General features: G+C 55.1%; 43 protein-coding genes and 2 pseudogenes. 31 read left to right on the top strand and 14 right to left on the bottom strand.

The features are described from left to right. Window positions 1-198: 198 nt before the first annotated feature. The 3 genes and pseudogenes from KG088_RS18015 to KG088_RS18005 all read right to left on the bottom strand — a co-directional run. Window positions 199-494, bottom strand: a pseudogene (locus KG088_RS18015) (transposase); the annotation flags it as partial. A gap of 843 nt (window positions 495-1,337) precedes the next feature. Further along, window positions 1,338-2,420, bottom strand: coding sequence for a tyrosine-type recombinase/integrase (locus KG088_RS18010; protein WP_213827803.1), 1,083 nt, complete (start codon window positions 2,418-2,420; stop codon window positions 1,338-1,340). 335 nt (window positions 2,421-2,755) lie between these two features. Further along, window positions 2,756-2,941 (bottom strand): hypothetical protein, encoded by a 186-nt coding sequence (locus KG088_RS18005; protein WP_213827801.1) that lies wholly within the window; start codon window positions 2,939-2,941, stop codon window positions 2,756-2,758. 318 nt (window positions 2,942-3,259) lie between these two features. Here KG088_RS18005 and KG088_RS18000 point away from each other — a divergent pair, with 318 nt between their 5' ends. From KG088_RS18000 to KG088_RS17945, 12 genes are all read left to right on the top strand, one after another. Further along, window positions 3,260-3,487 (top strand): hypothetical protein, encoded by a 228-nt coding sequence (locus KG088_RS18000; protein WP_213827799.1) that lies wholly within the window; start codon window positions 3,260-3,262, stop codon window positions 3,485-3,487. 33 nt (window positions 3,488-3,520) lie between these two features. Further along, on the top strand, window positions 3,521-3,766 hold the full coding sequence (locus KG088_RS17995) for a hypothetical protein (protein ID WP_213827797.1): 246 nt from the start codon (window positions 3,521-3,523) through the stop codon (window positions 3,764-3,766). A 33-nt stretch (window positions 3,767-3,799) separates the two neighbouring features. Further along, window positions 3,800-5,005, top strand: a complete 1,206-nt coding sequence (locus tag KG088_RS17990; RefSeq protein ID WP_213827795.1) for a tyrosine-type recombinase/integrase — start codon at window positions 3,800-3,802, stop codon at window positions 5,003-5,005. Window positions 5,006-5,389: 384 nt separating this feature from the next. Further along, entirely contained in the window at window positions 5,390-8,146 is a 2,757-nt protein-coding gene (locus tag KG088_RS17985) for a class I SAM-dependent DNA methyltransferase (RefSeq protein WP_213827793.1), read from the top strand. Further along, complete coding sequence (locus KG088_RS17980) at window positions 8,143-9,009, top strand: hypothetical protein (RefSeq protein ID WP_213827792.1); 867 nt, start codon at window positions 8,143-8,145, stop codon at window positions 9,007-9,009. The genes KG088_RS17985 and KG088_RS17980 overlap by 4 nt, the downstream gene beginning before the upstream one ends. A gap of 1 nt (window position 9,010) precedes the next feature. Continuing rightward, window positions 9,011-11,056 (top strand): pseudomurein-binding repeat-containing protein, encoded by a 2,046-nt coding sequence (locus KG088_RS19975; protein ID WP_213827790.1) that lies wholly within the window; start codon window positions 9,011-9,013, stop codon window positions 11,054-11,056. Then, window positions 11,049-12,239, top strand: a complete 1,191-nt coding sequence (locus KG088_RS17970; RefSeq protein ID WP_213827788.1) for a GIY-YIG nuclease family protein — start codon at window positions 11,049-11,051, stop codon at window positions 12,237-12,239. Before KG088_RS19975 ends, KG088_RS17970 begins: the two co-directional genes overlap by 8 nt. Window positions 12,240-12,357: 118 nt before the next feature. Beyond that, entirely contained in the window at window positions 12,358-13,356 is a 999-nt protein-coding gene (locus KG088_RS19885) for an AAA family ATPase (RefSeq protein ID WP_213827786.1), read from the top strand. A gap of 9 nt (window positions 13,357-13,365) precedes the next feature. Then, a complete protein-coding gene (locus tag KG088_RS17960) occupies window positions 13,366-15,867 on the top strand; it encodes a S8 family peptidase (RefSeq protein WP_213827785.1) in 2,502 nt (833 codons plus the stop codon). 376 nt (window positions 15,868-16,243) lie between these two features. Further along, the gene (locus tag KG088_RS17955; protein ID WP_213827784.1) at window positions 16,244-17,044 is read left to right on the top strand and encodes a type IV toxin-antitoxin system AbiEi family antitoxin domain-containing protein; all 801 of its coding nucleotides are present in this window, start codon (window positions 16,244-16,246) and stop codon (window positions 17,042-17,044) included. Then, entirely contained in the window at window positions 17,034-17,954 is a 921-nt protein-coding gene (locus tag KG088_RS17950; protein WP_213827783.1) for a nucleotidyl transferase AbiEii/AbiGii toxin family protein, read from the top strand. Before KG088_RS17955 ends, KG088_RS17950 begins: the two co-directional genes overlap by 11 nt. Before the next feature lie 117 nt (window positions 17,955-18,071). Continuing rightward, window positions 18,072-18,842 (top strand): DUF7662 domain-containing protein, encoded by a 771-nt coding sequence (locus tag KG088_RS17945; protein WP_213827782.1) that lies wholly within the window; start codon window positions 18,072-18,074, stop codon window positions 18,840-18,842. A gap of 342 nt (window positions 18,843-19,184) precedes the next feature. Here the strand turns inward: KG088_RS17945 and KG088_RS17940 are convergent, their stop codons facing one another. The 5 genes from KG088_RS17940 to KG088_RS17920 all read right to left on the bottom strand — a co-directional run bounded on the left by KG088_RS17940 (window position 19,185) and on the right by KG088_RS17920 (window position 23,181). Further along, a complete protein-coding gene (locus tag KG088_RS17940) occupies window positions 19,185-19,898 on the bottom strand; it encodes a tRNA-dependent cyclodipeptide synthase (RefSeq protein ID WP_250148359.1) in 714 nt (237 codons plus the stop codon). Window positions 19,899-19,977: 79 nt separating this feature from the next. Further along, window positions 19,978-21,501 carry an aldehyde dehydrogenase family protein gene (locus KG088_RS17935; RefSeq protein ID WP_213827778.1) on the bottom strand — a complete coding sequence of 508 codons (1,524 nt, stop codon included), beginning with the start codon at window positions 21,499-21,501 and terminating at the stop codon, window positions 19,978-19,980. A 36-nt stretch (window positions 21,502-21,537) separates the two neighbouring features. Continuing rightward, window positions 21,538-22,167 (bottom strand): hypothetical protein, encoded by a 630-nt coding sequence (locus KG088_RS17930; protein ID WP_213827776.1) that lies wholly within the window; start codon window positions 22,165-22,167, stop codon window positions 21,538-21,540. Between the two features lie 119 nt (window positions 22,168-22,286). Further along, a complete protein-coding gene (locus tag KG088_RS17925; RefSeq protein ID WP_250148358.1) occupies window positions 22,287-22,733 on the bottom strand; it encodes an integrase core domain-containing protein in 447 nt (148 codons plus the stop codon). Beyond that, window positions 22,690-23,181 carry an endonuclease gene (locus KG088_RS17920; RefSeq protein WP_319941472.1) on the bottom strand — a complete coding sequence of 164 codons (492 nt, stop codon included), beginning with the start codon at window positions 23,179-23,181 and terminating at the stop codon, window positions 22,690-22,692. Before KG088_RS17920 ends, KG088_RS17925 begins: the two co-directional genes overlap by 44 nt. 974 nt (window positions 23,182-24,155) lie before the next feature. On the opposite strand from KG088_RS17920, the gene KG088_RS17915 reads away from it, so the two are divergent. The 7 genes and pseudogenes from KG088_RS17915 (at window position 24,156) to KG088_RS17885 (ending at window position 28,126) form a co-directional block, all read left to right on the top strand. Further along, the gene (locus tag KG088_RS17915) at window positions 24,156-25,070 is read left to right on the top strand and encodes an ArdC family protein (protein ID WP_213827771.1); all 915 of its coding nucleotides are present in this window, start codon (window positions 24,156-24,158) and stop codon (window positions 25,068-25,070) included. Window positions 25,071-25,338: 268 nt separating this feature from the next. Beyond that, window positions 25,339-25,770: pseudogene (locus KG088_RS17910) on the top strand (transposase); the annotation flags it as partial. Between the two features lie 110 nt (window positions 25,771-25,880). Then, entirely contained in the window at window positions 25,881-26,549 is a 669-nt protein-coding gene (locus KG088_RS17905; protein WP_213827769.1) for a hypothetical protein, read from the top strand. A gap of 8 nt (window positions 26,550-26,557) precedes the next feature. After that, complete coding sequence (locus KG088_RS17900) at window positions 26,558-26,869, top strand: hypothetical protein (protein WP_213827767.1); 312 nt, start codon at window positions 26,558-26,560, stop codon at window positions 26,867-26,869. 437 nt (window positions 26,870-27,306) lie between these two features. Further along, window positions 27,307-27,501 (top strand): hypothetical protein, encoded by a 195-nt coding sequence (locus tag KG088_RS17895; RefSeq protein WP_213827765.1) that lies wholly within the window; start codon window positions 27,307-27,309, stop codon window positions 27,499-27,501. 114 nt (window positions 27,502-27,615) lie between these two features. Next, window positions 27,616-27,876, top strand: coding sequence for a DUF3892 domain-containing protein (locus KG088_RS17890; RefSeq protein WP_213827763.1), 261 nt, complete (start codon window positions 27,616-27,618; stop codon window positions 27,874-27,876). 37 nt (window positions 27,877-27,913) lie between these two features. Then, complete coding sequence (locus KG088_RS17885; protein WP_213827761.1) at window positions 27,914-28,126, top strand: hypothetical protein; 213 nt, start codon at window positions 27,914-27,916, stop codon at window positions 28,124-28,126. A gap of 161 nt (window positions 28,127-28,287) precedes the next feature. Here KG088_RS17885 and KG088_RS17880 read toward each other — a convergent pair whose 3' ends face one another. After that, complete coding sequence (locus tag KG088_RS17880) at window positions 28,288-28,578, bottom strand: hypothetical protein (RefSeq protein WP_213827759.1); 291 nt, start codon at window positions 28,576-28,578, stop codon at window positions 28,288-28,290. 1,066 nt (window positions 28,579-29,644) lie between these two features. On the opposite strand from KG088_RS17880, the gene KG088_RS17875 reads away from it, so the two are divergent. The 3 genes from KG088_RS17875 (at window position 29,645) to KG088_RS17865 (ending at window position 31,350) form a co-directional block, all read left to right on the top strand. Next, complete coding sequence (locus KG088_RS17875; RefSeq protein ID WP_213827757.1) at window positions 29,645-30,382, top strand: hypothetical protein; 738 nt, start codon at window positions 29,645-29,647, stop codon at window positions 30,380-30,382. Continuing rightward, window positions 30,373-30,762 (top strand): hypothetical protein, encoded by a 390-nt coding sequence (locus tag KG088_RS17870; protein WP_213827755.1) that lies wholly within the window; start codon window positions 30,373-30,375, stop codon window positions 30,760-30,762. Before KG088_RS17875 ends, KG088_RS17870 begins: the two co-directional genes overlap by 10 nt. 384 nt (window positions 30,763-31,146) lie before the next feature. Beyond that, window positions 31,147-31,350, top strand: a complete 204-nt coding sequence (locus KG088_RS17865) for a hypothetical protein (protein ID WP_213827753.1) — start codon at window positions 31,147-31,149, stop codon at window positions 31,348-31,350. A 42-nt stretch (window positions 31,351-31,392) separates the two neighbouring features. On the opposite strand, the gene KG088_RS17860 is transcribed toward KG088_RS17865, so the two are convergent. Next, entirely contained in the window at window positions 31,393-31,914 is a 522-nt protein-coding gene (locus KG088_RS17860) for a hypothetical protein (RefSeq protein WP_213827751.1), read from the bottom strand. 17 nt (window positions 31,915-31,931) lie between these two features. Next, complete coding sequence (locus KG088_RS17855) at window positions 31,932-32,627, bottom strand: hypothetical protein (protein ID WP_213827749.1); 696 nt, start codon at window positions 32,625-32,627, stop codon at window positions 31,932-31,934. Between the two features lie 131 nt (window positions 32,628-32,758). On the opposite strand from KG088_RS17855, the gene KG088_RS17850 reads away from it, so the two are divergent. The 3 genes from KG088_RS17850 to KG088_RS17840 all read left to right on the top strand — a co-directional run bounded on the left by KG088_RS17850 (window position 32,759) and on the right by KG088_RS17840 (window position 34,692). Beyond that, on the top strand, window positions 32,759-33,643 hold the full coding sequence (locus KG088_RS17850) for a hypothetical protein (RefSeq protein WP_213827747.1): 885 nt from the start codon (window positions 32,759-32,761) through the stop codon (window positions 33,641-33,643). Between the two features lie 14 nt (window positions 33,644-33,657). Further along, complete coding sequence (locus KG088_RS17845; RefSeq protein ID WP_213827745.1) at window positions 33,658-34,179, top strand: hypothetical protein; 522 nt, start codon at window positions 33,658-33,660, stop codon at window positions 34,177-34,179. A 120-nt stretch (window positions 34,180-34,299) separates the two neighbouring features. After that, window positions 34,300-34,692, top strand: coding sequence for an ankyrin repeat domain-containing protein (locus tag KG088_RS17840; RefSeq protein WP_213827744.1), 393 nt, complete (start codon window positions 34,300-34,302; stop codon window positions 34,690-34,692). Here the strand turns inward: KG088_RS17840 and KG088_RS17835 are convergent. Beyond that, entirely contained in the window at window positions 34,685-36,208 is a 1,524-nt protein-coding gene (locus KG088_RS17835; protein WP_213827742.1) for a type IV secretory system conjugative DNA transfer family protein, read from the bottom strand. The genes KG088_RS17840 and KG088_RS17835 overlap by 8 nt on opposite strands. An 18-nt stretch (window positions 36,209-36,226) precedes the next feature. Beyond that, entirely contained in the window at window positions 36,227-36,451 is a 225-nt protein-coding gene (locus tag KG088_RS17830; protein WP_213827740.1) for a hypothetical protein, read from the bottom strand. 702 nt (window positions 36,452-37,153) lie between these two features. Between KG088_RS17830 and KG088_RS17825 the strand changes: the two genes are divergently transcribed. From KG088_RS17825 to KG088_RS17805, 5 genes are all read left to right on the top strand, one after another. Next, window positions 37,154-37,501: a hypothetical protein gene (locus tag KG088_RS17825; RefSeq protein ID WP_213827738.1), complete on the top strand. Its 348-nt coding sequence runs from the start codon at window positions 37,154-37,156 to the stop codon at window positions 37,499-37,501. Beyond that, on the top strand, window positions 37,498-39,081 hold the full coding sequence (locus KG088_RS17820) for a relaxase/mobilization nuclease domain-containing protein (RefSeq protein WP_213827736.1): 1,584 nt from the start codon (window positions 37,498-37,500) through the stop codon (window positions 39,079-39,081). Before KG088_RS17825 ends, KG088_RS17820 begins: the two co-directional genes overlap by 4 nt. A gap of 84 nt (window positions 39,082-39,165) precedes the next feature. After that, window positions 39,166-39,729, top strand: a complete 564-nt coding sequence (locus tag KG088_RS17815; RefSeq protein WP_213827734.1) for a hypothetical protein — start codon at window positions 39,166-39,168, stop codon at window positions 39,727-39,729. A gap of 219 nt (window positions 39,730-39,948) precedes the next feature. After that, window positions 39,949-40,539 (top strand): hypothetical protein, encoded by a 591-nt coding sequence (locus KG088_RS17810; RefSeq protein WP_213827732.1) that lies wholly within the window; start codon window positions 39,949-39,951, stop codon window positions 40,537-40,539. A gap of 5 nt (window positions 40,540-40,544) precedes the next feature. Next, the gene (locus KG088_RS17805; RefSeq protein WP_213827730.1) at window positions 40,545-41,180 is read left to right on the top strand and encodes a hypothetical protein; all 636 of its coding nucleotides are present in this window, start codon (window positions 40,545-40,547) and stop codon (window positions 41,178-41,180) included. A gap of 387 nt (window positions 41,181-41,567) precedes the next feature. Here KG088_RS17805 and KG088_RS17800 read toward each other — a convergent pair whose 3' ends face one another. Then, on the bottom strand, window positions 41,568-42,299 hold the full coding sequence (locus KG088_RS17800) for a tyrosine-type recombinase/integrase (RefSeq protein WP_213827728.1): 732 nt from the start codon (window positions 42,297-42,299) through the stop codon (window positions 41,568-41,570). A 688-nt stretch (window positions 42,300-42,987) separates the two neighbouring features. Between KG088_RS17800 and ltrA the strand changes: the two genes are divergently transcribed. Then, window positions 42,988-44,259, top strand: a complete 1,272-nt coding sequence (gene ltrA / locus KG088_RS17795; RefSeq protein ID WP_213827726.1) for a group II intron reverse transcriptase/maturase — start codon at window positions 42,988-42,990, stop codon at window positions 44,257-44,259. Window positions 44,260-44,481: the final 222 nt, after the last annotated feature.

Genomic DNA, 44,481 nt, shown 5'->3' with positions numbered 1-44,481 from the left:
CAACAAGGAAAGGTCATGCGGGTCGGGGGGACAATCTGTTGTGATGATTTACGGACTTATAGCGCCGGCGTCGACACTCCCGCTCCCCCAGGGCCAAAAGGACATTGCCGAGGCTGTTTTGCAAAGTGGAACGAGTGGCTACTGGGCATCCAGAACAGCTGCGCTGGGCATGTGAGTACGCCCCTCACGCTCCCGCTATTGCGCACGTAATCGGTCGTGCATCTGCTCGAACTTGCCCTGTTGACTCCATCGGCGAAACGTCCGGCACACGTTTTGCCAGGGGAAGTCCTTGGGCAGCATTCGCCACGAGCACCCACTGCGGACCACGTAGCAGCATGCATCAACCAACAGACGCCGAGAATAGCGAGGCGAGGTGCCTCGATCGCCATCACGCTCAAAGAGGTCGCCCGCGAGGCGCCACTCCTCCTCGGTGAGCGAACTGGGTAGCGCTGTTCGGGCTGGTGACGACGGTGGGCCGACTGGTAGCCATAACGCTGTTCCGTCTTGCCTTGAGGGGGTGGCAACGGCGCCTGCTCACGTCGAATGCCCATCTCGTCCAGGCGTCTGCGTACCGTCATGTGGTTGTACGGACAGGCCCGTACGCCTGCAAAAGGTCTCGATGATCTCGTCCAGCGTGGCAAGTGGCGTCTCCTCAACCAACTGGCGTAGTAGGCGCGTCTCGTCGCCACCGATCTTCCTTGGTCGACCGCCTTTCGACATGGATCCCTCCCCTGAAGGTAAGGCCCCATCGTCTTAACCGCCTATTGTTTTTGTAAACACCCTCTTATGGTGAGCGGCTTGTGCTACTCGATGGTTTTTTATATTACTTAACGTTCCATTAATATCGAAAATCAGAATCTTCTTGATAATTCGCAATGTTCGATATGATGGGTGTGTTTTGTCTTCCGCAGGGATGGCGCAGGGTATCCGCATTGCAAAAGCAGTGGCTTCTCAGGTGTTTACGCAGAAACGCAGAACCCGCAGGGTGTTGGGATCGTGGCGAGCGTCGTACCCAACCTTGCACGTATATCAAAATGGGGGCTTGCCAAGCTTCTTGTCAGTACGCAAAACGAAGAATACCTAGGATGATAGAGGCTCGTACCCCTCCCTTGCTTCCCTGCATAGGTCGCCAGACAATTCGTGCTCTTACCCTTTCCTGAGGCTAGTGTTTTCCAGTGGGGGCATATAAGGGGGCATATTGCATAAGTACTCAAGAGAAAACATAACTACAACAGTAGCTTGAAATAGCTTTTTGGGTGAAGCTGGGCCCACCAATATCAGTTGCTTGCAAAGCTTTCCTGCTTTTCCGGATTTCCTTGCGTGAATTTTGCGGGAGGCTAGGACACGCTCAGCCTGCGCAAAACCACCAGTTCCGGTCTCCTGCTTCCTCGTTCGCATACGCTGTCTGCCGCCTCGATCAGGCGGGACAGTTCCGCCGCCGAATAATGCGTCGTGATACGCCCCGCGCGGTGTCCAAGCAAATCCTGACGATCCTCGAAGCTCACGCCGGCCGCCCTGAGACGGCGACCGAAAGTATGCTTGAGATCATGCACACGCACTTGCGGCAGGCCCGCATTGCATCGGGCTCGCTTCCAGCCACTGTTGAGCATCCGTGCCACCGGTTTGCCGCGATACGCAAAGACATGCGTCTCATGCTTGCCCCGCTGTCGTTCGATAACGGACAGCGCGATGCGGTTGAGCACGATCAGACGGTCGTCCGCGTTCTTGACCTGCTGGCCGGGGACGATGAAGACAGACGTGCCAAGAGCAGGAACCGCTACTTCCCAGTCCCAGCGCAGTCCGCAGATCTCGCTATCCCGGCAGCCGGTATTGACCGCAAACAGGCTCATCTCGGCCAGATGCGCCGGCAATCCTGCGAACAAACGTGCCTGCTCATCCCAGGTGAGGGGATAAGGCTGGCGCTTGTTCGTGTCCGGTAGCAGCTTGATTTTCGGGGGAGCGTGAAGCCAGGTCAGCCCGTACTCATCTATCCACTCCGATGCCGCGAGATTCACGATACGCCTCACCACCTTCAAGCCGTGATTGATCGTGCCGGTTGATACACCTTCCTGACGCCGGTGTTCGATCCAGGGCTCCAGCGCGCCGCGGTGCAGTCTATGAAGAGGCAGGTCACCGATCCATGGCATGAGCTGCTTAAGCCGCCCGATGTCGCTATCCAGGCTCCGCTTATGCTGGTTTCCCAGCACAAATTTCGCTGCGGCCTGCTCGAACGTCCGTGTCGGCCTCACACCATAGATTTCTGCCTGTCGGATTTCCTCGCTCAGCCGGGCGAGGTATCGCTCGGCTTCCGCGAGCTCAGCACTCCCAGTGCTTTGGCAAATGCGCCGTCCGCGGATGCGCTTGTCGATGTGCCAGATCCCGCCACGCTTGACGAGCCCCGGCGATTGTTTGCGTCCCATGTCGTATCTCCTCTTGATCGACCGGGACGCCCGTTGCACTGGATATAGTCATCCACCCAGGCGTCCAGTTCAAGCCGGTCGAACGCAATGGCCTGCTTGCCGAGAGGCACCTCCGTTAGATAGGGCCGAACGTCCGCGTTGAACCTGTTACGGTCCATTCCGAGATAGGCTGGCGCGTCACGCAGCCGTATCAGTCGCGGCAAAATGGCAAAGAGTTTGGTCATGCTCACACGATGACATGGCCCGATCTGAGGTCTCCTTGCGCCAACCTCGTCACTACAGGACAGAAAAACAGCCGGCCCCCGGAGGAGGCCGGCTGACTCTAAAGAGGACACTCAGAAGCTGGGTGGCTTGTGAGCGGCGAGGGCGCGGCAGATGTTGTCAAGACTGACAATGGCATTGCGACGCTCTCGCGTGCCCGGTGCATGCTGGGCGGCGTCCTGCGCAACCCGGCAAAACAGAGCGGCGAGCTCACCGGTGCTACGGCGTTCCAGCTCGGATGTTGTAATGATTTTGTCCATCACTGTTCTCCTGTTTATGTTCAGGAGACCCTGACCATCAGGGCCTTTCCGGCCCTGCACCCGATTCATACTCAGTAAGGAAAGCGTCCTGATGGGCTGGCGTGGGAACACAGATCAGGGAGGATAGGTGACAAAGTCAGCACATCATCACGGATGAAGGCGTGGCAGGCAGTGCCCTTGTGGGTAGTGCTCATGATTTGCGGGAGGTAAATTTGGTCTCGGAAAGTGGCGTCACATAAGGGATCAGGAATATAAGTTAAGATGACGTTAATAATTTAGGGGTTATTATAAAAATATAAATTCAACCATAGATTGGTTATGGATATGCAAATTAAAATAAAAGGCGAGATGACAATCGCGGAGATAAGGCAGGCGTTATTCGAAAAGCTGTGTGAGATAGAAACGGATCATGCTGTGCGTTACTCCATGGGCGCGACGCTGTATATCAACCCGACGAATGGGTTCGGGGATAATGTGTATCCGGATGTCTCAAAGGTTTACAGCACGGGGCCATATCGCTCGGCTGCTGATGATTATAAATTGTAAATACAAGTTAACACATATAGGAGGTCTAAGAGCATGAAGAGGACTTGTTATATTGGCTTAAAAGAGGCGCGTAAGGTATTAGCCGATATGGGAGTTTCATTGAGCGATCGGCAGATGAAGCGTGCGGCTGATAAAGATGCAGCTGGGCAGCGGAAGTTGCCCTTTTTTATCGACCCGATTGAAGGCCGGCTGAAAATCGAGAAGGGGACGCTGGTGCGTATATACCAACAGTGTCAGATAGATGCAGAAAACAGTTATTATAATAGAGATAAGCCTTGATTTTCCAGAGTCTTTGCGGAATTATCCTGTTTAATGTCTGATATACGGAAGAGGGTAGGCAGGAAAGGCACGACATACCAAGTACGCTACCCGAGTAAAGCAGCGAAGTCAGGTTATGCCTATGCCTCATTCGATACACGGAAGGAGGCACTTGCTTTCGTAGAAAGTGGAAAGACGAAGCAGGATAAACGCTCTTTTCACAGCGAAATCAAAACTGTCAGGCAAGCCACGGAAAAGTGGCTACGTGTCTGTGAAAAAGAAGGGCTTAATGGCAGAGAGCCTGTGACAGCTTATACTCTAAAAAACTACGAGTATCGTGCCAAGTTTATAACAGAGTACCCTTGGGACAAAGAAATTCAGAACCTGACGGCGCCAGACATTGTAGCGTTCCGCTCATGGCTTTTGCAAAGCGATATAAGCCGTGATCTTGCCGGAAAAGTGCTTTCTTCTTTCCAGTCAGTGATGAAGGAAATGATGATCAGGGGTGTGTTACCACATAATGTCGCCCCTGGAATCTGCATTAGAACGGATGCGCGCTACAAAGACCCTGTGGTCGTGCCGACCAAACAGGACGTCCTGGCCTTGCTGGGTGCGGCCGACAGACTCGCCAACGCCAAGAACCAGACTATAGCAAATGCCTGGGAGCGGTATCGACCAATGCTCTATCTTGCCGCGGACTCAGGCATGAGACCTCAAGAGTATCTGGCGATATCAAAGAATTGCTTAGCAGGTCATGGCGTTCAGGTGGAGCGGGCCATTGAGGGCGGGGGTAAGAAAATCTCAGTCACGAAGACACCGGCCGCGCGTCGATTTATCGAGTTGAGCCCCGAGGTTATCGACATGGTTCAGCATTATGCCGATAACCACGCACCGATAAGCACCCATAACCTCGTTTTTCCGGCGTCTAACGGTGGCTTGCAGTCACGCCGCAACTGGCAGCGCCGAGGGTTTAACGTCGCTTGCGAAGAGGCTGGGTTGATCGAGACAGTAGAAGTTGATGGCAAGCCCGTTGAGCAGCCGAAATACCGACCATATGATCTGCGGCATTTCTTTGCATCGATGTTGATTGATCAAAAGACGAACTTGAAGAAAATCCAGACCTTGATGGGGCACACAAATATCGAAACTACATTAAATGTCTACGGACATTTGTTCCCGGACGATGATAGTGGTAAAAATGAAGATAGGGGAATGATTAATGGCATGCTTAGAAATTCTTGTGGCAATTCTGTGGCGTAAGATCTCTAAAAGGCGCAGAAATCAGCCATTTTTCTTGAATGGGGTGCAAGGGGTCGGAGGTTCGAATCCTCTCGCCCCGACCATAATAAAATCAGTCACTTAGTCGATTTTTTGCCGATAATAATGGCTCCATCAACTTTTTTTGCCACAAAACAACCTCCTTTGAAGCCCGCAGGAATCCTCGACTGCCTTTCTCTGTCTGGTGCGGCTTGTGGCAAGTTTGTGGCAAGAAGCTATGCCGCCGCTCATGTCGCCAACACGCAGTCAAAAAGACGGTCGGCACAACGAGCCCATGTGTATATCTCAATATTTTGCGCTTCGGGGTGATGCAGACCACTACCAGTGTTGCTAGTGTGTGGTCTTCAAAAAGGGAGGCGCAGAGCCGTGAACGCTGTCGAGATCGAAGAAGCTATTTCCGCCTTGGCTGATCAGCCGTTCGAAGCCGAAGAATTCCCGTTCGCGTTCCTGGAAGCGTTTGGCAACAAGGCAACCACAATCAAGCGATTGCGCAGCGGCGCATCGAACAAGTCCGACATCGGCGGCGTCCTTCAGACCAACAACATACACATAAAGGTCTGCGCCGAAGGGCAGGTCTCAGACACGATCCGCGAGCTACAGGAGAGCCCGGCAACGAAGAACGCCCGCAATCGCGTCAAATTCCTCCTGGCGACGGATGGCGTCACCCTGGAAGCCGAAGACCTTGTGTCAGATATCGCGCCGATCGTCTGCCCATTCGAAGACTTCCCCGAGCATTTCGGCTTCTTCCTACCGCTTGCAGGCATCAGCACCGTTAAGCAAATTCGCGAGAGCGCCTTCGATATCAAGGCGACTGGTCGCCTGAACAGGCTTTATGTCGAGCTTTTAAAAGACAATCCGGACTGGGCGACCGCCGAGCGGCGCCATGACATGAATCATTTCATGTCGCGGCTGATCTTCAGCTTCTTTGCCGAAGATACTGATATCTTTGACGGTTCAGGACTTTTCACCACAACGATTGAGCAGATGAGTGCGCGGGACTCATCCAACACCCATGAAGTCATCGGTGAGTTGTTCCGCGTCATGAACACGACGCTCGAAGAAAGGAAAATGGCAAACCTGCCACGTTGGGCGGATGCCTTTCCGTACGTCAATGGGGGGTTGTTTTCCGGCGACACGGACGTGCCGCGCTTCTCCAAGATCGCGCGATCCTACCTTCTGCACATCGGCAATCTCGACTGGAAGAAGATCAACCCCGACATTTTCGGCTCGATGATCCAGGCCGTCGCCGACGATGAGGAACGCGGCGCTCTGGGGATGCACTACACATCCGTTCCGAACATCCTTAAGGTGCTGAACCCGCTCTTCCTCGATGATCTGCGCGAGAAGCTGGAGGAAACCGGGGACAACGCGCGCAAGCTGCTGAACCTGCGCAACCGGATGGCAAGAATCAGGGTCTTCGACCCTGCCTGCGGCTCCGGCAACTTCCTTGTCATCGCCTACAAGGAAATGCGGGCGATCGAGGCCGAGATCAACAAGCGGCGCGGGGAGCCCGACCGTCGAACCGACATCCCGCTGACCAACTTCAGAGGGATTGAGCTGCGGGATTTCTCCGCCGAAGTGGCGCGGCTGGCACTGATCATTGCCGAGTATCAGTGTGATGTGCTCTATCGCGGCCAGCGGGAGGCGTTGCGGGATTTCCTGCCGCTCGACGCAATGAACTGGATCACCTGCGGTAACGCTCTGCGGATCGACTGGCTCAGCATCTGCCCGCCGACGGGGACCGGCGTGAAGATGCATGGCGATGACCTGTTCAGCACGCCGCTCGATCAGGCCGAGATCGACTTCGAGAATGAAGGCGGGGAGACCTATATTTGCGGGAATCCGCCTTATCTAGGTTCGACCTGGCAATCAGCGGAACAGAAGGATGACCTCAAACGCATCTTTGAGGGCCGCGTCAAAAGCTGGAAGTCTCTCGACTATGTAGCTGCTTGGTTCATGAAGGCGGCGGATTTTGCTCTGCACACGCCGACCGTCAGCGCGTTCGTGACGACCAAATCGATCTGTCAGGGAAGGCAGGTGCCCAGTCTATGGACTGCTATCTTCGCTAAAAGGCATGAGATCACATTTGCGCATACGTCTTTCAAATGGGCCAACCTCGCCAGTCATAATGCAGGCGTAACCGTAGCAATCGTCGCGATCACGAACGTTGTAGGGCGAAAGAAACGGCTATTTTCAATAGATGAGAATGGCGAGACCGTTTCGCGTCAGGTTGAACACATAAACGCTTATCTAGTTGACGCTCCGAACGTGATCGTTAGCGGCTTATCGAAGCCGTTTGATGGTCGGCCAGAATTCATTTCGGGTAATGTCGCAGATGATGATGGTGCGCTTCTTGCGTCAATGAAAGAAGAATTTGGCGAGATACCCGAAAATGCCAATCACATGGTACGTTCCTTTCTAGGCTCTAGTGAGCTTATCAATGGCAAGCAAAGGTATTGTCTTTGGGTGGAAGATAGTGATCTACCCGCGGCTTTAGGAATCTCCAACTTTGCCGAGCGTTTCGAGCGCGTCAGAAAGAAGCGAAGCGGCCCGAAGGCTGGACCAAGGGCGAAGGCTTCAATGGATACCCCCCACAAGTTTGCTTTTCGATCCAACCGAGATGACGCTGCCCTCGTAATCCCTAGAGTGTCATCTGAGAACCGTCCGTTCCTTCCGGTTGCGTTGGCCGATCCGACAGTCATCTTGGGCGATAGAAATTTTGCCCTCTACGACGCTCCACTCTGGAACATGGCGCTGATCGCATCGCGCCTACATTGGGTCTGGATAGGCACCGTCTGCGTGCGCATGAGGACCGACTTCTCCTATTCTAATACTATTGGCTGGAATACCTTTCCCGTTCCCAAACTGACAGAGAAGAACAAGGAAGATCTGACGCACTGCGCGGAAGATATCCTTCTCGCGCGCGAGGTCCATTTCCCCGCGACCATCGCCGATCTCTACGATCCCGAGAAAATGCCGGAAAACCTGCGTGTAGCGCATGAGAGCAACGACGAGGTTCTGGAGCGCATCTACATCGGACGCCGTTTCCGCAACGATACAGAGCGCTTGGAAAAGCTCTTTGAGCTCTACACGAAGATGACCAAAACGAAGGGGGCGGCATGAGTAAGTTCAACCGTTTGACCATCGTTGCGGCAGCCGAGGCCATTGCTGCTTTCAACTCGCATGATGATATGAACGTCCTCGAAATTCAGTGGGATATCAACCAGCACGGCATAGAGACATCGAGCAAAGCTGCACGGGTTCGTAGCTGGGCGAAGATTGCTACCGAGCTTGACCCTGAAGTCCTGACGGAGGCCGGCAAAGTCAGCTTGAGCCGTGCCTTTTTAGAAATGGCAATCCAAGGCCCGCCTTATGTGCAGGAAAATTCTACATGGAGGAAGCTCTTAGCGGGCCTTCGTTTTGACGGGTTTGAGATCGTAGAGGAAGAGATAGAGGAACCGAGCGGGCGCCAATCGATTTTCGGTGGTCCCGCGAAGATAAAGGTCAACAGTCTTCGGCGCATGCTGCCTAGCGAGGTACCAAGTCTAGACTTCAGAGAGGCCGAGACGGAATTGGCAGTATTGCTGGAACGAAATAACTTCACAGTGGCTCATGGGCATCTGAAACAAGCAATTTCAGCATTCCAGCGGGGAGAGTGGTCATCCGCCAATGGCGAGCTTCGAAATTTCTTTGAGAGTTACCTCAATGAAATCGCTACCTTTCTTGGTTATGCTGGGAGTGGCGATAGCAAGGCAAAGCGCGACTTCCTTGGCGAGCTTGCTTCGCCGTTCCTGCTCGCTGACTACAACGAGTGGCATGCCAACAATCAGAAGCCTCAATACGTACAAGGGCTGATGAGCAGGATGCACCCTCACGGTGGCCATCCAGGATTGTCTGAAGAAGAGGATGCCACCTTCAGACTTCAGGTGACTTTGATCACAGCACGGTTATTCCTTCGCAGATTTGACAAACGAAAGAGAGTTTAGAGTGACCAATAATGTTCCATCCGTCTCTGTCACCTACGCCCGCAACGGCACTTCGACTAAATCTAACGAGCTTGGCATGCGCCCGATGCAGGAACGCGCCTTTGAGCGGCGAGGTGAGCAGTATCTCCTGATCAAGTCGCCGCCTGCCTCCGGCAAGAGCCGCGCGCTCATGTTCATCGCGCTCGACAAGTTGCACAATCAGGGGCTTCGACAGGCGATTATCACCGTGCCGGAAAAATCCATCGGGTCGAGCTTTGCCGACGAGCCGCTGAGCGCGTTCGGGTTCTGGAAGGACTGGCATGTCGTGCCGAAATGGAATCTCTGCAATGCGCCGGGCGCGGATGGGGGTAAAGCTGACTCCGTGGGCGCGTTCCTGAAAAGCGATGATAGCGTCCTGGTCTGTCCTCACGCGACATTCCGCAATGCCGTCGAAAAATTCGGCGTTGAAGCCTTCGATGATCGTATGATCGCCGTGGATGAATTCCACCATGTCTCGGCCAACCCCGATAACAAGCTCGGTGCTCAGCTCACCGAGCTGATGGCGCGTGACAGGGTGCATATCGTCGCTATGACCGGATCATATTTCCGTGGCGATACCGAGGCCGTGCTCATGCCTCATGACGAGGCGAAGTTCGATACTGTCACCTACACCTACTATGAGCAGCTCAACGGTTATCAGTATCTGAAGACGCTGGATATCGGCTATTACTTCTATTCTGGTGCCTATGCCGACGACATCCTGAAAGTGCTGGACCCAGCCGAGAAAACGATCATCCACATCCCGTCCGTTAATTCGCGTGAGAGCACCAAAGACAAGATCAGGGAAGTCGAGCATATCATTGAGGAACTAGGCGCGTGGCAGGGAACGGACCCCGCCACAGGATTCCAGCTTGTGAAGCGCTCAGACGGGCGTGTCCTGCGGATCGCCGATCTGGTCGATGACGATCCAGCCAAGCGTGAAAAGGTTTCCGCGGCGCTAAAAGACCCCACACAGAAGAACAATCGTGACCATGTGGACATCATCATCGCCTTGGGCATGGCTAAGGAAGGCTTTGACTGGATTTGGTGTGAACATGCGCTGACGGTTGGCTACCGATCGAGCCTGACCGAGATCGTACAGATTATTGGTCGCGCCACCCGTGACGCAGAGGGCAAGACCCGCGCCCGATTTACCAACCTGATCGCCGAGCCGGATGCCGCAGAGGCGGCTGTCACCGAAGCCGTGAACGATACGCTGAAGGCGATCGCCGCCAGCCTACTCATGGAGCAGGTACTCGCGCCGCGCTTCAACTTCACTCCGAAGAAACCGGATAGCGGGCCAGCTCCCGGCTTTGACTACGGCGAGGGCGGATACAAGGAAGGCAAGTGCAATGTTGGGTTCAATGAAGAGTCGGGCCAGTTCCAGATCGAGATTAAGGGGCTTGTCGAGCCGAAGAGCAAGGAAGCTGAGCGCATCTGTCAGGAAGACCTGAACGAAGTGATCGCGGCTTTCGCACAGGACAAAACCACCGTCGAGCGCGGGCTATTTGACGAGGAACTCGTTCCCGAAGAGCTGACCCAGGTGCGCATGGGTAAGATCATCAAGGACAAGTACCCCGAGCTTGACGAAGGGGATCAGGAAGCCGTTCGCCAGCATGCAATCGCGGCGCTGAACCTCACCCAGAAGGCCAAGGAAGCGGCGGTCGAAGGCGATGATTCCGAGAAGAGCGGAAACACCGCCTTGATCGACGGCGTCCGGAAATTTGCGATGGACGTACGCGACCTGGATATCGACCTGATAGACCGGATCAACCCGTTCAGCGAAGCCTATGCCATCCTCGCCAAGACGATGAGCGAGGAAAGCCTGAAGCAGGTTCAGGCCATCATCTCGGCAAAGAAAGTAAAGCTCACACCCGAAGAAGCGCGTGACCTGGCGCGGCGTGCCGTGAAGTTCAAGCAGGAGCGCGGACGGCTGCCTTCGATCACATCCCCTGACGCATGGGAAAAGAAAATGGCCGAAGGCGTGGCCTTCCTTGCCCGCATGAAAGCGGAGGCTGCCAATGGCTAAAGAATTCACAGAAGACGACGATGCACTTCTCGCCGAGCTTGGCGTTGAAGTCGAAGAGAAGAAAGCACAATACCGCACACCCCGCGAAGAGCGCATTATTGCGGGATTCGAAGAAATACAGCGCTTTGTCGAAGAACATGGCCGAGCGCCGGAGCATGGCGAAGACCGTGACATCTTCGAGCGTCTGTATGCCGTTCGCCTTGACCGTATCCGCGAGCAGCCGGATTGTCGGGACTTGATCGAGCCAAAGGATCATCAGGGACTTCTGGCCGGATCAGTGCCATCGTCGTCTTCGGCGACCGACGAGTTGGATGACGATGCGCTCCTTGCAGAGCTTGGTATCGAGGCCGAGGCCCCGCCGATCACTGAGCTAAAATATGTTCGGACGAGCGCCGAAAAAAAGGCTGCCGAGGAAATCGCCAACCGCGAAAAATGCGAAGATTTTGACACTTTCAAGCTGCTCTTTGAGCAAGTGCAGAGCGATTTGGATAGCGGCCTGCGGAAAACTCGGCCGTTTGAGATGAAGGCCGACATACAGCAAGGACGGTTCTTCATTGTCGGCGGCCAGAAAGCCTATGTCGCGGAGATGGGCGAAACGACCATCACAGCACAGGGGCGGACGGATGCGCGGTTGCGCGTGATCTTCGATAATGGCACGGAGAGCAACATGCTCATGCGCTCGCTTCAACGCGCCCTGAATAAGGACGAAGCAGGCAGACGCATTACCGAACCCGTGGCCGGTCCCTTGTTCGCGGAGCATACGATCGACGGCGACGAGGCTAGTGGCACGATCTATGTCCTGCGCAGTAAATCCGATCATCCGGTTGTCGCGGAAAACCGCGATCTTATACACAAGATCGGCGTCACCAATATGAGCGTCGCGAAACGTATCGCTGGCGCGCGGCTCCAGCCGACATTCATGATGGCGGATGTTGAGGTCGTAGCAACCTACGAGTTGTTCAATATCAACCGCACCAAGCTCGAAAACTTAATCCACCGAATTTTTGAACCCGCACAACTCGATATCGAAATCATGGACCGCTTCGGCAATCCCGTTGTCCCGCGCGAGTGGTTCCTCGTTCCGCTATTCGTGATTGATCAAGCGGTCCAGAAGATCAAGGACGGGACGATTTCCGAGTTACGATACGACCCGAAGAATGCGAAATTCGAAAAGGCCAACTAAATGAGAATGCGGGCCCTACATCTAAGGTAAACCCGTTTTCCTGTCAAAGTCCTCGAGTCCGTGCTAAAATATCCTGTACGTAAGTTACTGACGATAAGGCAGAAAAAGAGAGCGAGACGTGTCTAACGCAAGGCAAATACTGGCAATGTTGCGAAGTCGTGCCGATGGCGACGACGAGCAGTTCTATTCCATTGCCTTGCAGATCGCGGCATCTGAAGCGCGGCAAGGGCGCAAGACGACGGCTCAGGAGCTGCGCTCCGCTGTCGACGCGGCTCGGTCTGGCTCAAAGACCAGTGTCCCCATACAGTTTGCCAAGCCACGCGGTGAGCTCGAAAGCATCATCGAGCACCGGGAGCCGCGCTACGTTCTTAAAGACGTTATACTTGACGCTCGTCTTGGCGGAAGGCTCGATGACCTCGTGCGTCAGCAGGTCCGGCGCGATTGGCTGCGTGAGCACGGAAAAGTCCCAAGCCGTCGTGTGCTTTTCCTTGGTCCGCCAGGTTCAGGCAAGACCATGACTGCCGAAGCGCTCGCTGGACAGCTCCGCCTTCCGTTGTTCGTTATTCGACTTGAGACGCTCATTACCCGCTACATGGGCGAAACTGCCGCCAAACTGCGGCTTGTGTTTGACGAGACCGCCAAAAAGCGCGGGGTTTATCTTTTTGACGAGTTCGATGCTGTTGGCGGCAAGCGCAATGCGACGAACGACGTTGCAGAGATGCGACGTGTCTTGAACTCCTTCCTGCAATATATGGAGGAAGAGAATGCAACGGATAGCCTGGTCGTCGGTGCGACGAATTACCCGGAGCTTCTTGACCGTGCACTTCTGCGGCGTTTCGATCTTGTCCTCAGCTTTGACCTGCCGACGGATGAAGACATAAAACGGATCGTAATGATGGGCCTCCGACCATTTAAAACTGGAAGGATGGCTTGGAAAAAAATAATCGTGGCTTCCGCTGGTCTGAGCCAAGCCGAGATAGTAAAAGCAGCTGAAGATGCCGTGAAAGCGGCTATTCTCGACGAGCGAAGCACCGTTACGACCGACCAGATATTACGTCGTTTGGAAGAACGGCAGGAGATGCAGGACGTTTTTTCAAACAATACAAATAACGACTAACGTGAATTCATGCCGTCAGATTTCGACAAGCCGCATTTCGATATTTCCAACTCTGCTGTTCCGGGGCGCTATACTTCTCCCCCACAAAATATCGGCGACGGCAGAGCGCCGCGTATCAGAGCTGCGCACGGGAGTATGCTCCGCCAGCAGCTTCAGGCAACGTTCCGCGAGGGCGTGCAGGAGCGTGAACAGGCCGCTCTTCCCGAGGGCCTAACGCCAAGCACGGGGCAATATTATGAGGTCGAACTTCAAAAAGGCGCGAAAGCTCAGAAGCTAGAACGAAAACGCGAGCATATCGTCGTCGGAGCAACCAAGATCGATGAGGAAAGCGACAGGGTATCTGCTGTTGTCTTCATTCCAGATGAGTCCATCCCGGTTCTTGATACTATCTTCGATGACTATGCAACCGGTGAGCTATCCGGTAGGGGCGAGCCCAAGCGAAAAGATTTTGTCGATCCCGTTGAGACGATTCGTCGTGCCCGGCTTTTTTCATTTTGGACCGACGATCCGTCGAGCCTTCCTGAACATGCTCAGGAAAGTATGTGGTGGGAGGTTTGGTGCGATCCGGATAAGGTTACGGATGTTGCTGCTGTATTCCGGCGTATGGAATGCCGTCCCGCCCATGAGGATCGCTGGCTGCACTTTCCGGAAACTACCATTCTACCCATTCTGGCGAGGCGAGCGGATGTCGAACTTGCCTTGATCGTTGCTGAAGGCATCGGGGAGTTACGCCGCGGCTCCGATACTCCGAACTTTTATCTAGAAGATGAGCGTGAGAATCAGCATGACTGGGCGGACGATCTTGCTGAACGAACGATCTGGCCCGGCACCGATGTGCCCCGCGTTTGCTTGCTTGACACCGGCGTAAACAGAGCGCATGTATTAATTGAGCCGGCGCTCCACGAAGGTGACCTGATGAGTGTCAGTCCCGAATGGCCGGCTACCGACAATATCCGTGGTAGTCACGGTACGTCGATGGCAGGTCTCGCCTTGTACGGCGACCTTTTCTCGCGCCTTCACGACAGAGGAGAGCATGCGCTTACTCATCGTCTGGAATCTGTCCGCATATTGCCGGCTGAAGGTTTTAATCCCAACGACCCCGCACGCTACGGATCGATCACACTGGATGCTGTCTCGCTGGCTGAGGTCCAGAACCCGGAAAGACGACGCGTCTTTTGTATGGCTGTTACAAATGAAGACCGTAGCGGTGATCGCGCTAGTAGCTGGAGCGCATGCGTTGACCGTGCCGCTGGTGGGCATCTTTATGGTGATGAGGAAGATAGGCCTCGGCGGTTAATTTGCATATCAGGCGGCAATGTCCGCAACGCCATGCAGGCTTCGCGTCTCGGTGTCCTTGAAGACTATCCTATCGAAGATCCCGCCCAGGCTTGGAATGCCCTGACTGTCGGTGGCTATACCGATAAGACTGACATCGACCCTGCCGACCCGTATTTTGTAAATCATCGGCCCGTCGCCAACGTCGGCGACATCAGCCCGTTTTCACGAAACTCGACACCGTGGCATCCGGGTAAGTCACCGATAAAACCTGAGGTCGTTTTCGAGGCAGGCAACCGCGCAGTTTCCGGAAACGAGCAGGACCTTGTGGATTGTCCGTCACTTGAGCTACTGACGACGGGCGCAGAGGCAGATCGTCTGCCGATCGTGAACTTTGCGGCTACGAGCGCAGCGACCGCACAAGCCGCCCGTATGGCAGCGCGTTTGAAGGCGGATCACACAGATTTTTGGCCGGAAACCATTCGAGGATTGATCGTCCACAGCGCTGACTGGACGGAGCCAATGGCGCAGCGGCTCTTCTCTGAAAACAGTTTGCGCGCCCGCAAGCAGCTGGTACGGATCTTCGGCTATGGAGTGCCCTCTTATGAGCGCGCCACGGCCTCTGCATCCAGCGATCTTGCGCTTGTCGCCCAGAGAACGATCCAGCCTTACAGGCGAAAACAGAATGGCAGCGTAGTCTTCAATGAATGCCACTATTACTCGCTGCCTTGGCCTCGCGACGTCCTTGAGGAATACGCGGAGCTTGAGTTTAAGCTCAAGATCACCCTTTCATATTTTGTGGAGCCAAACCCCGGTAAATCGGCAGCCATTGATCCTGCGCGTTATCAATCCTTTGGTCTTCGGTTTGATCTGAAGCGTGCGCGGGAAACCGAACGCGCATTTCGTCAAGCAATCAATGCCCAGGAGCGCGAGGACCCAAGACGAGGAGGTCCCCGGCGGGAATCCGATAGCGGGTGGATGCTAGGATCAGACAGCATTTCGGCAGGATCAATTCACAGCGATGTCTGGCGTGGTACGGGTGCGCAGCTTGCTGCCAGAAATACGCTTTGTGTGAAGCCTGTCTCTGGGTGGTGGAAAGAGCGACGCGATCCGCTTGTATGTGAACAGGAAGCTCGCTATTCGCTTATCGTCAACTTGACTGCGCCAGATACCGAGATCGACCTGTATACGCCAATCAGCAATATCATCGAGCCTGGTATCGAGATCGAAATATAAAGGTCGATGCATACTGTATAGCAGGATCGGGCTGTCAGAACCGAGCCCGCCGGTGGCGTCTCGGCCTTCTGGCTTCCATCCCTTGCGCAGCTATAGCCAGCCCTGACGGGCTGATTCTTCTTTCATGAATTGGGGCCTGCGGCTCCATCCTCCATCAAGGCCAAGCCCTTCGCATGTGCTGAAGGCGCAGTTAGCGGTCTCCCCGGTATTCCGCTCTACACTTGTGCTTCGCCGGCTTAGTGTCCCTTTTAGTTTATATATATAACTATTTGTATAGTTTTACTATTCTATTTGCTTTCAAATCAAACTTGTTTTAGTTTGAATAAATGCTATATTGTATAGCATGAGCGAACTAAAAGGTGGAAAGCTAAACCAGTTGGAACGTCTGCTGCCGGATGGGCTGCTGGTCGATGCTGCGTGGCTGGAGGCGCACGGCTATTCGCGGGCGCTGCGCAGCCAGTATGTTTCCAGTGGTTGGTTGGACAGCCCGGTACGCGGTGTTTACTGGCGGCCGCGCGGCGTTTTGCGCTGGGAGCAGGTCGTCATTTCCTTACAGGTTCTGCTGAGCTATCCCGTCTCAGTCGGCGGACGGACCGCCCTGGAGATGCGGGGCTATTCCCACTATCTCTACCAGGCGCAGCAGGCTGTGCACCTCTATACCGACCGCAAACTGCCCTCCTGGCTCGCGAAACTCCCGGATATGCCGGCGTTTGTCGTGCATAACCGGTCACGCTTTTTGCCGGGGCTGACGGATTACAGCGATCAGCTCTCTCTGGACTCGCCAGGGGAGGCGGGGCAGCCTCGGCTGCCGGGCGCGCTGGATGTCGATGAGTGGGGGCCTTGGCGCTGGCCATTGGTGCGCTCCGCTCCCGAGCGGGCAATTCTCGAACTGATCGACGAGCTTCCGAACAGCACGTCATTCGATATGGTGGACAAGTTCATGGAGGGGCTTGTGACGCTTCGCCCGCGCAAGATGCAGGCCTTGCTGGAGGAGGCTGAGAGCGTAAAAGTGAAGCGGCTATTCTGCTTTTTTGCTGGCCGGCATCGCCATCAGTGGCTGGAGATGATCGACCACGACAAAATCGACCTGGGCAAGGGAAAGCGGATGATCGCCAAGGGAGGCACGCTGGACAAAAAATACCAAATCACCGTCCCGGAGAACATGGATGCCCTTTGATCCAACATTCAGGCAGCAAGTACAGCTATTGGTCTCAGTGCTTCCTCTGGTCGCCGAAGAGAACTGTTTTGCCCTGAAAGGCGGGACGGCCATCAATCTCTTTGTCCGTGATTTGCCGCGCCTGTCGGTGGATATCGACCTGACATACCTGCCGGTCGCGGACAGGACGCAATCACTGGAAGAGATTGATATCGCCCTGAAGCGGATCAGTGCCCGCATCGCCAAAGCGTTTCCGGACATGACGGTTCAGGAATCGGCCCCCGGCGGCAAGGGGCCGATCAACAAGCTGGTAGTGCGAACCAAGCATCGCCTCCAAATCAAGGTCGAAGTGACGCCGGTCCTGCGGGGCTGCGTCTATGAGCCGGTAGTGATGCCCGTATCGGAAACGACCGAGGATGAATTCGGCTTTGCCAAGATTCAGGTTCTGTCTTTTGCCGACCTGTATGCCGGCAAGATCATGGCGGCGCTGGACCGGCAGCATCCCCGCGATCTGTTCGACGTCCACCTGCTCCTGGAGGAAGAAGGGATAAGCGATGAGCTGCGTACGGCGCTGATCGTCTATCTGATCAGCCACGACCATTCGCCACATTCCCTGCTAGCCCCGCCCGCAAAAGACATCCGCGCTATATTCGAAACCGACTTTGCCGGTATGACGGAGCGGCCTGTGTCGCTAGAAACGCTTCTGGATGCCAGGGACCGGCTTGTCAGCACGGTCTTGTCCGGCATGCCGGAAGAGCACAAGTCATTTCTGATTTCCTTTTACGAAGGCAATCCGGCCTGGGAGACGCTGGGCATCGAAGGCCTCGAGAGCCTTCCGGCGGTACGGTGGCGCGAACTCAATCTGGAAAGGGCAGGGCCCGGCACGCGTGAGTCGATTATCAAGGCGTTGGAGGAAGTCCTGTCCGCATAAAGCAGGGTGATGGTGGTGCGGCGCATCCCCGCTGGGGACCGGGCTCTCGTGAACCGAACCCCGCGGGGCGGGTTTCCGCCGTTCGGCGTCGATCCCTTGCGCAGACGAGGCGTAGTGATGAGTAAATACAAAAAGCTGAGCGCGTATTTGGATTCGTTGGGTGAATCCGAACGGCATGTCAGTTTCAAGGCGCTGGAATCCATCCTCGGCTTTGCGTTACCGGCAAGCGCCCGGATGTATTCGGCCTGGTGGGCCAATGATGCGCGCCAGGGCAGGCATGCGACAGCCTGGCTTTCAGCGGGCTGGCGAACCGGCAATCTCAACTTGAGCGGAGAAACCGTCACATTCCACCGCGACGCCGGTGCGGGAAAGCTTGTCACTCTGACATGTGGACAGCCTTCACAGCGTACCAGGGCAGTTGCCGGTACGTTCGATGTCAGCGCCTTACCGAAAGCGGACGGCTTCAATCCGTTAGAGCTCGCCATCGGCATGACATGGCGCACGCTGGGTAGCCTGACGCTCGATGAAAGCGGCAAGATCGTTTTTCCACCTGTCCCGGACGTGGCGGGGCTTTATCGCTTGCGCCTGCCGGGGGCGGGCCAGAGCCGCCATTATATTGGCGAAACGGTCCGGCTCCGGCGGCGTTTCTATCACTACGCCAATCCGGGGCCAAGCCAGGCGACCAATATCAGAATCAATGCCTTGCTGCGAGAGCACCTTGAAGCAGGGGAGAGTATCAAGATCGATATCATGACCGACGCCGACAGCATGGTGATTGCCGGTGCCACGATGCCGGTGAATTTTCTGAATAAAGCGACGCGGCGTTTATTCGAGCATGCCGCTATCGTATCTGAAGACGGTGCGGAGATCGAAAGCCTCAATCGCTGATCTTGGGCAGCGAATGCTTGCCTGCTCAATGCCGCTTTTCGTTGACGGCTGCGACGGTCATTGCCTTCACAAGCCTGTCTTCTTTCCCTCGATTCCTTAAGCCTTCCGCGATCCTGACCGAAGAGGCGCCGGTAACACTGGGCATTCACGGCGTCTTTCCGGCGCGCCGCCACCTGCCAGCCAAGATCGAGCGCTTCCTCGACTGGTGGCAAGAAGAACCTGAACGATTTCATGATTACCCGGGCCACTACTTCCCGGGACCATACACCTAGAGCCTGTTCTTATCTTCGAGCCAATTTCAATGTCGTTTCCTCCTTATACGCTCGGCAAAACCACTCAGCCCTAACTAAGACTGGATAATTTGACATACCCATAGTGCCGGTTCAACGCGCACAGGCCAGACACATTTTCACAATACTTGATAGCACCAAGCGGACTACCAGGATAAATGTTAATGGTGGATTTCTCTTCAGATTGGATAGCATAGACAGCGAGTTCTTCAAGGATATACTCCGATTGAACCGCTAGATGGTGCTCTTTCGAATTTGTCGTCCCGCGCCTTTCGTTAAACTGTTGGATGTCGCGATAGACTGCTTCAGCAAACTCAGGATCAGCTGAAAGCGCATCACGAAAGCGCTTGGTTTCATCAAGGAAATTGGGATGAGCTCGCCATTCATCCCAGCGGATTATTCTTGTGTCGATTGGAAGGCTGCCGATCCAAGCGGCATTACTCTCCATCCAGTCGTTTCCAAGGTTTCGGGTGTATTCTTCGGCCATCTCCATTTCTGACCGACCATTTCCGGTTCTCAACTCACCCGCATATACGTTGAACCGATGCAGGGTATCGCCAATTGAGAATTGTATTTCGGACCAGCCTATACCGATCCAATCCAATATTGCTCGGAGATGGTTGCCAGTGCACTTTTCGTTAGCGAGTGATACCTCAACCGATATAATAGTTTCAGCTCTGTTCAGTGAGCTCCAATCTGACCGATTAGTCACACGGACTTCGAGTCCATAGTTCTCAGACTTGTACCTTCTAGGTGGTAGTCTCATAACGTTTCTGCAAATCGAGGCACCCCAACTCTTCCGAATAGTCTTCTCGAAATCTCACAAGAGAATTTTTCTTTTTATCTTAACTATTTGGCACAAGACTGGTGTGCTTAACGTTCATGTATTTGACGAGAGCGTGTGTCGAACGGTCCCTGCCTATCCCGGAATCCTTGAAACCGCCAAACGGGGTAGTGATGTCACCGCCGAATGTCACATTAGTTGCAACAGTACCTGCGTCAATTTGCTTCGCCGACTTCAGAGCTCGATCTAGCGACGTAGTGAAGACGTTCGCCCACAATCCGTAGCGGGAGTCATTGGCCAATTCAATGGCTTCATCGTCAGTCGAGAATGATGTGATCGGCAATATCGGACCAAATATCTCTTCTTGAAAAGCTGGCGACTCTCTTGAGACGTTTGTGAGAACCATTGGGGAAATATAGTATCCCCCAGTCTCTTCAAACATTCTTTCTGTTGATCCATACGCCACATCACAACCCATGTTCACCGCCTGTTCGGTCAGCGAAACGACTTTTTCGTACTGAATTCGATCAACAATTGATCCAACCTTTGAATCTCCGGACAGCGGGTTATTTGGAAGGTACTCTTTAGCCTCCTCAACAAACATGTCGATTACCTGTTCAACGATACTTTCGTGAGCCAATACCCGGGTTGGAGCATTGCAACTTTGGCCAGCATTGTAGAAGATCCCAGCGGCGATCAGTTTGACCGCCTTTTCGACGTTACAATCATCGAAGAGAACTGCGGGAGACTTTCCACCGCATTCTAGTGAAACCGGCTTTAGTCGCCTAGAATTAGCCGCTCCGATTACAACCTTGCCAGTCTCCGAGCTGCCCGTAAAGCCAACCCCGTGAACATCTACGTGCTGGATCAATGCCTGCCCCGTTGTCTCGCCGTCGCCGGTGACAACGTTGAACACTCCCGGCGGCAAATCCGACTCTCTGGCAATTTCCATCAATCGCATCGCAGACAGGGGAGACTGTTCAGCAGGCTTAAGTATAACGGCGTTCCCCGCAGCCAACATCGGCGCGAATTTCCATGCAGCGATCATTATCGGGTAGTTCCAGGGCACCAGAGCGGATACGACACCCAGCGGCTGATAAGAAATCGCATCCAAGTTGTTTGTGGGAGCTAGTTCTCCGTAGAATTTATCCGCGAGTTCTGCATACCACTCTAGACTCCTGGCCGCGCTTTGCACATCCACAGCCCGCGCGATTTGGTAAGGTTTGCCCACATCGATGCAATCGAGCATCGCCAATTCGTCCGCATGCTTCAGAATCCTCAGCCGAAAATCCAGTATCTTGGACTTTCGCTCCAATGCAGACATGGCGGCCCAACCGCCTGAGCCACTCACTGCTTGGTTTGCTTTGTTGACCACTAACTCGATTTCTTTCGGGCCAAACTGAGGTACCGAACAGATTACGCTTTGGTTTATTCCGGAGCGGTTGTCAAAAACCTCACCATCCCACTCGCCGTCAGTCCACACACTATCGAAGCCGGGCAGTTTTAAGCCATCCAAGATCCGTTTTGCTTCGTCTCCGATAGTGGCCCAGCCTTTTATGTTCTCACTTGGAAAACTCTTTGACATCCGTCACCTCCTGATTGTGGGGAAAGCCCGTGCTGTTTAGATGTTGCTTGCCGACAGCATCGAGCCCGCAAGTCTATCTCTTAGCCCGTAAGAAACAATCAGTATCTGTACAAAGATAAGAGTAGCCAATCGGTAATATAGCTCCTTTCCATCTAGCACATAGACCATACATGCAATCGGAGAAATAACATAAATTAAGAAATAATAGCAATATATGTCACGCATCTTAAAAGGTAGTTGGATGTAGTACTTGAAGCCACCCCGTACGACGATGAAAAATCTCTTCACTGGAGCTCGTGACAGCCAATTATCCTCAATGCGCGCCCGGTAGTCAAAGTAGGTGATCGGTTCGCGCACTCTTGGATGCTTCAGCGCCACCGTTTGAAGATAAGAGATCTGAATTGCAATCCATGAATAGACGTTTAGTGCCAAGATCAGAGCAACAAGCGAAAATAGTGGGATGGTTATTGAGAACGTTGAAGCTTTTTCAGCGCCAGTCAACGAATTTCCCCAAGTGGCTAGAAACGCCAACGCCGTAGCGTATGCGGCGACTAGAGTAATCTGGATTTGACCATTGGTGGTCAAAAAAGCAGTTACAATATCGATGTTCTTCTCCCACATGAGGTGGCGCTCATCAAGCTCCATTTCGCTGAGTTCGTCGCTCATGCAAGCTAGCCCCAATGTGGTCTCTCTGTGAAAGTGTGGTCGTTGCGTGGCACACGGTCAAGACAGACGATGATTGATCATCTCCTTCACAAGGTCTCCTATGGTGCGCCCAGCTTCGTTTATGGGATGACGATTGTTAAAGGCGTTGATGAGTGCGGGTTGTACGGTGTTGGTTTCGTTGGGCAGATGCAGGTTCTGATGACCTTTCCCCTGTTTTTGGTCCACTCACAATGCGAGAAACTGTTCCTTTGTGCACACCGCTGGGCATAGGCTATGGGTGGCATATAGCCCAGCGAGCTGTGCGGACTGACATGGTTGTAGTGGGCTCTCCATTGGTCGATTTCATGTCGGGCATCGGTCAGGCTCAGAAACCAGTGCTGATTGAGGCACCCATCGCGGAACTTGTCGTTGAAGCTCTCGATGAAGGCATTCTGTGTCGGCTTGCCCGGCTGGATGAAGGCCAGCGTGACCTTCCTTTCACGCGCCCAGAAGAACGTAGCCTTACTGGTCACCTCGGGGCCGTTATCGCAGACAATCGACGCGGGCAGAGTGCGCTGCTGCGGCATGTCGTCCAGGAACCGAGCCAGGCGCCGGCCAGAAATAGGTGCGCGCGATATCGCAGCGCACATGGGCCGGTGGCTCGAACGTCCGGACGCCGTAGTCCACCTTGGCCTGGCAGTCCCCATACTGATAGGCGTCGCTGCTGACCGCCATGCCGTAACGCATGTTGGAGCGGTCGCCGTTGATCTCGCCGATGGACGGCACCAGGTTGTGCAGGTCGGCTTCAGCCCGCCAAAAGACCGGGTCGTTCGACCGGCAATGTCGGCGGCCGGCGTCCTGCCAGCATTGTCGTTGCCGCCCGAAGTCATAGGCCGGGACCACATGCTCCCACTCGATGCGGCTTGCCCTGTCAGGCTGTTTGCGCACGTCGTACCCGCAGGAGGGAAGGGCGGGCCCATCCTCAAAATCGAAGGTGCACCCGCAATAGAAGGTCTCGTCCCGGTCGTAATAGATATCTTGCTCGGCGATCCTCTTGGCGGCCTAGAATGACGACGGCGGGGCCGATCAGGCCGATGACAAGCGTCCGCATAACGCGCTTCCTGTTTGCGATGCATGCTCGGCATCGGCAAGTGTAGCGAATGTAGAGGCGGCAGGAGTGCTTCCGAGCGCGGCGATTCAGGCTCTCTACGACCGCTTCCTGCATGACCGCTGTATTCTCAGTCCCGGCCCAGCCGCTCATAGGCCCCGTCCGGTCATATCCGTGTCAGCAAGCGCTTACTTGTGTCTCGCTCCGGCTCTTTCTTGAGCGCCTCTGAAGCGGGGGGCTGGGCGGCCTGGACGCGCCTGGCAGAGATCGCCCCGGAGGCGGCGGCAATGCACCAGCGATAGCGCTGCATATATGACATCCGCCCCGGCGGTCCTGTGGTCCGGCCGGCCCATGCTCGTATTGTTGTCGCTGTAGACCCTCATGAAGGGGATACGGCGGTGATTGCACCCGCTGCCCGCTTTGGGCGGTGGGGTTGTATCGCACTGCCCGCGCCCGTCTCCCCCTGATGCGGACAAGCGGGCCGCCTTGCGCCTGTCGGCGTTAATTTCCAGCGCGTGCGCTTTTTCATGTCCTCTGCGGTCCAGAGCCGGATGTTTGCCGGTGACTGGCCGGGCGTCGCGCGATGGCATGCGGCAGGCGGCATGGCGTTCCTTTCCTTTCAAGGAGGCGCATCTTCTCGCGGCGGTGATGATCCGTGATCCGGTTTTGTAATGCGTTTTCGCTGCGTGCGTGGTCGGCGGGCGGTCCCTCCGTTCGGTTTTCCTCAATCCATGACGCTTCAATCTGGCCGGGTGCGCCGTAAAGACAACGGTCTGCCCGCTCCATTCGCCGCCTGCGGCGTCTCCCGTGTTGACCGTTCCCCTCCGGTGTCTTTCCGGCTTTTCCCCCGGCCCGTTTCTTTCAGCGTCGTGAGGAAAACCAAAGAACGGAGGAACGCGCCATGACACGCCATAACGCAACGAAAACCGACATCTACACCCGGATCACCGACAAGATCATCACCGACCTGGAGAAAGGCGTGCGCCCCTGGATGAAGCCATGGAACGCCGAACATGCCGCCGGCCGCATTACCAAACCGCTCCGCTACAACGGCCAGCCCTATAACGGCATCAACATCCTGATGCTCTGGACCGCAGCCGCCGCTATCGGCTACAGCGCACCGATCTGGATGACCTTCCGCCAGGCCAAGGAGCTCGGCGGCCATGTCCGCAAGGGCGAGAAGGGGGAGCAGGTCGTCTACGCCAATACGATCACCCGCACCGAAGTCGATGCGGACAGCGGGGAAGAAATTGACCAGGCCATCCCCTTCATGAAGGGCTACACAGTCTTCAATGTCGAGCAGGTCGAAGGGCTGCCGGACCACTACTACCGGACCGCCGGGCCGGTGCTCGATCCGGTGCAGCGCATCGCACGCGCCGACGCTTTCTTCGCCGCCACCGGGGCCGTTATCTGCCACGGCGGCAATCAGGCCTACTACGCCATCGGCGCCGACCGCATCCAGATGCCGCCCTTCGAGACCTTCCGCGACGCCGAAAGCTACTACGCCACGCTGGCACACGAGACTTGCCACTGGACTCGGCATCCCGAGCGGCTGAATCGCGAATTCGGTCGTAAGCGCTGGGGCGATGCAGGCTACGCGCAGGAGGAGCTGGTCGCCGAGCTCGGTAGCGCCTTCCTGGCTGCGGACCTCGGTATCGAGCTCGAGCCCCGCCCGGATCACAGCGCCTATATCGCGAGCTGGCTGGAAGTCCTGCGCAATGACAAGCGCGCCATCTTCCGCGCCGCCGCGCACGCGCAGCGGGCCGCGGATTACCTTCACGGCATGCAACCCGCAACTTCCGAGGCCGCCGAATAGGCGGCCCCGGCCTGTTAACTATGCCCATTCAGACCCCAGGCTCGATGCCGTAGAAAAGACGCTCGCACCCAAGGCTTGGCCGGGCTGCGTTACCAGTAGAGCTTTTCGCAGCTCACGGAGCTGCGCACTTGGTTCAACAAGTCCCTGAACCAAGTGCGGACAAAATGTGCTCTGGGCAACTCGGTTCACATCAGCTTCAATCGGATAGTGATTGTATCAATTACAATCTGAGTGTCCTGTGATATAAGAAAATCGATTTTGTTGTGTCAGGGTTATGGAGGTGGAAGATCGTGGCATCGAGTATCTGGGCCGGCTGCGCAGTCACTCGAGGCTTCAGGCGCTGGCGGCGCCGTACCTGAAACGGCCTCGAGGCCGCCCGCCCGAGCAACCTCGGGAGTGGTACCACGACCTGACGTACCAGGCGGGGGCGTGGCCGTCGCCGCGACGCGTGGTGCTGGTGGTGCAGGAACGCCTCGATGATCTGCTGCTGCATAGCGTCTTCCTGGTCACCAACCTCGGCAAATTCGACTGGCGGCCTGAGAAGGTCCTGGCGCTGTACCGCAAGCGTGGCAGCGCCGAGGCTCACATGGGTGAGGTGAAATCGGCGCTCGATGTGCACCTCTCGTCGACGTTGATGTCGCAGATGGTCATGTCACCGTATGGCGTGTCGGTTGTTTGGACACACTATGCCAGAGAAATCAGGTGGTTGGCGACCCTCTCGCGAAACCACCTGAATAGTTACAAATTGCGATCTATACTCTAATTTCCTGTTGACGGCTTCAGAAAGATATTACTTCTAGGAATAAGCTTATGCGAGCCAAGGAAGTAAAAGTAAAGTTTGATTGTGCCTACCAGCATTTGTTTGACGTGGTGGAGGCATGCGTCTGGCGAGTCGATCCCATTCGTAAAAAGATTTTGCAGCTTAATGAGCATATATCTTCTCTGAAAGTAGTGAATGTAGAGAAGATAACCTTGCCAGATGAAATCGAGGAAAGGATATCTGTTTTATCTCTTTACGATAAGGAAGGGGCCGATATCGCTGTTAAAGAGATAGTTTTAAGTGAGCTCTTGATCTGGCTGCCGGCAGATGCACATAAAGAAATTCGACATGTTATCAATGTGGAAGTTGGAGAATCTGATGGCTCTTGCTTGACAAGTGAAAATGTAGAATGTTTACTGAAAGAGATGAGCATGAATAAAGATAAATTCGACGAAGAGGCAAAGCATCGTATAATCGAAAAACCTATTAGAGAAGTTTTTCAACAGTCGCTGTCGCCATCTTTTAACAAGATGCATGTTGGGCAGAGGGAGATTATTTCTCATATTTCGTCTACTTTTAACAAGATGCATGTTGAGCAGAGTGAGATTGTTTCTCATATTTCGTCTACAAGAGATCAAGTTAATCAAATTGATGAAAAGGCCAATAAAATTGATGAAAAGACCAAGCAAATATTAGATTTGCTATCTGCTAAACGGTAAATTTAATTATGCCAAAAATAAGGCGTATTAAGGCTGAGGAGTTAGGCTCGTTTGGCCTTGACGATGCTAACAAGCTTTACTGGAATGGTAAGCCTGTCAAGTCTGAAAATCTTGTCCTTTCTTGGTGGCAAAAGACATTTGGTGCCATAGTCGCGCTCTCGGCAATAGTTGCTAGTTTAACCGCAGTAAATAAAGAATTTTGCATAATTGATCTCGGAAGTTCTTGTACGATTTCAGGAAAGTTGGAGGAGACTCAGGTTTTGTCTTCATGCCCGGTTGTAACTATCGAGCCTTTAAAAGGAGATGAGTCCGGAAAATGAAAATATTGATGGCAGTGCTTTGATATAGTCGTTTGTTTGAAAACTTCCGCAGCAAGTTCCCTCTTCACCGTTTTCTACAAAATTTCTGTCATCCCGCAGATAACAAGAAAAACTTTTTCCACACGCGATTCCTAACATTCGTACCACGCAGCGCCGGGAAGCACCGTTTGATGCAGCGGCCGCTTTGCCGAGCGCTGTTATCCTTTCAAGGTGTTGGCTGTCTCGGTGCGAGAGGACGCTTGCGACAGTCGCGTTGCTCGTCGTCTTCGTGTTGCTGTTGTTTCTTTCGGGCGAGGCGGCGTTTGCGTTCGTGCTGTCTGTTATTCTTTCGAGAGCAATGTTCGGGCAGCGTGTCGTGTGGACGAGACGGTCTTTGTTAGATCGGACTTCGGGTCAGTCATTGGATCTCGCCTCGCAGGCCGTTCCTCTGGTTATCCATGAGTCATGTTGCGAAGGTGTACATCATCTCGCGCGGCGAATATGTCGTTCACAACATCATCATCGAGGCTGACGACGAGGACGCCGCGATTGATATCGCCCAAGACACGTCGATACACGACGACCGCTGGCGGAACTGCGGTCCACTCGGCCACGACATTTTGTGTCAATGCGAGGGCGCGGCGCCCACCTGATGCCGTTGCCCCCTTGCTGCCATTCACCAGTGTTTCTCTTTCGCTCCCACCGAAAACCTGCTATATGTTGTATTGTGTCGATTTTGTCACGCTATATATAGTAGGGAGCCACCAATGGCTGACCGGCGAGTTACGGCGACGGGCAAGGACAGAGATGGCGATATCACCAAGCTTTGCAATAGTACCGAGTCCTGGCCAACGCGATCCAAGGCCGACGCCGTCCGCGACATTGACGGCAAGACCCACAGCTATTATGTGGATCGCGCGGGCCATCGAACGGACGTGCATGTGGTGACCGTGGACGGAAATAAGCATCTGCGCACGACTGCCGACAAGAGTTCGCAGAACAACCTGGACAATCTGCCCGACTGTTAGGACCGGGCAGCGCTTCCATGAACGAGAGGGCCGGATCATGGTGAAGAAATCAGGTGGCGGCGGCCACTACCGCAGCGCAATCAGCGGGCGCTACGTTACCAAGTCGCACGGCAAGCGGAGCCCCGATACAACGGTCTTCGAGAAGACCGGCGGCGGCGCGACCGGTTCGGCACGGAGTGCCAAATCGGGCCAGTTCGTGACCGAAGGCAAGGCCAGCCGAAACCCGCGCACGACGGTCAAGGAGTCCTGATTCCATCCCTCGAGCGCCCGCCGCACTGTGCTTTCATTGACATCGGTCAGTGTGGCGGTCGGACGCTTGCCTGCGTTCCCTTCACAGCTTGCAGCCCGCAACTGCCGAGGTCGCCGAATAGGCGGCCTCGGCCTGATGGGTGCTGATACGCCTCCCGTCCGTCAGGGTGTTGGCGGCTTCGGTGCGGGAGGGCGCTTGCGACGGGCGCGTTGCTCGTCGTCCTCGCGCTGCTGTTGCTGACGGGCGAGGCGGCGCTTGCGTTCGCGCTCTCTGTCGTCATCTGCGGTGATGATCCAGAAGACGATTATCCAGAACAGCCATTGCTCAGACGGCGCGCGCTGCTGCGCCAAGTTGTTGAAGGTGAATGATTGAGGCTGCATTTTTTCCTCCTTGACGTTCTTCAGGCCCGGCCAATCCGCGCCTTTGCAGCGCTGGAGGAAGGCATGCAGCACAGAACCCGCACCCGCGTAGCGGGCCGCAACGCCAGAAGAGGAGTGTTTTCACTTGCGGTTTTGAGGAGCTGTATCGCCAGACCGGAGGAAAAAGGCGCGTATGCCGGCCCTGAAACAAGAATGTAAGGAGGAAAAGACAGCTGCTCACGAAGCATTTATCTGCGTGGCGCGGTGGGTCTGCTAACCTTCAAGTTGGATGATTGGAGGTTGGAGCTGTTCCTGGATTGTGGGAGGAGAAGAGAACATCATGCCCGCCAGTGGCACAGCCACTTGCTTGGGCAAAGACATACACTGCCATGAACGAACGGCTGCCTACCTTTGGGTTTCAGGCCAAATAACGGTAACAAATTGATTAATAAAATTTTATTCGGTCAGTACTTTTGTGTAGCATCGATCATGAGGTTGAACGGTGGTCCTGCGAGGTTGTGTTATCATTAATGCTTAAATGGCGAACGTGAGGAAGATGATATGGTTTCATCGGAATCAGATATAAAAACTGCTGATGCATTGACCAAAATATATCTTTCCGAAGACGAGCTGGAGATGCTCGAGCTTTTTCACTCAAAGAAACGCGTAGAGGTTAAACAAACGGATATACTATGATGGCTCTACTGATTGCAGTCTTTGTTTCTTCAATTGACAAGAGGCAGTCTTAAGTTTACCCCGCAAAATCTTTACAAAGACACGCTATACCTGTTGGCAGTTATGTTAACTCACTCTTGCCATTGATCTCTGTTCCGCATAAGCCGAAGGCAGTACCATTCATTGCGTGCTTCTGGCCACCCTTTCGGCGGGTAGTGTGCGAAGTGAGACGACCACTTTTTAGCCGGCCGTGACCCTGGCACAAGGCAGACCTTTCCGGCGCAGGATGCGCTCCAGTGTCCTCGCTCGGACGAGTCCGGGCTGCGGGCCGCTCCATTCGCGTCTGCGGCCTTGTGCCCTGGTCCCTTCCTGCCGGCTGAAGAAGGGGGCGTGTTCGCACATCAACCCGTAGCCGAAAGGAGATCTTCCCGCCGGCTTTGAAGAGTTGCGCCTATAATCTGCATAAAGATTGCGAGCGTAGGCGATGCATAAGATTCTCGTTTTTCTTACTCTTGCCTTTCTGGCGCTGTTGTTGCCCCTCGATTCTGGTGCGCAGGAGAGGGCCGCTAGCCTTGTGTTGCCGTCGGCGAACGTTCAGTACGAAAGCGTTGCATCTGGCCCGCTGCGTTACGCGGTGGCTGGAAAACGTATGCTTCCCCCTTCGTCCAAGGCAGCCGATAAGGCAAAACCAAGATCAAAGCAATCGGCACTTGGCAAACCGAAGAAAAGTCAGATCGGGGTTGGCAAGATACGACAGAACTTCAAGTCATACGGTCAGAAGGGAGCGAAAATTTCTAGGCCGCCTCTTTCAAAGCCAGAAATACAGGAATTGCGAAAAAGGCTTCACTCTGAACGAGAACTTCGACAAAACAAGCGTTTTCGCTCCAATGATCTTGTATATGGGCCATCCGCAGGGGGTAAGTTACGCGCTTTTCAGCAGAAGTACGGTGGGAAACTTCTAACAGACTTGAGCAAGCCACCAAGTATGAAATGGGAGAAATTTACAACGAATGTTCTTTCGGCTGCTGCCAGGGGTGGAAAACAGGTTCATTTTGATCTGACTCATATGCATAATATTAAAGGTGTGCTGAACAAAAGAGGGCCCTATTCTAGGGATGTAACCGCAAAGGAGTTGAGGTATATTAGGGATAACTGGTCTTCATTCAAGGTGAAGCCGAAATTTTATAGGAACGGAGAGCAGGTAAGTCCGCCATGGAAATAATACAGGAAATCAAAATCCCACTGGATGCTGGCTTTTCAGTGCGGTTAGAGTCTATTGCTCCAGAGTGGGGTAAAGTTTATCTCGTTAACCATGGTGAAGAAACGCTTCTTGGTTGTGAAAAGTTAGAGTTGCTTGTTGAAAAGTTGGCTCGAGCTTTAGTTGATATGCTCGACATGGCAGGTAATGGCTTTGAGACTTCAGACTGGATATGGGTGTGGACACTATTAGAACCAAGAACTTTTTTGTATGCTAGAAATCTAAAAAGCGAAGTTGACCTTTCTTTTAGAGATAAGGATGATACGCTGATCAAGTCAGCGAGACTAAGCATGGATGAGGTTAATCGCATTTTCCGCATATTTGAGAAGAAAGATGGAAAATAGTTTGTGACGTTTAATCCTACTTGTGAGGTATCTTCTTCTTTCATCATTTCCTCTTTTTAACGTATGAGCTCTTGCCTCTAGACCGGTTTGTGAGTAGTGTTCTCCGCACTGCATAAGCCGGGGCTAGGCCATTCATTGCATGCCCATTGTTTCTCTTTTCGGAAGGGTTTCGTGCGAAGCGATACGACCCGCTTTTTAGCCGGGGGTGGCCCTGGCACAAGGCAGACCTTTCAGCCGCAGAAATCGCTCCCGTGTCCTCGCCCGAAACGAATCCGGGCTGCGGGCCGCTCCATTCGCGCCTGCGGCCTTGTGCCCTGGCCCCTTCCTGCCGGCTGACAAAGGTGACGTGTTCGCACATCAACCTCAGCCGAAAGGAGAACCATCATGAACACAGCAAAACAAAACAGCCCGGTCCTGATCGCCTATCACGTGACGGAGAACAACAATAAGACCTACTGGTCGCGGATCGGCGCTGCCTGGCCCAACAAGAAAGGCGGCTTCCAGGTGAAGCTGGAAACGCTCCCCGTGAACGGCGAGCTGGTCTTGCTCCCGCCGAAAGCACAAGGTGAAAACGAGGGGCCGGCGTAAGCCGGCTCCTCGCCATGCAGGGCTTGGCACCGCTGCTCGGGATCAGCCGGAGTCGGTGCGCCTTGCCTTCCTGTCGCGCACATTTTCCATCACGATGATGGCCGCCACCGCGCCGGCAACGAAAATCAGGATGCCGATCCATAGCTCATAGGCAGCGCCTTCGAGGAGCATCAGGGAGAGCGACCGGTGATACAGCAACAGGCACCAGACGCTCACGGCCCAGAACAACTCGCATATAAAGCCTGCTAAAAGCCTCAAAGGGCTTATCGCCAGGCCAGCGTCGGGAAATAACGGCGGAGACGGATTCGTCCACTTCTGTATATTGCAGAAGCCCAAGGTATAGAATGTCGTCGCGACTTCCAGCACCTGTCTTGCAGAAGATAGGCGGCCACTGTGCTGTGTGACGGTCGCGTAGATCATCGCGCTGTTGAACAGCAGTACCGCCCGCACCAGTAACGGTACCCAGAGAGCAAGTCCGGCGATAGCCCAGACCACATAGGCTATGAAACGAACTGTACTGAACAAAATGCCGGGATTAGCGGATTGTTGGTTTAGTACACTCATCACAAACCCTCCTATGTTCAGGAACGATGGCCGGGAAGCCCACCAGGTTGTTTGCTCCATTCTTCTTCGGGGCTGAGGACGTGGCCTTCGCCCATCTTGATCTGGCTGTCCATCATTAGGTCGCAGGCTTGGAGCCGGGCGATGACAGCGCGGGCGCGTTTTTCATCGAACACGGTGGCGATGTCGTGCCTTTGCCCGAAATACTCGAACACCATGTGATAGGCGTCATCGTAATAGCGCCTGGGCGCGCGGAATCGACCTTGCGCCTGGGCGGCGCGGGTGCAGCTTTCCAACTCCTCGCGCTCCCTTCGGGCTTCGTCATGCTTGAGCATGACGAAGCTGTGTTTGAGGAGGCGGTCATAGACGTCCCACCTGCCGCGGCGCAGAACCTTGAAGTCCGTCGGGGTGAAAATGACCCGGGTTTCTATTCGAAGAGACTGATATAGGGATTTTTGTATGGCCGTGCCACTTATCAGGACGACCGGGACGCCCAGGATAAAGAGGAGCGGCTCCTCCAGCGCCATAATGAGAACACCTATGATGGCGAAGATCAGGATTACCGCGGTCAGTGCTTCGGCGCGCTTGGCATTCTCGGGCGTCAACTCTCGAATGCGGACGTCAAACACCTGCCGATGCAGACCATCTTGCCCGTACACGGTGTGTGGCTCGCCTTCGAAAAGCGATACGCGCCTTTCCGGAGTTCTGTTGGCCATTGTCTCGTCCTCCCCCTAGCGCGCCGCAGGGTAGTGCAGCGCTTCTCATCACCTTGACAGAGAGGCGAAAGCGCTGACCTCGCGCTAACCTTTTAGGACGCCAACTGGCCACAGTGAGCAGGGGAGGCAACATGGGAAACCCACAGTCAAGGGAGCCGCAGTTCGGCCTTTTGTCGGGTTGGCAGCTTGGCCGTGTCCGTGAGGCCCTTCGAGCGTATCGACTTTTTGATCAGGGAACAGGGTCACAGCACACCTGGTGCGATGTCCGCGAAGCCATTGCTGAATTTACCGGTGTGGAGATTGGTAGAAATCTGAAAATCGGCGGCGAGCGGCTACGCCAGTTTGTAGAAGGGGTCAACAATAAGGGCAAAGGGCTGCATTTTCCGGTACCACAGCCTGAATCGCTGGCAGCAATTGTCGAATTCATATCGCATGCTGAGATCAATCTTCTCAGCCTGGATGAACTAGAGGAGTACAGGCCTGGCTATCAAGCAGCATTACGATATGCTGAGTACCTGCGTGAGAATTGTGCAGAAGGTTTTAGTATCTCCGCTTCGGATCTCTGCGGGATACTAAGGACGGAGTACAAGGAGCGTGATGTCATTACGGCCTTGAAAATGACGATACAGCGTATTGATGGTGGTGATGCTCTTGGTGTGGTGCATATCGTTGAGGAATGCACACGCTACAGCGCGGATAAAGCTCAGCTAAGGCTTACCTCATCTGACGGCCACGGGCCTACGGGTGATGTGCTTTCGCAAAGTGTGTCGGGTGGCTGGGGGGTTATCACGCCGGAGGACACTCTTGTCGTTTTTCTCAAGAAAAAGAGCTCAGGGATAAATTATTGTTACTATTCGATGAATGATATGGGTGTATGGTTAAAGAATAAAGGACGGTTAATTTATCTTATGAGGCATGCGTATGGTATCGAAGTGATTGAAGTCCTTGGATCGCATTTTTTAGCTGTGAAAAACCAAGCTGTCCAGCAAGTGCTTGAATTCCGTTTTGCTTCCTAAAGAGGGTTGAAGTTATGGCCTCTCATGAACATGAACATGAAGATGAACATAGAGATGAAGAAGAGCTTTGGGCAATGAATTCTATTCAGGCCTTCTTTGATTATTACGCCGATCTTGATTATGGTGATGTTCGAAGAAATGTGAGTAAAGTTATACGAGGCAGGAAGAAACGTGATCCTATAGCTTATAAAATGCTCGGTCGTGAATTTTTGCAAACGGTTGAGCGCGGGAATCCTAAAACCGTTGATGCCTATCTAGAGGCCGGAATGCCCATCAACTATCAAGACCCGGTAACCAAGCAATCAGCGCTGCACGTCGCCGCCGCGGCCAGGGCGCGTGAGGCGATTCGCGTGCTGGCCAAGTACCCGGACTGTAATTACATTCTTCGGGATCGGCATGGCCGCCTCCCCTCGGAACTGGCATATGTCTTTGGAGGTGACACTGCGCTTTCCCGCTATCTTACGATAAAAGAGTTCAAGCAGGCGAAATCGGAAAGATGCATACTAAAATACCGAGAAACCTTACCGCTCAAATAGCGGTCGTATTGCTTAGTGATTACTAACTGTTTGCTCATCAGGATGAAACTTCTTGCAAAGTTCCCATAAAAAATATAACGGATGGGGACATTTTTAATGTGAAGAAAAGGATCGTTCCTGATGATCAATTATGATGAAAGGGAGATGAAGCTGCTTGGCCGTGCTTTTTTTCAAGCCGTTGAGCGTGGAAACCCCGATACGGTTGCATCCTATCTTGAAGAAGGGATGCCAGTAAACTACCAGGACCCGGACACTAAGCAAGCGGCGCTGCACGTCGCTGCTGCTTGTAAAGCGCGGGAGGCGGTCCGCGTCCTGGCCAGACAACCGGACTGTAATTTCATTCTTCGGGATCGGCGTGGACGTCTCCCCTCTGAGATGGCTTATGCCTTTGGTAATGATCCCGCACTTGCCCGCTACCTTGGTAACAAGGAGCGTACACAGGCCGAAGCGCAAGGCCTGAAATTGACGTACCGTCGCACCTTACCAGTGTTAACCGTGATTACGCCTAAGTAAGTCGGAAATACGGCGCGACCTGGCTGTGCCGGTCGAAATACTCAACCCGTTGCAGGATCATCGGATGGTAGCCTGCCCAGAGCACAAGCTGACGCTTGTGCCGGTCGTTACGCGCAAACTGGCGACTGATCTCCTCCGGGCTCAGCAGGTCGTGTAACTCGGTCACGCTGGTCTTGCCGCTCAGGCCTAGTGCAGCCTGTTCGGGCGCGACCTCGCCACTACGTGCCACCTCCACCCGTGTCTTTCCAAGCCGCTTCGACAGATACTCTGTCGTCGCGACGTCGTTATTACCGAAGAATTGCAGGACGCCGGCATTGGCCGCAAAGCTTTCCCAGCGTTCGCCATACAGTGCTTTTCCCTGTCCCCAGTCCTGTAGCACGACCCAGAGCTTCACGCCGAAGGAGGCGATCTGCCCGGCGGCATTCTCCATCTGTTTCATGTGGCCGAGCACCGGAAATTCATCGAGGCAGACGAGAACCGGGGAGGTGGTAGCGGCGGGGCTTTGCTCCATCGCCTGGAGCAACTGGTTGATGAAAATCCTCAGCCATCGCCCGGCGATGTCGATCCGCGTTGCCGGAAAGCAGAGATAGACCGTCAGGCCATGCGGGTTCGATTTGAGCTCCTCCAGGCTGAAGTTGCTGCGACCCAGAACCTTGCGAAACGACGTGTAGTCCAGAAACTTGGTATGTCGCCGAACCGTCGAGAGCACGCTGTCGCGCTCACGGTCGCTCTTCTCGTAGAAATCTCGCGCCGCTCCCTCGATCGCACCGCCGACATCGGCGCTGCTGCGGCGCCCCTGCAATTGCAGGGCATTTTCGAGCATTTCGCGCTCCAGGAAGCAAAGCGCTTCCTCTTCGTCCGCCGCTTCGCTTTCCTCTGGCTTCATCGCGGACTTGATCAGCTCGCGCACGGTGAGCAGCGTCTTTACCTTGCTATAAACCGGGCAGGTAACCACATGCAGGATGACGCCCTCGATGAAGTTTTTTGCGCTCTCGTCCCAATGCGGATCTTTGCCTTGCGCACCCTGCACAACCATCGCATCGGCGATGAGATTTGCGTCTTCGATGATCGTCCGGCTGCTCAGCGTCAGGACGCTTAGCGGGTTGTAGGAGGCGCGCAGATGTGACAACCGGGCCGGCGCGTTAGCGAACGGATCGAGGATACAGACTTTCTGCCCGAGCGCTGTCCGGCGCTCGGCGGTGATGGCAGCCAGCTCACCCTTGGGATCAAGGGCGAGGACGCTGCCCTGGTAGAAGAGCAGGTTGCCTATCAGGGTCACGGATTTACCTGCGCGGGAGCCCGCCACGGTCAGGACGTGGCGGTTGTCTTCGATGCCGATCAGACGCGTGCCCAGCGCGCCGATCAGAATCTTTCCGCCGGGATTGTCGGGATCATACTGAAGTGCCGGACTGGCCAGAATATCTTCCGGGAGCTGCCAGCGGGCCTGCGGTACGCTTTGTTGCCGTAAATAGCGGCTGGCGACGCCGCGCGGAATGTCGTTCATGAAATCGTTCATAACAACGGCTCCTCAGCTTTACTGGTCACGGTTTTTTGGCGGTCGACCACGCCGCTTTGGTGCTTTGTCCTTCACCGTGACAGCCAATCCGGCTGCCTCGGCAAGGGCCTTGATGTGTGAGGCCGCTTGCTGCTTGCATTCTTTCTCGCGCCGGGCCAGCTCGGCCCGTCCGCCTGCGATTAATTGCTTGAGTCGCTCATCACTCAAGGACGCCAGGTCTAAGGTGGTCAGGTCGTCGTACATGTCGCCCTCCGTTGCTTCGCATTGCCGGTCTCCGGCGGGCCTGGGAAATACGTCGTCGAGGCGCTGTGTTTTTTCCATAGTGCCGGTGTGTTTTTTTCTTTTCCTTTTCCCAACCTCGCGCTACAAAAAGAGCGAGGCATAACGCGACAAGCGCGTTAATCAATTCTTAAGACAACCTGCGGTAGCATTTAAAGATGGGCCGAAGGTCAGCTGCGTTACCGATTAGTACAAGGTGTGCGCGGTAGTACCACTTCGTGGTCTCCACCGCGCCCACCTTGCGGGGGGATTTCACATCCCCCGCGGACCCCCCTGTGACTCAGCTAGGCTCAGAAGATTTTTTGAATCTTCTTCGCCAAGTGAGTGGGCTCAGCCCGCTACGCATTAAAGCGGCGTGCCGGGCTGAGGCAACGTTTCGGCGTTGCATCACGACCAGGGAGGAGATTTCGCTCTCCCCCTGGCCCCCCATCGAGCAAGGGGATTTCAGCGCCCCTTGCAACCCTCGACCAGGGCTTTCGCGCCCATGGACCACGACCGGTGTTTCGGCACCGGCTTCGACCAAGGGAGATGCCGACTCTCCCTTTGGAAACCCATCGGGCCGGGGGTGCCCCGGTCCCCAGGAGCGCGTGCCTGTGCGTGGGCCCCAGACAGGCCGGCAAGGTTTGCGCGAGGAGGGAGAAGCTGAACGCGTGCATAACTTGAAGCATGAAAAAACATGACCACAAAAAGCGCGAAGCGCCCATCTCCTACCGTCCGCCCCGGGAGCTGCGGGACGAGTTTCATGCCCGCGTCCAAAAATCCGGCCTGTCGGTGTCCGCCTTTATCACGAAATCCGTCTTCGATTGTCCGCCGCCGCGCCAATCCCGCCGTCCCCCCGTTGAGGAAAAACAGCTCGCCAGGCTGCTGGCCGAAGCCGCCCGGATTAGAACCCAACTTCACGAGTTCGAGCAGGCCGGCCAGGATAGCGACTATGCGAACGTGCTGGATAACATCTCCCGCTCCCTTGCGGATATTCGCACGCTGCTGCTCACGGCCATGGGACGGTCGCCATGATCCCGTTCGGCAGCCAGCGGGGTCTCGGCCAGGATCTCGCCACCCACCTGCTCAACGCCCACGATAATGAGCGCGTCGAGGTGATCGAGGTTCACGGTGCGATTGCCGATGATCTGCATGGCGCCATGACGGAGTGGGAGGCCCACGCGCATGCCCTGACGCGTTGCCGTAATTATCTCTACAGCCTGTCCATCAATCCCGATCCGGCGCAGGGACCGCTCACCCGTACGCAATATGCCGACTACATCAACCGGGTCGAGGAGAAGCTTGGCTTGTCGGGGCAGCCGCGCGCGGTCGTGTTCCATGTCAAGTACGGGCGGGAGCATTGCCATGTCGTCTGGTCCCGGATTGACACCGAAAAAGAGCGGGCCGTCCCCATCGCGTTCGATCATGAGAAATTAATGATGGTTACGCGTGATTTTGCCCGGGATCACGGGCTGGATCTGCCGCGCGGGTATTATCAGGACGGCAAGGGGCCGCAGCTCTCGCTCTATGAGCTTCACCAGGAGCGTGTCACCGGCCTGTCGAAAGGCGATCACAAGGCGCAGGTCACCGAGGCCTGGCAGCACAGCGACAATGCGAAATCATTTGTGAACGCGCTGGCCCAGAAAGGCTACATGCTCGCGACCGGCAAGCGCCCCTATTTGCTGGTCGATCTTTACGGTGGCATGCACGCCCTGCCGCGACTGATTGATGACAAGACGGTGCGCACCAAGGATATTCGCGCCTTTCTGGAGAAAGATTTCCCGGCGGAGTCATTGCCCTCCGCCGAAGATGCGAAAGCGCTCGTCACCACTCACCGCAAGGCCATCGAAACCCATCGCCTGGATGAGCAGCGGGCAGAAGAAGCGGCGCAGCTCAAACGGCAGCAAGCGGAGCGGCGTCGGAAACTGGGACAGCAAGCCGCGGATCTCCGGCAGCAACAGCATCGTGACCGATTGTCGCTGACGACAGAACAACGCGCGTCACGTCACTCTTTGAGGGCGGCGCATGACACCGATATGCAGCGCATCAGGCGCGAACGAGATCGGAAACGGCCGCGTGGTCTGGCGGCGTTTCTTGGGCGGGCGACCGGTATCGAGATCGTGCGCAAAAAGCTCTACGCTTATCGGGACCGCAAGCGGGAGCAGGCATACCTCACAGAGCGTCAGGCGCTGCGCGAGCGGCAGGCGCAGGAGCACCGGGATCTCGTCTTACGTCACGGACTCCAGATGCGCGATCTCCAGCGCCGGCTGGATTCGCTCGCCCGTGTCGAAAAACGTGAGCTAAAGTCCCTCGAAGAGGCCTTTCAGCGGGAGGAAAGCACTGCTGGTAGAGGCGGAGATAACCGTATGCCGTCACTGCCGGACTGGTTGCTGGGTAAAGGGCGCGACATCGACACGCCCGGTCGGAAAGCCGAAGCGGCGAAGAAGGCGCGCCAGTCCTTTGAAAAAGCGGCGTCGCGGCATGCCGTGTCTGAGCATGAGGGCGGCGGCGAGTCAGAGCAAAGCGCTGGCGAACCTGCGCGCCCCGATAGGCCAAAGGTTCGGCGTTACCGGCGCAAGCGGCGACATGATCGCGATCCGGACCGCGAACGATAGTATTGCGATCCCGCCGCGATATGTCCTATATGCTCCTGAGACGGCCTTTACATGCTCATGCTGGCCTGTTCCGGGGGGGCAGCCATGGCCCGTGCACCGCGCCAAAAGAAGAAGGCGGCAACAGAGCAATACACGCTGCTGGGCATTCTAATCAACCGCTACGAATACCGGGTGGAGGCCGGAATCAATACGTATTTAAAGATGCGGCCGGGCATGGCTGGGACCAGTGATCCCCTCTACACCTACAGGACCGTGCTGGATATCGAGGGGAACTGTATCTATCCCGAAGAGCGCGAAGGAGAGCACTTCGGTATCCTCCTTGTTGGTGATGCACACGCAGTGGAGCTTCAACGTACCTTGGCGGACATTCAGGAACGTGATGCATCTGGCCACCCGCGTTATCGCACCTACCGTGGTGATCATGTGCCTGCCTATGAGCGGCCCAAAGGGATCACCCCGCTTTTTCGAAGCGGTGGCGCTCGCTCCTGGGGGGCTTACCTACCGGTGCCGCCAAGGCTCACCAGCGATTTCCTGATCGCCCTGAAGACCGAGGCCACACCCTTCCTGTCCCTTCAGGAACATAAGGTTGGGCGCGACCGGTGGATTGACTCGCTTGCCCTACAGAACACGCATCCGGGGTATGAGTGAGTTTTCAAAGGCTAGCCATGACCGTGAGGGAATACTCAGCAATCAAGCGGTGAGTTCGAAATTGCACAATTCGAGACTGAGGCTGCTCTATAGCGATCAATAAGGTAAGTACGCAGCGATGTGAAACCCGTGCTATCTATGTATGTATGGTTAAGGATCGGCAACGAGGATGTGTATGGACCGTTTGATCTAGGGTGCGCATATTGCCTGGGAGGCGAGATGTTTGTTCGATATTATACAAGGGCTGTGCTTTTCGCCGCTATGCTTTTTATCGCCGTGTCTCTAATATTTTTGTTGAGCGCGAGTGTTTCACCTACTTTCGCGGCTGATCCGAGTCCTGAGCAGTGTACCTGTAACTTGCAGGGGTTTGACGAAAAGACCGGTGCGGAGGTTATCAACGCTGCCAGCTGTATCTTGGCATTAAAACATCCGTGGTGTGATATTTTTCTGGCTTCGACAGAGGATAGTGAGGCGCATGAAACGTTTGTCTCTGAACTAAGTCAAGTTCCTGAATTTTGGGAGTTGCAAGAAATACTCATGCCGATGTTCGAGCGATTTATCGAGGCGGTTGGACGAGCCCGTCCCGAATTGGCGAGCGAGCATGCAGCGAACGCAAATATAATAATCGATCTAATACAAAAATCTTTCGATGAATTCTCTTACTGTTTAGAAGCCTTCCAGTACGGGGAGCCCGTAACAGAATCCACAGCCACAACATCATGCGCAGTTGGCTCACAGAGTGGGTGGCTTCAGCTAGAGTTTAGGGTTGATGGTCGTCGTTATCTGTTCTTGTTCGCCCCGCAGGAGTGAACAAGATGACGGATAATGAGGGTGCTTCAGGTAAGAGTCCAAAGGGCATTGGATCACGGCTGAAAGTCTTATTCAGAAAGCCTCTTGTGCAAGCAATAGGCGGCATTGGAACAGGGCTTGCGCTGGTTGTTGGTGGTATTTTAGGGGAGTTCGGAAAAGATATATATTCGTCTCTCATAGCCATCTTAAAAGATGATCAAAAAGCTCCTCATTGGGATTATCCCATGTCATTGGAGGCAGGTCATTGCCATATGGGAAATCTGTCGGTGATGTTTCGCGACTATCAGCCGACGGTTAACTGGCGTGGCGGAGCGGACCGTCTGGTAATTTGTGCAAGTGCTCATATAAAAGGGGTAAAAGAGAAATTTCCGCTGTTGCTTGAAGAGGAGTTCCCTGAGTGTCTTTCAGTTTCTGAATCATCAGGACGTTTTACCATCGCGACCAATCTGGGCAGTCCCGCTGTATGCCGTGCTCCTTATCGGTATGATGGAGCCTCGATTGTAGAAACCAGCTTGCCCGGAGGTGTCTTTGTTTGCATGCCAGGTCATAAGAAAGAGGAGGCTCAGGATAATTATCGGCAGGATGGTGTGGAGGTGCCGGTATGCAAGGAAGAAGCTCTAAAAGAACGTAATTTCCTCTAATTTGGTTGACTGCGGTTATTTTGCGACTCCATGTCGCAGCGCCTCCCTGAGGCGACTAATGTTATCCTTGTGCAGCTCAGGGCTGACTTCCACCGGGGGAAGTCATGTCACAGAACTCGGTGGAGGAAGGCGGTATCACCGCCTGATGCCGTGGATTGCTATGGCCGGTGATACCAGCCTTCGCAAGACCTGCGGGCATTTTGCGGGTATGAGTCCCGCACGGTCCTGCGTAGTGCTGCTGGGTCACGCAACGAGCGTCCCGTAAGTTATTGAATACACTTTTTATTGGTGAACTTCGCCGGCCTCATAATCCCTTGGTCGCTGGTTCGAGTCCAGCTGGGCCCACCAATAAAAACAAGTGGTTACGTGACCAAGGCTCACTTTCCATTAACGTGTGGTTGCGGTTTGGTTGCTGATCCGCGGCAACTTTGCCACCACGCTTTCCCACCGTGCCGGATCTGCATGAGCATAGCGGCTCGTCACCGTCAGCGACGAATGGCCCAGTAGATCCCTGATGCTCGTCAGCGCTTCACCCTTGCTGGCCAGCAGCGAAGCGTAGCAGTGCCGCAAATCGTGAAAGCGGATATCAGGGCGACCAATCTTCTCCCTGGCTTTCTCGAATGCGCCACGCACCCTGTCACCAGTCGTATCGAACGGCAAGCCTTCCACCAGCGGTAGAGCTTCCTCCGTCAAGGGGATAATCCTTGGCTTCCCGCTTTTCGTCTGGTTGGGCTTGAGCACGACGCGGCCGTTGAAAATGTTTCCCGGCTCGAGTCCCATCAGCTCTCCCCGCCTCATGCCGGTCAGCATAGCTAGCAAAATCACCTTGCGTTCGGTCCTAAAGCGCTCCGGGACTGCTTCCAGCAGCTCAGCAAGCTCCAACTCGGTCAGGTAGATGTGGCGCTCATTCTTGGGTGAGGGCTTACGCAGTTTGCCGTCGAGCGGAAGATCAATCCAATCCCATTCACGGTACGCCAGTGAAAGCACCCGCTTCACCACCTGAATCCTGTTGTTGGTGGTCGACTGTGCCAATCCCCTTTCCTTTAGAGCTTTCTGCATCCTGCGGGCTTCATCCAGCAGCTCCTGACCGATGATGACGCCGGGAGCGTGCTCGTCCATCCACCTGGCGACCAGCAAGATGTGTTGCTTCTGGGAGCGAACATCATATTCACTTACCATCCGCGTGCGCCAGGCAAAGTCTGGTCATCCGGGAGCAGGCACCCAGTGCTCGCAGAAAGGATGAAATGAATCCCAGTGGGTGCAATTCCCACCCGGCCAAGGGTAGCCGCCAGCCGGTAGCGAGTCTTGCGCAGCGTCGGGTAACCGCCGCTGTGAAGCGTAGGCAGCAAGTGAGTAGGCCGTGTCATTGAGCCCCGAAATTAAAATGCTGCGATCGCCGACGTTCTGCGGATAGCGGAAGGCAACACGAACTCACTGAATAGGCTTGGTGAGGAAGGATCGCCGGGGTCATTAGAGCAGGGCATGTTCACACAGGGGGTTCCCAGGAACCTGGGAGGCCCATTTCCCTCCTTCGATTCAACAACGCCAGGTACGGGAGCCACCTGACCCGAAGGCCCCTGGCCCAGCGCTGTAGTGACCGGCGGTGATGGGAGCGAAATAACAGTCACTCAGAAGGTATGGCACGGCAAGGGCAGCGAGCCTGCCAGATGGGGGAATGGGAGTCGGAGCCACCCATAGTACTCATGAAGGCGGGGAACCGGCTCGACGGGACCCGGTGGAGGGAAGGGGTGGCCAATCAACAGAACCGCAAGAGGGAAACATGGCAGGTGCACAGGAACCTGTGTCCATGTACACGTCACAATTGCGGATAGCAGCGCTGGCAGAGCGCTTCCCGCAGCGTGCCTTCACGTCATTGGCGCATTATATCGATGCCCAATGGCTGAAGACGGCCTACCTGATGACGCGCCGTGACGGCGCTGTTGGGATTGATGGCCTGACGGCGGACGACTTCGTGCGCGACTTCGAGGCCAATATCCAGCAGTTGCTGGAGAATGCCAAGAGCGGTCGCTACCGGGCACCGCCGGTGCGGCGCGTCCATATTCCCAAGGGAGATGGGCGCACCACACGGCCGATCGGCATCCCCACCTTCGAAGACAAGGTCCTGCAACGTGCCGTGGTGGCCTTGCTGGAACCGCTCTACGAGCATGACTTCATGGAGTGCTCGTATGGTTTCCGGCCGGGGCGCTCGGCGCACCAGGCGATCAAGACAGTGTGGGATGGCCTGTCGACGATGGGCGGAGGCTGGGTCATTGACCTGGACATTCAGGCCTTCTTCGACACGATCGACCATCAGCACCTGCGCGCGTTTTTGCAGCAACGAGTGAAGGACGGTGTCATCCTCCGCCTGATCGGCAAGTGGCTCAAGGCTGGGGTATTGGAGGCCGGGCAGTGGCAGAAGGGCGAGATAGGAAGCCCACAAGGGGGTGTCATTTCCCCAATGTTGGCTAACGTCTACCTTCACTACGTGCTGGACGAGTGGTTTGAGAAGGACGTCAAGCCGCGCCTACAAGGACGGGCATTCTCGGTGAGGTTTGCCGATGATGCCGTACTGGCGTTCAGCAATGAAGCCGATGCCCGCAAGGTGATGGAGGTATTGCCCAAGCGCTTCGCGCGCTTCGGCCTCACCCTGCACCCGACCAAGACCCGGCTGGTGAGGTTCCGGCCGCACCGCGAGCAACGCGCCGAGACCTTCGATTTCCTGGGGTTCACCCACTACTGGGGTAACTCTCGCCGTGGGCGCTGGATCATTAAGCGCAAGACGGCAAAGGACAGGTTTCGGCGTGGGCTCAAGCGTATCGCGCAATGGTGCCGGTGGAACCGCCATCTGCCGATTCGGGAACAGCACAGAAAGTTGTGTCGTAAGGTCCAAGGCCACATTGCCTACTACGGTATTCGCGGCAACATTCGGTCTGTGCAGCTATTCCGCCATCGGGTGGAGAGATGCTGGATAAAATGGCTGAGTCGACGATCCCAGAAGGCTAATATTGTGTGGCAGAAGGCCTATCAGCTCTTCAAGGTGCTGCCATTCCCCAAGGCTCGGATCGTGCACCAATGCTGATCCTTCAGCGAAACTGGTGGTTGAAGAGCCGGATGCGTTAATTGCGCACGTCCGGATCTGTGGGGGGCCGGGACGAGCAATCGCCCGGTCTACCCGACTATCTTCGTTTTCACCTCTGCCTCATGAATATTCCGGGATATAAGTGTACCTGATTACTCATGTTGATCAGCCATCGCGCCAACCTGAGGGCTATACTGGATTTACATGGGTCGACAAGGAGTG

This window comes from Halomonas jincaotanensis (assembly GCF_018448785.1).
In the GTDB taxonomy this organism is placed as follows: domain Bacteria; phylum Pseudomonadota; class Gammaproteobacteria; order Pseudomonadales; family Halomonadaceae; genus Halomonas; species Halomonas jincaotanensis.
The sequence above is the reverse complement of the archived record's forward strand: the minus strand, read 5'-3'. Positions and strand labels throughout refer to the sequence as shown.

Bases quoted from the DNA above. Each gene is read 5' to 3' on its own strand.
- KG088_RS18010 (WP_213827803.1), bottom strand. From the start codon at position 2,420: ATGGGACGCAAACAATCGCCGGGGCTCGTCAAGCGTGGCGGGATCTGG.
- KG088_RS18005 (WP_213827801.1), bottom strand. From the start codon at position 2,941: ATGGACAAAATCATTACAACATCCGAGCTGGAACGCCGTAGCACCGGT.
- KG088_RS18000 (WP_213827799.1), top strand. From the start codon at position 3,260: ATGGATATGCAAATTAAAATAAAAGGCGAGATGACAATCGCGGAGATA.
- KG088_RS17995 (WP_213827797.1), top strand. From the start codon at position 3,521: ATGAAGAGGACTTGTTATATTGGCTTAAAAGAGGCGCGTAAGGTATTA.
- KG088_RS17990 (WP_213827795.1), top strand. From the start codon at position 3,800: ATGTCTGATATACGGAAGAGGGTAGGCAGGAAAGGCACGACATACCAA.
- KG088_RS17980 (WP_213827792.1), top strand. From the start codon at position 8,143: ATGAGTAAGTTCAACCGTTTGACCATCGTTGCGGCAGCCGAGGCCATT.
- KG088_RS17970 (WP_213827788.1), top strand. From the start codon at position 11,049: ATGGCTAAAGAATTCACAGAAGACGACGATGCACTTCTCGCCGAGCTT.
- KG088_RS17960 (WP_213827785.1), top strand. From the start codon at position 13,366: ATGCCGTCAGATTTCGACAAGCCGCATTTCGATATTTCCAACTCTGCT.
- KG088_RS17950 (WP_213827783.1), top strand. From the start codon at position 17,034: ATGCCCTTTGATCCAACATTCAGGCAGCAAGTACAGCTATTGGTCTCA.
- KG088_RS17945 (WP_213827782.1), top strand. From the start codon at position 18,072: ATGAGTAAATACAAAAAGCTGAGCGCGTATTTGGATTCGTTGGGTGAA.
- KG088_RS17940 (WP_250148359.1), bottom strand. From the start codon at position 19,898: ATGAGACTACCACCTAGAAGGTACAAGTCTGAGAACTATGGACTCGAA.
- KG088_RS17935 (WP_213827778.1), bottom strand. From the start codon at position 21,501: ATGTCAAAGAGTTTTCCAAGTGAGAACATAAAAGGCTGGGCCACTATC.
- KG088_RS17930 (WP_213827776.1), bottom strand. From the start codon at position 22,167: ATGAGCGACGAACTCAGCGAAATGGAGCTTGATGAGCGCCACCTCATG.
- KG088_RS17925 (WP_250148358.1), bottom strand. From the start codon at position 22,733: ATGCCGCAGCAGCGCACTCTGCCCGCGTCGATTGTCTGCGATAACGGC.
- KG088_RS17915 (WP_213827771.1), top strand. From the start codon at position 24,156: ATGACACGCCATAACGCAACGAAAACCGACATCTACACCCGGATCACC.
- KG088_RS17905 (WP_213827769.1), top strand. From the start codon at position 25,881: ATGCGAGCCAAGGAAGTAAAAGTAAAGTTTGATTGTGCCTACCAGCAT.
- KG088_RS17900 (WP_213827767.1), top strand. From the start codon at position 26,558: ATGCCAAAAATAAGGCGTATTAAGGCTGAGGAGTTAGGCTCGTTTGGC.
- KG088_RS17895 (WP_213827765.1), top strand. From the start codon at position 27,307: ATGAGTCATGTTGCGAAGGTGTACATCATCTCGCGCGGCGAATATGTC.
- KG088_RS17890 (WP_213827763.1), top strand. From the start codon at position 27,616: ATGGCTGACCGGCGAGTTACGGCGACGGGCAAGGACAGAGATGGCGAT.
- KG088_RS17885 (WP_213827761.1), top strand. From the start codon at position 27,914: ATGGTGAAGAAATCAGGTGGCGGCGGCCACTACCGCAGCGCAATCAGC.
- KG088_RS17875 (WP_213827757.1), top strand. From the start codon at position 29,645: ATGCATAAGATTCTCGTTTTTCTTACTCTTGCCTTTCTGGCGCTGTTG.
- KG088_RS17870 (WP_213827755.1), top strand. From the start codon at position 30,373: ATGGAAATAATACAGGAAATCAAAATCCCACTGGATGCTGGCTTTTCA.
- KG088_RS17865 (WP_213827753.1), top strand. From the start codon at position 31,147: ATGAACACAGCAAAACAAAACAGCCCGGTCCTGATCGCCTATCACGTG.
- KG088_RS17860 (WP_213827751.1), bottom strand. From the start codon at position 31,914: ATGAGTGTACTAAACCAACAATCCGCTAATCCCGGCATTTTGTTCAGT.
- KG088_RS17855 (WP_213827749.1), bottom strand. From the start codon at position 32,627: ATGGCCAACAGAACTCCGGAAAGGCGCGTATCGCTTTTCGAAGGCGAG.
- KG088_RS17850 (WP_213827747.1), top strand. From the start codon at position 32,759: ATGGGAAACCCACAGTCAAGGGAGCCGCAGTTCGGCCTTTTGTCGGGT.
- KG088_RS17845 (WP_213827745.1), top strand. From the start codon at position 33,658: ATGGCCTCTCATGAACATGAACATGAAGATGAACATAGAGATGAAGAA.
- KG088_RS17840 (WP_213827744.1), top strand. From the start codon at position 34,300: ATGATCAATTATGATGAAAGGGAGATGAAGCTGCTTGGCCGTGCTTTT.
- KG088_RS17835 (WP_213827742.1), bottom strand. From the start codon at position 36,208: ATGAACGATTTCATGAACGACATTCCGCGCGGCGTCGCCAGCCGCTAT.
- KG088_RS17830 (WP_213827740.1), bottom strand. From the start codon at position 36,451: ATGTACGACGACCTGACCACCTTAGACCTGGCGTCCTTGAGTGATGAG.
- KG088_RS17825 (WP_213827738.1), top strand. From the start codon at position 37,154: ATGAAAAAACATGACCACAAAAAGCGCGAAGCGCCCATCTCCTACCGT.
- KG088_RS17820 (WP_213827736.1), top strand. From the start codon at position 37,498: ATGATCCCGTTCGGCAGCCAGCGGGGTCTCGGCCAGGATCTCGCCACC.
- KG088_RS17815 (WP_213827734.1), top strand. From the start codon at position 39,166: ATGGCCCGTGCACCGCGCCAAAAGAAGAAGGCGGCAACAGAGCAATAC.
- KG088_RS17810 (WP_213827732.1), top strand. From the start codon at position 39,949: ATGTTTGTTCGATATTATACAAGGGCTGTGCTTTTCGCCGCTATGCTT.
- KG088_RS17805 (WP_213827730.1), top strand. From the start codon at position 40,545: ATGACGGATAATGAGGGTGCTTCAGGTAAGAGTCCAAAGGGCATTGGA.
- KG088_RS17800 (WP_213827728.1), bottom strand. From the start codon at position 42,299: ATGGACGAGCACGCTCCCGGCGTCATCATCGGTCAGGAGCTGCTGGAT.
- ltrA (WP_213827726.1), top strand. From the start codon at position 42,988: ATGTACACGTCACAATTGCGGATAGCAGCGCTGGCAGAGCGCTTCCCG.